A 51,500-nucleotide genomic window follows, 5' to 3' on the forward strand; every position below is an offset into this window, starting at 1 on the left:
GAACTGACGTCGTGCACGTCGCCCACGCGCAGACGCTCGCGCAGATAAGTGCCCGCCGCACCGTTCGGCTCGGTCTTCACGCTGATGCGGTAGCGTTCTGTCGAGAGCGCGCCCGACAGCGAGTAACTGCGCAATAGCGGCGCGCCGCCTGGCACGCGTTGAAGACGGAGGACCACGTATTGGCCGGGCAGCGCGCGTGGTAGCGGTTGATTGTCGGTGGCTCGTAGCGTCAGTGACAGCACGTCCGCGCACTCTTCGTCGATAGCCGTCACCTCGAGCGGGCGAAATCCGGCTGCCACCGGATGCGAGGCGCCCGCGGGCGCGAGGCCCGCGTTGCCGCTTGTCGCACCTGCGCTCTGGCTTCGCAGCAGCGCGTCGAACGAGCCGCGCCATCCGGGCGACAACGCGTCGATCCGCAATGCGCGTTCGAGCCGATCGCGCGGATGATCCGACGAGTACAGCAATGCGTTGATTTGCGCGACGCTGATGCGCTCGCCAGCCTCGCCGACCTTGACGATTTCGTCGTCCGCCGTGACGTCGCCTTCGCTCAGCACCCGGAAGTAAAAGCCGGGCCGTCCACTCGATGTCAGCAGCGCCGGCATGCGCGGCTCATTCATCCGGATACCGACGCGATAGCAGGTGACGCGCGGCTGGGTCACTTCGAACAGCGCGCTGCCGATCCGATAGCGGTCGCCGATGCAGACGGTGGAGTCAGGCAGCCCGTCGATCGTGAAGTTTTCGCCGAACTGCCCGTACACAAAGTCGGTCCGCTTCAGTTGCGCCTGCCAGTAGCGATACGACTCGATCTGATAGACGAACACCGCGCGCTGCTCGCCGCCATGTCCGGCCAGATCGCCTTGTCCGTCGCCGGCGAGATTCAGACGGCCGGCCCGGCAGCGGCCACGTACTGCGCTTTTCCAGATTCCGGTGTGAACGGTGCGGCCGTTCCATTCGATGTCGCGTGGCAGGCCGACATTCACCGACAGCAGTTGGGCCATGCTTGTGCTCCTTCGCAGGCATGCGAGTGCGAGGCTTCGGTCCTACGTCAGTTCTGGGCGGATTTCGCCGCGCCTGCTCCGCGTGATCGGCTCGTCGCGCCCGGGCTGACCGCCTGCCGATGCGACGACGGAAGAGCGCTTGTAACAGCCTGGCACGGACGCGATCGATTCGAAACGGCGTTTTATTGCTTTGCCACTGCGGCACTGTCAGCCGGATACGGTTGCTGCATCACGACCGAGCCGGTCTCCAGCAACGACTTCAGATTGGACATGATCTTCGGCCAGCCGCCCGACACCGCTTCGATGAGCTTCGACGGATCGCGCTCGATCGTGTGCGTGATCGAGAGCTTGACCGCCGCGCCGAGCGGTTCGAGTTCCATCGTACAGCGCGAATCGCCTTCGGCGGTGAGCTCCGGCTGGTTCTGATGCCGCCAGCGGATCTTGAGACGCCGTGGCCGCTCCACCTCGATGATCTCGCCCGCGTCGAAGATCTGCCCGCTGGGCGACACGAGCTGCCATGGCGAGCCCGCGGTCCATCCGCTTTCGCAGTGCATGCCGAACCAGTACTGCTTCATGAACTCCACGTCGGTCAATGCAGACCACAACTTCTCCGGCGTGGTTCGGATGTAAGTAACGTATACAAAGGTCGATCGGGTCATTTGTCCTTCTCCAGTCGTCGTTTCAGATTCGATAGCGCTTTGAGGCGCGGCTTTTCGAACTTGGCAATCCAGCGCTCGTAGATTGCCTGCAGCGGTACGGGATTCAGGAAGTGCAACTTTTCGCGACCACGCCGCATCGTGACGACGAGCTTCGCCGCCTCTAGCAGACTCAGATGCTGTGTGACGCCTTGCCGCGTCATGTCGAGGTGCTCGCACAGATCGTTGAGCGTCTGGCCGTCGTTCGCGTGCAGCAGATCCAGCAACTTGCGGCGGCTCGGGTCTGCGAGTGCTTTGAACAGCAGGTCGGTGTTTTCGGGGCGTTCGGCCATCGAGGACGACAGGCAAGTAATCTATTGCGTGGAATATAGGCAATGGATTGCTTGCATGTCAAGCGGGGCGGATTCGATTTCGCGGCAACGTTCTTCAACGTGCCGCGAGTTCGTGAAAGCGATGGAGTCGCGGTGTTGACCCGCGGGTCTTGTGACGCCCCACGGGTGGCCATGGGTGTCTGGCGATCGGCGTGCTGGTTAGTGAATCATGCCGTGCATTGCGACGAGCTCGCCGATCTGCTCCTGCGGGACCGGGGCTGAAATGTAATAGCCCTGGCAATCGATCTGTTCGATGGTCCTGACCCATGCGAACTGTTCGGCCGTCTCGATACCTTCGATGACGACCCGCTTTCCCAACCGCTGTCCCAACTCGATCAGCGATTCGACAACGACCTTTGAATTCGCATTCTCCTGAATGCGGTACATGAATCCGCGGTCCAGCTTCAACGTATCGACACCGAGACGGTGAAGAATCGCAAGCGACCAGCAACCTGCGCCGAAATCGTCGATTGCAACGCTGATGCCCGACTCTTTCAGCGATTCCACGGCCGACGCGAGTTTGTCGATCGGGCCCGGATCGGTTGTTTCCGTGAGTTCGATCTGTAGCCGTGAAGTTTCCACCGAACGGCTGCAACAGAGCGCGGAGAGTTCGCTGGCGAGGCCGGGGCGGCCGATTTCAGCAGCGGGAAGATTGACGGCCAGCGAAAGCCTGCCGTACCCGCGCGCGGTCCAATCGGCGAGTGTGCGGGCCGCTTGCGCCACGACGAAGTCGGTGAAGCTGCCGGTCAGCGGAGAGTCTTCTACCAGGTGGATGAAAGAGGCCGGCGATAACACGCCGAGCGACGGATGGTTCCATCGCAGAAGCGATTCGAAACCCGACAACCGGCCTTCGGCCATTCGCAGTTTGGGTTGGTAGACAAAGAAAAACTCGCTTTTGGCGAGCCCGCGTTGGGCGTCGTCGATCGTGCAGAGGGTGGGAGCGGGCGGCGTGAGGAGTTTCATGGCGGTCTTCGATGCGCTTATGCTGCAAGTCTCGTATTCCGACCGACCTGTCGACCGGAATTCCGCGATGCCTGGAATTTCGAATCGGCAAGTGCATGCTTTTCGATGTCAGTTTCCTGCGGTTTTCGTGAATTGCTTCATGTGTTGGTACATCCGTGAGCCAATCGTCACAAAATGCTTTGTTCGACCGGTCGTTTGTGATTTGAATCGTAGCGAAGCCGTTGCGTGGCGGTGTGAATAATTGAAAAGGTGCGATCGGAGATAACGCTTGTCGTAATTGCAGGCGGTCGGTGGGCTGATTTGACAACTCATTTAAGAATGCCCGATCGCGCGCGTGATCGTTATTGACGATTGGGGGGGGCATGTGAACGTTGGTGGGCCACCTGTAAATCGTTGCGGAACATCAGAGTTCACAATTATTGGCAACGGCGAATGCAGCGCTCGATATGATTCGCTCGCGATGGGGGCCAGTCACGCAGATGCGCGGAACTTGGGCTATGCATTGCGAACGAGGTAAGTCGATAGGTTTCCAGGGCAGCAGTTCGGCGGCACGCTGGCCGATGGCCCGTTGCCTTGCGACGCGAAGACAGGCGGCAGCGTCGTCGACTTTATGCGGATCCCGGGGGGTGGCTGGTTCGATCGTTTGCCGCCGACCCACTGGGGGGTGGGGCATGACAACATCGATACATGATCGCCGCGGGTGCCGAGCGAACCAGCGCGCTCATCGGCGGGTTTTCCTTATGGCACAGCGGTGGAGCTACCTGCGAAGTTGCCACTTACGGCCCCGCGACGAATCCAGTGACGTGGGCGGCTATGCGTCTCAGATACCGAGTTTCTCGCCGCCGGGCTCGTTGCGTTGCTGAAGAGGGGGTCGTCAACGGAAATCACCCCCCGTCAAAAAGCGCCATACCCCCTCCCCGAAGGGGGGGCTTTGAAAGACGGCTGCCTCTATCGTGTTTTCACAAAGTTCACAAAGCAAACGGGCCCGCCGCCGGCGACGGTTCGAAGCCCAATCGTTTGCGGGTGTGATTTTTCATGAAAGTTTTTCGGCACGCTTGACTCAATTCCCCGTGCAGCCGGAGGGTCGGTTTTGCACGCTTTCGCCGCGTTGTCGAGGGAATCGGGTTGTCGGTCCGGGGGCGAAAGATAAAGGTGGCAAATCAAATGAATATCCTGTTAGTGGAAGACGATCCCGCACAAGCCGATGCTGCTGAAAAGGCAATCCGGCAAGCTGGACATGTGGTGCATAGAGTTGCTCACGGTCAGGGCGCGATTACTTTTCTCGAGGCTAACGAGGTCGATCTGGTGGTGCTCGATTGGGAATTGCCCGGCGTGAGCGGATTCGAGGTGCTGTACTGGATGCGCCGTAATCTGGGCCGCGAACCGGCCGTGCTGTTCCTGACCAGCCGGATTCTGGAAGTCGACATCGTGAGGGCGCTCGACGCCGGCGCCGATGATTACGTCATCAAGCCGTTCCGTACAAAAGAGTTGGTGGCGCGGATGAGCGCGCTATTGCGTCGTACCCGGCGCAGCGAAAAGATCGAAACCGCGATATCCGTCGGGCCCTACGTGTTTGACATCACGCAGCGCAGCGTATTTCTTCACGGCCAACCGATCCTGTTGACCGAAAAGGAATTCGACGTTGCCGCATATTTCTTCGGCAACGTTGGCCGGGTGGTGTCCAAACGGCTTCTGGCCAAGCTTTCCTGGGGCCGGGAGCTGGACAGCACTTCTCGCACGATCGACACGCATATCTATCGGCTCAGGCGCAAGCTCGCTCTGGGTCCGCATAACGGTGTTCGTTTGACGACGGTCTATACGCACGGATACCGGCTCGATGAGGTGGAGGTTCCCGCTGCGGTAACGCAAATATCCACGGGCGCCGAGCCGGAAGACCACGCCGAGCGCAATGACCGGTCGCAGCAGGGCGCCTGAGCCGTTTGCCAGGCGCCGGCGCGCCGCTCGACATTGAGTCGTAGTCAGGTTCGGCGTATCTTAAATCCACTTACACTGATCCATCGATACCTCTCACGGCTAGTCGGTGTGATGAACAAGCATGAATACACCTTTAAATAGCTTCGATCGCGAATGGATCGTGTCACTGATCCAGACCAAGATGATGCCGCCGCGTCTTCCTGCCGGGTGCGTACAACGGCCCGAATTACTCCGTCTGCTCGACGAACGACGCCCGCATCATGTGACGCTCGTGATTGCGCCTGCGGGTTTCGGCAAGACGACGCTGCTCGCGGCCTGGAGTGATCTGCAGTCGAAAAAGAAGCGTCCGGTCGCGTGGCTCAGTGTCGACGGCGAGGACGACGATGCGCAGCAATTCTGTGCGTATCTGGTTGCGGCGTTTTGCCGTGCGTCGAAAGACATCGCATGGCAGGCGCAACAAATCCTCGATAACGATGCGCGTACGTCGGCCAGAACGATCATCTCAGTGCTGCTGAACGGAATCGCCGCATACAACCGCAGTGTCTTTCTGGTACTCGATGACGTCGACCGCTTGAGCGCCGAGCCCGTCCTTGCGGTCGTTGCGCGTTTGCTGCGCTACGCTCCGGAGAACCTGCACGTGCTGCTCGGCGCGCGAGGCGAGCCGGCATTGACGCTCGGGGAACTGAGATCGCCCGAGAAGCTGACTCGCGTGAATGCCGACGATCTGCGCTTTTCGATCGATGATGCACAAGCGTTTTTCGACCGCGCGAGTATCGTGCCGCTTGGCCGCAATAGCGTCGAGTTGTTGAACCGGGCAACCGAAGGATGGGTTGCCGGTCTGCAATTGGCCGCTCTTGCGCTGAGTCAGGTAGACGATGCGGCCGCGCTTGCCAACAATCTTTCCGGATCTCGCTTCGGAATAGATCGCTACCTGAACGACACGGTGTTTGCGCAATTGCCAAAGCCGATGCTGACTTTTCTGCTGTCGACGTCGATTCTCGAGCGGCTTACCGCCACGTTGTGCGACGAGGTGGTGGGCGATGAGGGCGGCAGCGGGCAGAAGCTGGACTGGCTCGAACGGCACAACGTATTCATTCGGCCGCTCGACGAAACACAAAACTGGTATCGCTATCACGCGTTGTTATCCGATGCGCTCAGACGACGTCTTGTCCGTCAGGCGCCGCAGCACGTTCCATTGCTGCATCGCCGCGCATCTCGGTGGTTCGCGCGCGAACGCCTGTGGCCCGAGGCGGTTCGACATGCGCTGGTGGCGGGCGACATCGAGCAGGCGGCGCAGTGGGCTGAGAACTGCGCGATGGAGATGCTCGAACGCGGCGATCACCACAGGTTGCAAGGATGGATCGGCAAACTTCCGCCGGATGTCATCCGCGGCCGGCGGCGACTGCGTCTTGCGAGCGCATGGGCGCTCGCGGTCTCGTTCGAAACAGCGCGCGCTTCAAGTGAAATCAGCGCGATTGCGGAAGACGTGGAACGCATGCAGCGTGACGATCCGGCGGTGGTCACCGAAGCAGAATGGGTCGAACTCGACGCGGTCAGCGCGCTGGTGGCAAGCATCGGTGACGACAGCGAGCGAGCGCTCGAACTAGGTAGCGCCGTCGGGGCATCGACGGCGCCCGTGCCGCAATGGGCACGGCACTTCGCGCAAAGCGCTCAAATTTTCGGCTTGATATATAGAGGACAGTTCAACCAGATATCCCGTACATGGAAAGCAGCGGCCGATCAGATCCAGCACGGCCAAACGCCGAATTATTCGGACATGCTTCGCGACGCGGTGTACGGTCTCGCCGCGCTCGTCTATGGCGAGCTTCCCGATGCAAAGCGGATTTTCGAAGCCACGCTGCAGCGCGCGGAAGGCATTCTAGGTGAATCAGCCGCGGGCGTCGCGGCGCTGGCGGGGTGCCTTGCGTCGATCTACTACGAGTGCAATGAACTGTCCAAAGCGCGCAACATGATCGCGGGTCGCATGCCGGTGATGTTGGAGACCGCGCCGCTCGCCGCGCTGATCCGCTGTACGGTGTGCGCATCACGCGTGCTCTGGCGCGATGGCGACAAGGGCGCGGCGCTGGCGGTTCTCGAAGACGGTCGACAGGCCGCGATAGCACGTCGATGGCTGCGTCTGAAGCTGGCCTGCGATGCCGAAACCGTCAGACAGCTCCTCGCCGACGGCCATATCGCCGAAGCCAGACAGATCGCCGACGAACTGAGCGCGACCGTACCGATGATGTGCGAAGGGCGACGCGGGTCCGCGATGGAGACCTGGACGAGTTACTGCGTGCTGCAGGCCAGGGTTCTGCTTGCCGAAAATGCCGCGGAGCGCGCGATTGATTTTCTGTCGCGGTTGCTGGAGAACCTGATCGCAATAGGCTGGCGCTATGCCGAGTCGAGTGTGTCGCTGCTACTTGCTGTCGCGCACGAGCAGCTCGGTGCATCCGAAGACGCGCTTGCAGCGCTAAAAAGCGCACTGCGAATCGGAAACAAAATCGGCATGATCAATGGTTTCGTCGACGAAGGGCCGATGGTTCGTGCGTTACTGCAACGGGCTCGCCGCGCGTCATCGGAATTCTCGGCGGAGGAGGCCGCTTACATCGATACGTTGCTGTCGGCTTTCGATCAGCTGAACAAGACACCCCCTGCACCGCCGAGGTATGCACAGATGAAGACGATGTCGGCTGCATTGAGCGCGAGAGAACTGGAAATACTGAGCCACGTCGCTCGCGGTCTGTCGAATAAGGAAATTGGCCGGCAGTTGAATCTGGCGCCCGAAACGGTCAAATGGCACATGAAGAACGTTTTCGAAAAACTGAACGTGAGTTCCCGATTCGAAGCCGTGCAGAGTGCGTTCGGCGTTGAGCCCGAGGGGCGGGGCGGAATCGCGTAAAGCTGCGACGCCCAACTGCGCGCAGCGTTCGTGCGGACGATCGTCGAAATATGACCGCTCGTCGGCACGAACCGCTGTAAAAGCGCAGCCGTTCGCGCGGGAACTGCGACGCTAGTAATTCACGTCCGCAGCCGCTGCGTCCGCTCGGTCATCGCCAGCACGATTGCCGTGTTTCTCCGCGTACGCGGCACCGATCGAGTACTTGATCAGTTCGGTGTCGCTATCCACCCCGAGCTTGCGCATCGCGCTGGCTTTCTGCGAGCTGATGGTCTGTTTGCTGCGCTTGAGCTGCGCCGAAATTTCATTGACCGAAAGTCCGGACACAAACAACCGCACCACTTCGGATTCGCGGGCGGTCAGTGCGCGGTTACTGGAGCCCGACGCTTCGAGGTCGAGTTGCCAGACGATCTTCGCGATGGCCGGGGAGAAATAACGCCCCTTTGCATAGGCGCCGTGAATGGCGGCGATCAGATGATCGTTAGCATCGGTCTTGCTCAGAATGCATTGAATGCCCAGTCCGAGCAGGGCTCGAATAACGCCGGGGTTGTCAATCATCGACAATATGACGATCCGCGTAGTTGGATACCGGCGCTGCAAGAACGAAAACAACGTGATGCCGTCGCCGTAATCGCCACCTGGCATCGCGTAATCCGAGACCAGTACATCGCACGGCTGTTTGCCCAGCGCGGCAAGCAATTCGGTGGAATTGGCCGCCGAGTCGATAACTTTCAGCGTGCGATACTCCTTGAGCGTATAGAGCAATCCGGCAACAACTGCGGGGTGATCATCGGCGAGCATGACCCGGATGGCGAAATCATCCATCTGAAAACGTCCTTTGTTCTGGAATGCGACGGCAGGCTGTTCGCTCGGGTTCGTGAGTCGATCTGTCCGTCCAGATTTAATCTTTATCGAAAATTCTTGAAGTTTTAGCAATTGGAGATGAACCCCAATCAGACGATCGCGTACGCAACGCACTATTGATCGTGCGGGTTCGTATACTGATGCGAAATCGGGAAATGAGCAATAGGTTGAGAGATTTGCTTGCTCAGCCACGAGAAATAGCACGCAAAAATAAGAAAAAAACAGAAAAGTCTTAGATTTATACAGGTAGTGATCCCGGACGACTCGTAGTATTTCGTATTAGTCAGAACATGAATCCAGGCGGGTCACGTGCCCCGTTGGACGACTCTATCTTAAATTTGAGGGCGGCGTCTGGCGGAGGAACCGAACAAACGCGGCTTCACCGCAAACGCTGACTTAATCGAAACAGTGCGCACCAAGCGAATCATTCAATTGAATTTCATCCGTTTTTGGTTTTTATTATCGGGCGATTATTTGATGAATCGTTTTGTCGGTTACGCGATTTGAAGTACCTGTCGTAATTTAGAGATTTTCCGATCGAGATGCCTCGTCACCTATTCTGTTGAGTACGAGTTCAATATGAAACTGCTTTATTCCACGCTTTTGCGACGTCGCCAGAAAGAATCTGCTGCTAATTGTGCTAACCCAATCGCACCGGATAGACCGTCGAGCCAGCTTCGGCCGACGGTTCGATTGTCCACTATCGTTGGTGCAATCGGCACGCTGTTCGCGCTGGGTTTGCTATCGCACAGCGCAGCCCTGTCACCGCGAGCCGAAGCAGGACTTGCATCGGGCGCTGCACCTTCATGCGTCACGTCTACCCGGCTGGCGACGGGATTGCCAGACGCCGGACAGCTTCCCGGATGCGCATTTGCGAATGGAGGACCGACGTCGATAGCTGCTTCGCTGTCCAATAGCAAAAGTGTCGAGAAGGACCAAAGCCTCGTCGTGCGAAGCGGAAAAATAACCGGCAATCTGCGCGACACGCTCAAAGACGTAGATCTTCCCATCGGTGTCGCCGATCAGGTGTTCGGGATCTTCGGTCCAGCGCTGTCAACCAACGCGAAGCCGGGAAAAGAAGATCGCTATCGGATTCTTTACGAACGCGAATATCGCGGAAAGTCACCGCGAGTCGTCGCCGTCGATATCACGTACAACGGTAGCAAGCATCAGGTAGCGTGGTTCCCGGGCACGGATGGAAAAGACGGTAAGTACTATTCCTTCGATGGCACTTCGGTGCCGGCGTCCAGATTCGCGCTGCCGGTCAGGTACACCCGCATTAGCTCGCGCTTCGGACCGAGAATCCATCCGGTGCGCCACGAACATCACGGGCACAGCGGCGTCGATTTTGCCGCTCCGGCCGGCACACCGGTCGTCGCGGCGGCGGACGGCACGGTGCAATTCGTCGGCAGCGGCGCAGGCTACGGCAACTACGTGGCAGTTCGCCATCGCGACGGATACACGACCTACTATGGGCACCTGTCTAGATTCGCGGCACGGTTGCGCACCGGCATGCCGGTGAAGCAGGGCGACGCGCTTGGTGAAGTCGGCAGCACAGGCACGGCGACCGGGCCACATCTGCATTTCGAGTTGCGCGCGAACAACCGGCCTACAGATCCGCTAGCGCAAATGGGGACTCGGTTCACCGAGCGCCTGGACGGCAACGACCGCAGATCCTTCGGTGATCGGGTCAGCGATATCCGCCTCCGCTTTGCACAAGCCGACGGCGCACATTCGCTTGCGAACGCGTCAGAGGCATCAGGCTCTTCCCCGTCACAGGTTTCATAACGCCCCGGCGCGCGCCCGTCGATCAACCGTCCCTGGCGACGGAGATTGACGGAGGCGATGTGAAACGGCGCGCAGGCTCGCAACCTGGCAATCTTGGTGGATTGTTCAAATCCCTCGATCTCTTCTGTTTTAACTGCGTCTCCAGTTGCGTCGCCATTCGACTGCGAAGACGCGCCAGCGAACCGATATCCCACGCAAAGTCCTCCTCATCAGCCCACCGATCCTGTCGGCGCGACGACCCAGGTTCGAATGCGCCAGTAAGATCGACCAGGCGGAGCGGCAACCGAACGCGGCCGCTTATGGTATGACGTATCGACGATGCCAAAGGGCGGCCTGACAGCCCGCCCCGCCGCGATGAGTCACGCCGCACGCAGCGCCACCTGACTGACGAATGCATATCGGGGATACGAATCAGGAACGCATATTGCAGCACTTTCATGGTTGCCCGGCGCGAGTCACGGGCTCACTCATACCAGAAGCCGCCGCGGCTGCAGGCCGGCCAGCCCCAGCCTGAACCCCGCCCGCGCGAAAGCGCCGACACATTGCGTGGAGACCGACACCGATGCGTAAAACGCCGCGAATGAGCCAATCGCCATTAGCGGATTGCGATGACGGAAAGCTGACGTGGAAAAAGTTCATATCTACCTGTTTGATGCCCACGACGTCGCGAAGCGCGAGCAGGCGCTGATCCGGCTCGACAAAGCGGGCTATATGGTGACGCTCGCGCGGCTGGCGACGGAAGATCTGCCGACTTATACGCCGGCGCGCGAACGGCCGGAACTGCAGAGCCTGCTCAGGAGGCTTGCGCCCCGCGATACGCTCGTGGTGCTCGAGCTGGCCGCGCTCGGTTGTAACGCCCGCGACATTCTTTCGACCGTCATGCAATGCCGGAAAGCCGACGTTCTGCTGCGGTGCGTCGAAGTCGGCCATACCGACCTCGCCGCGCGACCGGAACCCGCGGCGGTCAAAGCGTTGCGCGCACTGGTAAGGCTCGACGCGACGTGCCGCAGTCTGCGCAGCCGCGACAGCCTCGCGGCCGTGCGCGCAGCGGGCAAACACACGGGCAGGCCGCCGTCGCTGTCCGAACAACAGCGCGAGCGAATCTTGCAATCGCTCGGCGGCGGGCAGTCGGTCAGCGAAGTCGCACGTCGCTTCGGCACGTCGCGACAGACCGTGATGCGGATTCGCGCCGATGCGCCTGCCGCGTAGCACCTGCTTCATTGCGCGAAAGTCGCGTACCGCGAAACACTAACCAGGATGCACTAGCGACGTACTGGCGCGCACATCGCGCCAACGGCTCGGCGCACGACGACTGTCCGGTCAACCGGCGATGCGCACCCGCCGCACATGTCCACAAGCGTCTCGTTACGGTCAGCCACCGGCGCTTGGCGCTGAAAGCTCGCGCAGCTAACCTCAATGAGGCCGCAACGATGATTCGTGTTGGTCTCAACGGAGGCGCGGCATATCGCCGTGTTGAAGCCGTGAACGTGAAACGTCTGACGATCTATGCCAGCCCAGGCCCGCTGCGCGTCATCGCAGTGTGGAAAAGTCTGATCGAGCATCAGGTACAGGTATGCGGATGGTCCGCACACATAAATTGCGCTGGCGGGCAGGAGTCGCTGAGCGTGGACCTTGTCGATTGTCCGCCGGATCGCCTCGCAATCATCTCCGCGGCCTTGAGCGCGGGAACGATGACGGTGCTGATGGGCGACACCGAGTCGGCTAGCCGGCACGTTTGATCCCTATCCCTCCGCGCGCGTAACCAGCGCGTCCGCGTGATGCGGTCGAGTTTGCAGTACGCCATTGCCCGTTCGCCCTTCGCGGCATGGCTTTTTGAGCTGCGCCTGTGGCAAAGCTCCCCGGCGGCCCTCGTGGCCGCTTTTTTTATCTCTTGCTGAAGTGCTAGCGCTCGCCTACCTCGACGCGCAGCGCACGCTAACCCGTTTGCTTTTCTGACTCGCGCACCGGTACGGCACTTGCTCGCCACGCATCCCGCACCCGCGCGCATCGCGGTCCCTCGCAGCGATTCGGCAGGCCTCATGCGGCCACGTCGTTGCTCGCGCACAGTCGGAGACACCGCCATTGACCAGCACGCCCACGCCAAATCACACGCTGGCGCAATCGATCACGCGCGCCGTGCTGCTTTCCGCAGCGGCGGGCTATGTCGAAGTCATCGGCTACCTCGATTTCAACGGACGTTACCCGGGCATCATGACCGGCAACACGGTGCAGTTCGGTTATGCGGCGATCTCGCGCGACTGGGCTGCGGCGGCCGCGTTTGGCGTCGTGCTCGCGCTGTTCTTCGCCGGCTGCCTGTGCGGGGGCATCGCGCGGCGCGTGTTGTCGGCGCCGCGCTATCTGCTGCTCGGGATAGCGGCGGTCGTCGCAGTGGCGGACCTATTGCGGGCCAATGCGGCGCTGCATCTACCCGGCGAGTTACCGTTGCTGGCACTCGCCATGGCGATGCAAGGCGAGACGATGGCGCGTTTCGGCGGCCAGTCGATTCAGACGATCGTCGTGACGACCAACATCGTGAAATGCGCGGATGCGCTGGTCGCCGCGGCGAGCGCGGCCAGGCGGCGCAGCGGCGCATCGCGGGACGCGCTGCGTACCGCCGCGTTGCCGGGCTGCGCGTGGCTTGGTTACAGCGGCGGCGTGATAGCCGGCGCGATCGCGCGTAACGCCGTCACGCATCCATTGCTTGTCGCCGCGTTCATGTTTGTTTGCGTCGCGCTCGGCTATTGGCGCGACGACTTTTAATGAACCGCTTGCACCGGGACAGCATCGCCGGCCGCCAGCTTGGCACGGAAGTAACGCGCGGTGCGCAACAGCCCGTCGTCGAGCGACGTAGACGGCTGCCAACCCAGCAACTGGCGCGCACGCCCAATATCCGGCTGACGATGCCACGGGTCATCCGCCGGCAACGGACGCGACTCCAGCGGTGAAGCGGACCTCGTCACCGCGACGATGCGCTGCGCGATCTCGTTCATCGTGACCTCGTGCGGGTTGCCGAGATTGACCGGGCCGCCCGGATCATCCGCGCAGTTCATCAAGCGGATAAATGCATCGATCATGTCGTCGACATAGCAGAACGAGCGGGTCTGCGTGCCGTCGCCGTACACCGTCAGCGGTTCACCGCGCAGCGCCTGCATCATGAAGTTCGACACGACCCGGCCATCGGCCGGATGCATGCGCGGTCCATAGGTGTTGAAAATGCGCGCGATCCGAATCGACAGTCCATGCTGGCGGCGGTAATCCATGAACAGCGTCTCCGCGCAGCGCTTGCCTTCGTCGTAGCATGAGCGCGGACCGATCGGGTTCACATGGCCCCAGTAGTCCTCCTTCTGTGGATGCACGAGCGCGTCGCCATACACTTCGCTCGTCGATGCCTGGAAGATGCGCGCCTTCACGCGCTTCGCGAGTCCGAGCATATTGATCGCGCCATGCACGCTGGTCTTGGTGGTCTGCACCGGATCGTACTGGTAGTGAATCGGCGAGGCCGGGCACGCGAGGTTATAGATTTCGTCGACTTCCACATAGAGCGGAAAGGTCACGTCATGACGCATCAACTCGAAGTTCGCGCAGTCGAGCAGATGCGCGATGTTGTCCTTCGTGCCGGTATAAAAGTTATCGACGCACAGCACGTCGTGCCCTTGCGCGACCAGCCGCTCGCACAGATGCGAGCCGAGAAAGCCGGCGCCGCCCGTGACCAGAATGCGCTTGCGGGTGAGTTCTTTCATGATGCGTTGTCCTTTTAGTTATCCGTTGAACGTGGAATCACGCGGTGACCTGCAGCAGCGCCTCGTGCCACTGCTGCGCGAAACGGTCGATATGAAAGCGCTCCAGCGCGGTGCGCCGCGCGCCTTCACCGAGACGGCGCGCTTCGCCGGGGTCGCGCAGCAGTTCCTGCATCACATCGACGAGCGCGTCGACATCCGTATGCACGAAACCGTTTTCGCCGTTGCGAATCACGGTGGCCAGCTCGGTCGTTGCCAGACCGACGATCGGTATGCCGATCGTCATCGCCTCGACGATCGCGAGGCCGAGACTCGTCCAGCGGATCGGATTGAAAAAGAAGCGGTAGCGCGCGCTGAACTCGGCCAGCTCGAGATTGCCGATTTCGCCGATGCCGCCGAGCCGCTCCGCGTCCATGCCAACGAGATCGAGCGGTACGCGCGTGCGGGTTTCGCTGAACACATCCGCGCCGAGCCGCCTGCCGCGCTGCGCGAGATGATTGACGACCACGATCCCGCGTTCCAGTTCGCCGCTATAGCGCACGCCTTCGGGCACGACGACGCCATGCTCGATCACCTGCGTGGGGGTGACGCCGCTATCCCACATCAGCCTGTTGAAATGCGTGACGTGAACCAGCAAGGTGCCGGGATCATCGACCCAATGCCACTGCTGGAACGGATTGTCCTGCGGCGGGTCGTGCTCGACATAGACCCTCGGCAGATGCCGTTGCGCGTCGCTCAGCACGTGCTCGCGATCGTGGTCCCACTGCGTACGGTGCTGGTACAGCACCACGTCGAACTGCTGGTTGCGCACCTCGTCGATCGGAATCTCGTGCACGTTATCGCCCCACGGCAACACGCCGACCTTGCCCGCATAGCCCGGCGGGTGACCGGGCTTCGTGACCAGATAGAAATCGTGCGGCGCCTGGCTCAGGTAGTACAGATAGTTGCCGTGTACGTGCCAGGTCAGCACGCGCAGACGGCGGCAGTTACGTAGCATGGTGCAACTCCTCGAAAGACGGCGAATCGATGCAGACATGCAATGCGCCGGGCGTGCCCGGGTGTGCGCCGGCGACCTGCGCGAGCTGATCCCGCGCCGTTTCGGCCACGTGTTCGACGCTGATATTCATTGCGCACGGATGACCATACGGGCAGTCGCGGAACATGCACGGCCGGCACGGCGGATAGTCGGCGAGCACGCGATGGCGCGCATGATCGAGCGGCGCCCAGCGCCGCGTATCGCTGCCGGAGGCGACGACCACCGACGCGGTCGCCATCGCGGCCGCAATGTGCGAGATGCCGGTGTCGTTGCACACCACCAGCTGCGCCTGCGCCACCAGCGCGGCGAGTCCACCGAGCGAGGTCGCGCCCGCGAGATGCAAAGCGGGCGCACTCATCGCGCCGAGCACCGCACAGGTCAATGGCGCTTCGGCGGCGGTGCCGGTGATCGCGATCTGCCAGCCTGCGGCAGCCAGCCCGTCGGCCACCGCCGCAAAGCGCTCGGCGGGCCAGCGGCGCGACGGCAATTGCGCGCCGGGATGAATCAGCACGAGCCGCTGCACTTCGATACCGTGCTTCGCGCGCAATTCGGCGAATTCGTCGTGATCTCGCGCGGTGAGCGGGAAACTTAGCCGCCGGTCCGTGGCCGGTGCGCCGAGCGCGCTCGTCAGCGCGAGATAGCGCTCGGGTTCGGGCAGTTCGTCGGGCCAGTCGATGAAGCAGCCGTGCCGGTGCGCTTCGTCGGGCTGCAAGAAGCCGGCGTTCGCGCGTGCGCCCAGCTGTTGCAGAAGCTCGTTCGCGACCCCGCCGCTGCCGTGCAACTGGATCGCGAGATCGAAACGGCGCGCGCGCATCTGCGAGAAGAACGCGGGCAAGCCGTCATCCGATTCCGCTTGCTCCGGAAAACCGACCGCGCCCGGAAACACGATCAGTTCATCGACCAGATCCGCATAGCGATCGACGAACGCGTGCGCCCACGGCAGTCCGATCAGCGCGATGTGCGCATCCGGCGCCGCGTCGCGCAGCGCGCGCAGCGCGGGCACCGCGCACAGCATGTCGCCGAGTTGCAGTGCGCGGAACACGACGATACGGCGCGGCGCGAGCGCCGCCAGCAACGAGGGGGCGGTCATGGAAAGAACACCTTGAAACGGACGGCGCCATAAAGGCGCCAGAAGATCGACAGAAACGGAATCGGGATCGACGTCCAGATCATCTCGGCGACGTGCCGCCAGTGGCGATCGCGGCCGCGCAGCCGCAGCGCGCAGAAATAGCCGGTGAGCGCGCACCACACGACGAGCCCGGCGCACGCGATCGCCGCATTGCGAAGCAAGCCGCCGACGAGCGTCGCCAGTGCCGCGCCGAGAATCGCGTAGTACAGCAACGGCGGTCGCGCGGCGATGCGCGCCTTGAACAGTTCAGGATGCTTGCGGTAAAGCAGTGCGTCGAACTGGCTTTTCTTCTGCTGCGCGATGCTCACGCCCCAGCGCGCGGGCCGCACCGGGTGAACGACGATCGCATCGGTGGCGCGCACGATCTCGCCGCCCGCGCGCAGCAGCGTGAATTGCAGGTCGGAGTCCTCGCGCCACGCCGACGTGAAGCGTTCGTCGAAACCGCCCGCCGCGGCGAGCGCCGCGCGCGTGACGAACACATTCGCGGTCGCGAACTCCGCGCGCGCGAGGCCGCTCGCGTCCGCTTCGTAATCGGTCGGCAGTTCGGGCAGCGGCACCACGATCGTTCCCGACGCGGCCGCCGCGCCGTGCGACAGCGCCGCGACGCCGGCCGCCAGCCAGTGCGGGTGGGGCAGCGTATCGTCGTCGGTGAATGCGATCAGCGCCGCGCGCGCGTACTGCCAGCCCGCATTGCGCGCGCCGGCCGGACCCTGGGTGCGCGTGACCGGCAGGTAGTGCACTTCGAGCCCGCGCGCGGCCTGCGCTTGCGCGAAGCGTTCGACGCACGCGCGCGTCGCTTCGTCGGGGCCGTCGTCGCAAATCACGAGTTCATAGCGGCTGGCTGGAAAGTCCTGCGCGGCCAGCGCATCGAGGCACGCGGCCAGCATCGCGGGGCGGCGATAGGTCGGCACCACCACGGAGACATCGGGCTGCTGCGGCAGCGGGCTGGCAAAGCCGGAGTCCTCGACATCCACGAGGCTGCGCGAGGCCACCCCGTTGCCGTGCGGCGCGCAAGGACCGAGCGCGGAAGCTCTCATGGGCGCGCCTCCGCCTTTTCGACAACGAACGGTCCGATCACCAGCGCGTCGAGCGGCGAGGTCCAGAACGACTCGACCGCGTCGCGGGGCGAATTGACCATCGGCTCGCCGCGCGTATTGAACGACGTATTCACGAGTATCGGCACGCCGGTGCGCTGCCGGAACGCGTCCAGCAGATCGTAGTAGAGCGGGTGCTGCGCGCGGTTGATGGTCTGCACGCGCGCGGTGCCATCAACGTGGCGCACGGCCGGAATGCGCGCGGCCTTGTCGGCCCGCACGTCGAACACGAACAGCATGAACGGTGCGGTTTGCCCGTTCACGAACCATTCGTTCGCATGGTCTTCCATCACGACCGGCGCGACCGGGCGGAAGTCCTCGCGATCCTTGATCTCGTTGAGCTTCGCCTGCATCTGCGGATCGACCGGCGACGCGAGAATCGAGCGCGCACCGAGCGCACGCGGCCCGAACTCCGTGCGGCCCTGATACCAGCCGATCACCTTGCCGCTCGCGAGCAGATCGGCGGTTTCACCGGCGATATCGTCGAGCCGCCGGTACGGCACTTTCGACCAGCGCAGGAACTGTTCGATTTCCGCCTCGCCGTACTCCGGGCCGAGGTACGCGTGATCCATGCGCCAGTGGCGCGCGCGATCGCCGCGCGCGGCCCGCTCTCGGTAGTCGGTCCACAGCGCCGCGCCGAGCGCGGTACCGGCGTCGCCCGATGCCGGTTGCACCCACACTTCGGTGAAGGGCCCCGCGTCGCGCACCTTCGAATTCATTACGCAGTTCAGCGCGACGCCGCCCGCCATGCACAGCTTGCTCAAACCGGTTTGCCGATGCAGCCAGTTCGCGAGTTCGAGCACGGTTTCCTCGAGCACCTTCTGCAACGAATGGGCGATATCGAAGTGGCGTTGTTCGAGCGGGCCGCCGCGTTCGCGCGCCGGGCCGAAGCGTTCGGTCAGACGCGGCGCGTCGACGGTATAGCTGCCGTCCTGCCGATAGCGGACGATCTCGCGAAACACGTCCACATAGACCGGTTTGCCGAACGACGCGAGCGCCATCACCTTGTACTCGTCCGATGAATGGAGAAAGCCGAGCCAGTCGGTGACCGCTTCGTAGAGCAGCCCCAGCGAATGCGGCAGTTCGACCTGCTTCAGACGCTTGTATTCGCCGCCGACGAATTGCCCCATGCTGGTCGTCACGCCTTCGCCGCGGCCGTCCATCGTCAGCACCGCGGTATCGTCGAACGGCGCCGCGAGAAACGCGCTCGCTTCATGCGCGAGGTGATGTTCGACGAAGTGCCACGCGAAGCCGTGCTCGCGGTCCACGCGCTGAAAGCGCTTGCGCAGATGATGCGGCGCGCCGTCGAGCAACTGTCCCTTGGCATTGGCGATATAGCTGAGAAACAACGGATCCCACGGCGACGCCGATGGGTTGGCCAGTTGCGTGCCGGCCGGATCGAACGGCAGTTCGATCGTCGCGCCGGGCCGCTTCGGCATCCCGCCGAACAGCGCGGGGTCGTACGAGTACGCGACATGGTCGACGTCGGCGAGCGTAATGCCGGCCGCTTTCAGACAGTAGTCGATCGCATCGAACGGCAATTGCCACGTCGAAAAAGGCACCGGGCGTTTCGCATGCTTGACGTGCGTGAAGCGTTCGTCTTCGGCGGCGGCGAGCACCACACCGTCTTTCAGCAGGGCGGCGGCACTGTCGTGATAGACCGCATTGATTCCGAGTGTGTACATGGCGTTCGCGATGAAAGAGGGTTCAGGAAAGGGTGGGCTGATCGCTGAGCGACGGCGCGGTGTCGCAAGCCTCGTCCGCGCCAGCCGGTTCGTCGCTAGCCGGCACGCGTGCCGCGCGTAATTCGAGTGCCGCGTGCACGACTTCGCTGGTCGGCACCCCGAGCAGACACGGGTGATGCGCGTGCGGACACACGCTGCGATAACACCAGCGGCATTCGACGTCGCGATACAGCACCCGCTGTGCCGTTTGCCAAGGGGTGTGCTGCGGATTGGTCAACGCGTACAGATCGACGACCGGCGTGCCGAGCGCGGATGCGAGATGTACCGGGCCGCTATTGTTGGACACCAGCACGCTCGCGCGCTCGATCAGCGCGGCCAGTTCGGCGAGCGTCAGCGCGCCGCTCAGATCGTGCAGCAGCGCGCGCACGTCCGGCGCAGTGGAGCGCATCACCGTATCAACGAGCCCGCGTTCGCTCGCGCTGCCCGTGATCAGCACCGGCGCGCCGGTGCGACGTGCAAGCTGTGTCGCGACCTCGCCGAAACGCTCGGGCGGATAACGGCGCGACGAGGCGGTCGCGCCCGGATGCAGCACGATCCACGCCGCGCCGGGTGCGACGCCGAGCGCGGCGAGCCGCGCATCGAGCGATTGCCGCGCGGCGGGCGACACGCGAAAGCGCATGCGCGTGTCGCTCGCCTGCGCACCGACGTGCCGCACCAGATCGAGCTGGCGCTGCACCTCGTGGCGCGTGCGCTGCTGCGGTTCCGGTTCGCGCAGCCAGTCGGTCAGCAGCGCATACGGGTTCTCGCGGCAATGCGCGAGCCGGCGTGGAATGCCCGCGAGATAACACAGCATCGCGGCGGGCAGCGGGCTCTGGCTATACACGGTGAAAATCACCGCGGCGTCGAAGCCGCCGTCGCGCAGCCGCTGCTGCATCCGGTGGTCGTCGAGTAATGAGCGCGTGCCGGGCAGCGGCTGCGCGACCCACGGCGCGTCGTATTCGATCACGTCGTCCACATCGTCGAGAAACGGCGCCAGTGCGACGCCACTGCGCGACGCGAGCAGCGTGATATGCCGGTCTTCGCCGGACTCGCGCAACGCATGCAGCGCGGGGGTCGTCATCAGCACGTCGCCGAGGTTATCGAGCCGCACGCACAGAATGCGCTTCACGTCGTTGCGCCAGCAGGCCGGCTCCGACGTGTCGGGCACGCGCGCGTGAGCGCGCGTGGGCGGCGCGAGCGGCAGCCATGCATTCATCGGAGCGCCTCCTCGCGGCGCGCTGCGGCGCCGGGCGGCAGCCCGTGCAGCACGACGATCTGCGCGGCCTCGTGCAGATCGGCGGCGCGCGCGCTGGGCACACGTGCAGCGCTCATATTCCATTCGGTTTCGTGGCCGTTGTCGAGCAGCACGGTGCGGCAGCCGGCGCGGTTGCCCGCTTCGACATCGTCGAGAATGTCGCCGATGAACCAGCTTTGCGCGAGGTCGAGCCGATGCTCGCGGGCCGCGCGCAGCAACATGCCGGGCGCGGGCTTGCGGCAGTCGCACACGAGCGCGTAGCGCGCGACGCTACCGGCCGGATGATGCGGGCACCAGTAGACACCGCCGAGTGTCGCGCCGCATTCGGCAAAGAGCTGTTGCAGGCGCCGTTCGACGTCCTGCAACGCTGCGGGCAGGAACTTGCCCAGCGCGACGCCCGCCTGATTGCTGATCACGAACAACGCGAACGGACACGCGGCGAGCAAAGCCAGCGCCTCACGCGCGCCTGGCGCGAGCCGCATCAATGCCGGGTCGACGTTGTACGGCACGTCTTCCAGCAGCGTGCCGTCCTTGTCGAGAAACACAGCGGGTTGCGTCATATCGAGCGTCACCGCCAGCGCGACGAGGTACCACCCGCCGCGCGCCTCGGCGCTTGTGCCTGCTCGGCTGCCGCCGCCGCGGTGGCCTCGCCAGTGGGCTCTTTCGCCGGTGCGAGCCTGGCCGCCTGCGCGTAGAGCCGCGCCAGCGCATCGCTGACCCCGCGCCACGTAAACTCCGCGCGCGCCCGCGCCAGCCCCGCTTCGCCCATCCGGCGCGCGAGCGCGGGGTCGCGCCGCAATTGGTCGAGGCGTGCGGCCAGCGCATGCGGATCGTGCGGTGGCACCAGAAAGCCGGTCTCGCCGTCGGCCACCGAATAACGGATGCCGCCCACGTCGGCGCCGATCACCGGCGTCGCGCACGCCATCGCCTCGACCGGCGTGATGCCGAACGGCTCGTACCACGGCGTCGTCACGAATACGTCGGCGGCGCTATAAAAGTAACGCAGCCGTTTGCGGCCGCGCCGGCCGACGAAGGTCGTCTCGTTCGCGACCCCGCATTCGCTCGCGATAGCGCGCAGACGCGCGATCTCCGGTGTCGCGAGTTCGTTGGGGGCATCCGAATTGCCGCCCACCACATAGAGCCGCGCGGGTGCGTGAAACGTCTGCTTCAAGACGCCGACCCCACGCACCACGTTGTCGATGCCTTTGCGCCGCACCAGCCGGCCCAACTGCAACACGATGAATTCATCGCGCGGCCAGCCTAGCGCGTCGCGCGCGGCGCCGCGCTCGACCGGTCTGAACTCGTCGGCGTCGAAGCCGCACGGCACGATGCGGATGCGCGCAGCGTCGGCGCGGTAGTGCTCGAGCAGATCGGCGTGATCCTGCGGACATTCGGCGACGACCAGGTCCGAGTGCGCGACCAGTTCGTCTTCGATCGCAAAGCGCGCGTCGGGAAAGCCGTCGTTCTCGCCCTGGTGGATGCGCCGCACGCGCCCGAGCGCATGGAAGGTGGTGACGAGCGGCACGCCGAGCGCCGCCTTGACCTTCAGCGCGGCCAGCCCGGACATGAAGAAGTTCGCGTGCATCACGTCGTACGGCTGCGGTTCGCGGCGAAAGAACTCGATCAGAAACGCGGCGAACTCGTCCATGAACGGCAGCAGCTGTTCCTTCGGTAACTGCTTCGGTGGCCCCGCGGGCACGTGGATCACGCGCGCGCCGTCCATCTCGACGCTGAGCGGCAGCAGCGCGCGATCGCGGCGCGTGAACACGTCGACCTGATGGCCCATCTCCACGAGCTGACGCGCGACGTTCGCGACATAGATGTTCTGCCCGCCACTATCGACGCCGCCTGCGACAGCCAGAGGCGATGCGTGTTCACTGATCAGAGCGATTTTCATTGATGTTCCTTCGCAAGAGGGACCGTGACGGATTCGAGACGTCGGTAACCGCGCCGAGCATCCGCTGTGCCAATCGCGCAAAAGCATTGCCGCATGCGGCGCGACGCCAACGCAGCGCTTATGCAAGCGCACGAGACGGCCTGGCGTTCCCTAATTTCGCGCACAGGGAGAAGCGCTGTGGCGTTCCCTGTTTTTACATGCGCATGTAAGTTCGAAGCGGTTCTGGCTGGTCCACACGCGACGACGCGCGCGCAAACGCGTGCGCCGGGCGACGGGCCCATACGGCGATGAACGTGAATCGACCGCAACATCAGCGCTTTTTTCCGCAGCCGCCAGGCGCGGTGCTTGCTGGCCGCTACGGCTGTGCCGCAACGGTCCCCGCACGGCCGCCACCGAATCTCGATGCCGAATTCAGCCCATCCGCCCCGCTCCGAAGTCACGCGCAGAATCGTCGGCGATCTGATGCATGCGGTGTTGCGCTATCGCACGCAGACCCTGGTCGCGCTCGTCCTGATGATCGCGGCGCGGCTCGCCACGGTGCTGATGCCGCTCGCGCTCAAGCATGTCGTCGATGAACTCGGTCACCCGCTGTCGCCCGCGCTGTTTCCGGTTTTTCTGGTGCTGGCTTACGCGCTGCTGCGTTTTCTCGGCGATGCGCTGAACGAAGCGCGCGATGTGGTGTTCAGCATCGTCGTGCAGCGCACCGTCGCGGCGTTGACCGAACGAACGTTCGCGCATCTGCATCGATTGAGCGCGCGTTTTCATGCCGGCCGCCAGACCGGCGCGATCGTGCGCGACGTGCAGAAAGGCGCCGACGGGATCGGCTTTCTGCTCGGCACCGCGCTATTCACGATCGTGCCGACTCTCTTCGAAATAGCGGTGATCGTCGCGATCATGGTGCGCAACTACGCGCGCGAATTCATGTTCGCGATCGCGGCGACTTTCGTGCTGTACGCGGTCTACACATTCATCTTCACGCGCAGGCGCGTCGCCTTCCAGCGCGCGGTGAATCTGCTCGAAGCGCAAGCGGACGGACGGCTCGTCGACAGCCTGCTCAACTACGACACCGTCAAGTACTTCGCGACTGAGGACAACGAAACGCAACGCCTTGGCGACGTGCTGGACAAGTGGGTGTACGCGCGCCTCGCGAACCAGCGCGCGTTGACCGCGTTGCACGTGGGGCAAAGCGGGGTGATCGCGCTCGGCGTGGCGGCGGTGATGCTGCTCGCGACGCAGCACGTGGTGGCCGGCAGCATGAGCGTGGGCGACCTGATCCTGGTGAACGCCTACATCATCCAGATCTGCATGCCGCTCAACGCGCTCGGCTTCGTATTCCGCGAGACCAACGACGCGCTCGTGAACGTCGAGCGGATGTTCGTGATCCTCGCCGCGCGCGGCCGGGTCGGCGAGGATATCGACGAGCGCGCCGCGCAAGCGCTGAAGGTGAGCGCCGGCAAGATCGATTTCGAGCACGTCGATTTCGGCTACGATGCCGCGCGCCAGGTGCTGCGCGACGTCGATTTCCGCGCGTATCCGGGCAAGACGCTGGCGGTGGTCGGCGGCAGCGGCTCGGGCAAATCGACGCTCGTGAAGCTGCTGTTTCGCCTGTATCGGCCCGAACGCGGCGTGATCCGGATCGACGGGCAGGACATCGGCAAGGTCACGCAGCGCAGCCTGCGCGAGGCGATCGGCATCGTGCCGCAGGACACCGTGCTGTTCAACGAAACGATCGCCTACAACATCGCGTACGGCCGGCCGTCGGCGACGCGCGCGGACGTGGTGCGCGCCGCGCGCGCCGCGCAACTGGACGAGTTCATCGAGCGCCTGCCGGATCATTACGACACGCGCGTCGGCGAACGCGGCGTGCGGCTGTCGGGCGGCGAGCGGCAGCGCATCGCGATTGCGCGCGCGATTCTGAAGGACCCGCGCATCATCGTGTTCGACGAGGCGACCTCGGCGCTCGACACCCGCTCGGAGCGCGCGATCCAGACCGAACTCACGCGGCTCGCGCAAGGCCGCACGTCGATCGTGATCGCGCATCGGCTTTCAACCGTCGTCGACGCGGACTGGATCCTGGTGATGGAGCATGGTCAGGTGGTCGAGCAGGGCACGCACCGCGAACTGCTCGCGCGCGACGGCGTGTACGCGAAGATGTGGTCGCTGCAATGGCAGCAAGGAGAACTCGAACACGCGCAGCGCAGGCTGACCGCGCAATCGGTCAGCGTCAGCGCGTTGACGGCGGGCGTGATCGATGCACTGCACGATGAAATCGGCGCGCGCGGCGTGGTCGTGTACGCCGAGCCGGCCGGCGGCGAGTTGCGCGTGACCGGCGATCCGACCGTATTGCAGCCGTTGATCGTCGAGCTATGCCGCAACGAGATCGAGCAGGCGAGGCGCGGCGAGCGCATCGCGCTGCGCGCACAGCGTCATGGCAATTACGTGTGGATCAGCGTGCTCGGCACCGGTGGCAAGCCGGCCGAACTGTCGACGGCCACCGCGCGGCAGATGGAGAGCGCGCTGGCGGCGGCCGGCGGCAGCTTTACGCTCAGGCCGCTGGATGGACAGCTCGCCTATGTGGCGATGCTGCCGCTGCGGCCGGTGGCGGACGCGCATCCGCCCCCGGCGCGGGTCGCGGACCAGGCCGGTGACCCAGGCCCGCTCGCTGGCCTGTTCGTGATGGCGATCGACGATCAGGAAGAAGCGCGCGACGCGCTCGAAGCGGTACTGGAGATGAGCGGCGCGCACGTGCGGCTCGCCGCGTCGGGCGCCGAAGCATTGGACTGGTTGCGTGCGACAGACCCCGACCGCTGGCCGGACGTGCTGCTCTGCGACATCCTGCTCGCGGGCGAGGATGGTTATGACGTGTTGCGCCGTCTGCGGGAACTGGAATCCGAACGGTCGCCAGCGTCGCAGGCACCGCTGCCGGCGATCGCGCTAACCGGGCATGCGGACGCGCTCGACTTGCCGCGCGCGCAAACGGCGGGGTTCGACGCGCATTTGCACAAGCCGGTGCCACCTGACGAACTGAACGCGGTCATTCGTCGGCTCGCGAGTGCGTCCGGGCGTGGCAACGTTCAATCGCGGTGACAGCTGCGGTTCGAACGTTTCGCGCGGGGACCCGACCTCAGGTCGGCGCGTCGACGTTGCCGGCTGTGGAGGCCGCGCCGGCATCCGCCTCCAGTGCAGCGGCGTCGCGTTCGGCCGAGCGCACCTGCTCGCGCATCGCGAGGACGAGTGGCGGCACGACCCGGCGCCCCCGCCATGCCCACGGGAGCCCGCGCAGTAAATCGGCACTGTCGCGCGCCAGCGTGCGTTCCCGCGCGAACACCGCGAGCGCGTGCAGCGTCGCTTGCGACGCTTCGCGCCACGGCAAACGCAGCCACGCCGTCCACGCGGCGTTGCGCGCGAGCAGGCGGCGCCGTAACGCGCTGTCACGCACCGGCGACGGATGATGATGCACGGTCAACTGCTCGCAATAGACGATCGCCTGATCGAACGCCAGCACGTCGAGCGCGACCAGTTCTTCCTCGCCGCCGATAAAAAGACGCGACGCATAGCCGCCGACCGCGCGGAACAACGCGGTGCGAAATACACACGCGCCCGCCATATAGCCGATCAGCGCGGGGCCGGGCAGGCCGTCGGCGCCGAGCGGGCTTGCACGCATCACCGTGCAGGTCGGATCGGTCGCACCACCTTCGCCGACCACCACGCGTGCGTTCAGCACCCCGGCGTTCGGCCATGCATCGAACAGATGCACCGCGCGTTCGAGCGAGCCCGGTCCCCACCAGGTGTCGTCGTCGCTGAACGCCACATATTCGGTGTCGACGCAGGCGGCGCCCAGGTTGCGCCCCGCGGCGCCCAGGTTGTCCCCGCACTCGACCACGCGCACGCTCGGATAGGTTGCCCTGACGCGCGCGACGGTGTCGTCGGTCGAACCATTGTCGGCGACGACGATGGGCGGTTTTTCCGGCAGCGCGAGCAGGCGCTCGAGCGTCGCGCACAGTTCGTCCGCGCGGTTGTACGTCAGAACCACGACGGAAATACGCGGGTGCGGGTAGACGGTTTCTTCTTCCATGCTGTGCGGTGATTGATCAGGCGGTGCAGCACGAAATAGCAAGCTCTGTACCTTACGTGACGCTTGCCGCCTGGTTGCGGTCAGTGCGCCAGCCGGTGGACGTCGCCTTCGCCATCGAAAGCCGCCAGTAACGTTCGGGCGAGAAAAGGCGCGCCGATGCGTCGGCGCCGAATGCGCGCAATTGGCTGCGATACGCATCGAGCGCCGCGCGCTTCATCTGTTCGTGCCGGGGCGTCACGGTGGTGTCGAGCGCTTGCGCGGTGTCGGCGAGATAGCCGCGTTTGCCAAGTTCGCACAAGCGGTCCTGCACGGCGCCTGGCATCGACCGGTACGGCACGTCTTCGTACGCGACGACGCTGACGGCCGGGTGCCGCTGCATCAGCGTTAGACAGGCGTCCGCGACCAGAAGGTGATCGGAATGAAACAGGCCCAACGGGATTAACATGGTCGTGGGTTCGGCTTCGAGCACGGCCCGGTGTAGCGCGGTGTTCAGTGCGTCCGGCGCGGGTGGCGTCTGATATTGCGCGTCGCAAAAGCGCAGATGCACGGGCCGCGCGCCGACACACGCGAGCGCTTCGCGGTCTTCCGCCCGGCGTGCGCGCATGGCTTCGAATGCGCCGGTAAATCCGGCCGCCTGGTCCCATTCGGTCGTCATGTCGGTGGCGGGCGGCGCGGTAAACACCGTGCATACGAATGCGTTGGGATGGGCGGCGAGCAGCAGCCCGCAACTGAGTACCGCATCGTCGAGATGCGGCGAGATCGCGAGCAGACGCGGGTTCGATTCCATGATGATTCGCGCAGGGTTCGGATTCGGATTCGGATTCGGGTTCGGTTTGGCGTGCGTTGCGGCGCGCCGCTGGTATCAGCGTGCGGGTGTCGCGGCTCGCTGGCGGCGCCGCTGTCCACTGTGCCAGCAATGCTTGTTCCGGCGCATCGCGTCACGGCGCATCGGTTTGGTACGTGGCTTGCTTCCCGGCAGTTCGACGATTGTCTTCCACACCTGCCCATGAGTACCCGATCCGAGCCGCCCGGCGCTGTCCATACGGTCGAAGTCCGAAAAGGACAGGTCACCGAACCGCTGTCGCGCAATGTATTCCGCGAGCGCTTCATGGCGCGGTTCTACGATCCGGCTTTCCGCCAGGAGGACGAAGCACTCGCGCGCCTCGAAGCGATTGCATGGGACGCCTATTCGAACAGCCGCAAATCGCCGGTCACGCAAAAGGCAGGGCCAGGTTTCGCTGACCCTGGCTACGATCTGTCGGTCGAATGGCGCGTGGCCAGCGAGCGTATCAAGGCCGCCCAGGCGCGGCAGCGCGATCCGAGGACTCGCTCGCGGGTGTTGGTCATCAATGCTTCGTCGCGCAATGACTACACCTGTCCCAGCGAAATGTCGAAGAGCTTCAGACTCGCGAAGATCGCGCAGCAGGCACTCGAGCGAAGATCGTGCGAGGTCGACCTGCTCGACCTGTCGCGTCTGAATTCCGATCGCGATCTGCACATTCATCCGTGCAAGGCCTGCGTGTCGACCGCGATGCCGCTGTGCCACTGGCCGTGCAGTTGCTATCCGAACCATTCGCTGGGTCTCGTCAACGACTGGATGAACGACATCTACGAGCGCTTTGCCGCGTGTCACGGCGTGCTGATCGTTACGCCGGTCTACTGGTATCAGGTGTCCAGTCCGTTGAAGCTGATGATGGATCGTCTCGTCTGCGCGGACGGCGGCAATCCGGACCCGACCTCGACGCACGGCAAGAAAGCGGACGAGGCCAAACAGCTGGAACTCGCCGGCTGGGACTATCCGAAGCATCTGGCGGGCAGGGCGTACGGCCTGGTCGTGCACGGCGACGTGGCGGGTATCGAAGGCTCGCGCCGGGCGCTGACCGACTGGCTCGACTGGATGGGCTTCGTCGAAGCGGGACCGAAATCGCGTCTCGATCGCTTTATCGGCTATTACGAACCGTACGCGACCAGTCATGAGAAGCTCGATCGCGACGAAGACCTGCAACGGGAGGTCGCGAACGCGGCCCACGCGGTGGCGACATGTATCGAGCAGATCCGCGCCGGCCGCAAGCAAGCCGACGACGGCCTCGATACGCCGCGCGCCAAGTAGATGCGCATTGCGATCAGATTTGCTGTCAGCCCATCCAAGGACGATGCATGAGAAACGATCGAACGCCGAATCCGCGCACGCGACGGTATCGGCTCGGCGACTGGCTGCCGAGCGACGAAGCGCATCTCGCGCGCTACCGAACCGCGCTGGCCGCGAAAGCGCGCGAGCGTGCGGCTCACGTGCGGCGCACCAGTGCGGTCGAAGAACTGGCGGCGCTGGTTCAGGGCGACCCGGTGCTGCGCATGGACATGACCCGGGCGATCAATCAGGCGCGCGAGGCGGGCTACGTGCTCGGCTATACGTCGATCGACGAACTGATGACGGTCATCGATTACCTGATGACGTACGCGCCACCGTTCAGCGAATCCGATCTGATCCATTGCCCGCTGAATGCGGTGCTCGACTGGCCGATGTGCATGCCGTCCGGCTATGCGCTGTTTCGCGACCCTGCGCTCAACGCGAAACTCAAGCACGTGCTGAACTGCTGGTGCGGTTTTCTGAGCGGCCCGCACTCGCGCGAACACCTGAACACCGCGCCGCCCAATGGCTGGTTTTGCGAGGAGGCCGACAAGCGGATCGGCCTGTCGCAATTCATTTACGATCCCGCTCAGCCGCATTGGGGCTTTGGGTCGTGGAACGACTTCTTCACGCGGCGCTTTCGCGCCGGCGCGCGGCCGGTCGCCGAGCCGGACAACGACAAGCTGATCGTCAGCGCTTGCGAGGCGTCGCCGTACAACATCCAGCACGACGTCGCCTTGCAGGACACGTTCTGGATCAAGTCGCAGCCGTACTCGCTCGAAGACATGTTCACGTCGAGTCAACGCGAGCTGGCGCGGTGCTTCGCAGGCGGGTCGATCTATCAGGCTTTTCTCAGTGCGTACAACTACCACCGCTGGCATGCGCCGGTCAGCGGCACCATTGCGCAGGCCTATGCGGTGGACGGCAGCTATTATTCGAACGCCGATAGCGAAGGCGAAGACCCGAGCGGGTTGAACGATTCACAGGGCTATATCACCGCGCTCGCCGCACGCGCGGTGATCGTGATCGACTGTGACGATCCAGCGGTGGGCAAGGTCGGCTGCGTGTTCGTCGGTATGGCGGACGTGTCGTCGTGCATGATCGACGCGCTACCCGGTCAGCACGTACGCAAAGGCGACGAACTCGGCTTTTTCCAGTACGGCGGGTCGACCTTCTGCCTGGTGTTCGAGCCCGGCGTCATCGACGACTTCATCGTCAAGCCGCCGAGCGACGGCAAGCCGCCGGTCAAGGTAAACACGGCTATCGCGAGAGCCGCAACGTCTAAACAGGGGCGAGCCGGGAACCAGCCAAAACCGCCGAGGTGGCCGAACGCGCCGAACGTGCGGTAGCGGCGGCGTTGTCGCACCTTCCGCACATCGACGTTTATCTGCGCAGCCGCGCGAAAATGCCCAGCAGCTCTTCGAGCACGACCGGCTTTTTCACATGCGCATCGAAACCCGCAGCCTGCGAGGCGCTCACGTCCGACTGCTGACCGAAGCCACTGACCGCGACGCAGATCACCGATTGCATCGCCGGCATCTCGCGCAGCTTGCCGATGAACTCGATGCCGTCCATGCCCGGCATGCCGATGTCCGACAGCACGATGTCGGGCGCATCGCCGTTGATGATGATCAGTGCTTCTTTTCCGCTCGTTGCGGTGCGCACCTGCGCGCCTTCGCTTTCAAGCAGCAGCTTGAAGGTTTCGACGGTCGCCGCATCGTCGTCGATCATCAGGATATTGAGGCCTTTCAGCGAATCGGCGACGACTTCGATGCCGGCGTTCGCATGCATCGCGCTCCGGTGCGTGGGCAGCGTGACCGTGAAGGTCGCGCCGCGCCCCGCGCCCTCCGACTCCGCGCGCACCGCGCCGCCATGCAGATTCACGAGGTCGCGCACGAGCGCGAGTCCGATGCCGAGTCCGCCCCGGCGCGTGCCCGGATCGCGGCTTTGCTGGAACATATCGAAGACGTGCGGCAGTAGCGAAGGCTCGATGCCGCAGCCCGTATCGCTGACCTGCAGTACCGCTTCGTCGTGGTTGACATTCAGCGACACGTCGATCGAGCCGCGCTGCGTAAACTTCAGCGCATTGCTGATCAGATTCCACACGACCTGTTCGATTCGGGTGAGGTCCGCTTGAATGATCACCGGGTTCTCCGTGATTGCGACGCGCAGCGCGATGCCGCGCTGGCTCGCATCGTCCTTCACCGCATTGCATACGCGCTGCACGATCTCGCGCATATCGACCACCGTGCGCACGACCGACAGCTTGCCGGTGCGCACGCGCGAAATATCGAGCAGATCGTCGATGATCTGCGCCTGGCCGATCACGGTGCGGCGAATCGTGTCGGTCGCGCGCGACAGGTTCAGGTTCTGGCGCGTTTCCGGCGCGCGCGCGATCAGCTCGGCGCTCGCCGAAATCAGGTTGAGCGGATGCTTGAGCTCGTGCGACACGACCGCGAGAAATTCGTCGCGGCGCCGCTGCGCGTCGCGCTCGCTGGCCGCGTGCAGCGCTTGAGTGTAGGTGCCGCGTCCGGCCGCCGTATCGCTGGTGAACTCGCCGAGATCGCGGGTGATCTTCGCAAAGCCACTGATGCCCGGTTCGTCCAGGCGCGACAGCACGCCGCTGCCGAAGAAACGTGTGCCGTCCTTGCGCACGTGCCAGCGTTCTTCTTCGGTGCGCCCGTTCAGGCGCGCTTCCGCGAATTCGCGTTGCGCGACGTTGTTCGCGCGGTCTTCCTCGGTGGACAACATGTCGGCGGGCTGGCCGATCATTTCCGCTTCGGTATAGCCGAAGATCCGTTCCGCGCCCGCGTTCCAGCTATTGATGATGCCGTCTTCGTCGAACGTGATGATCGCGTAGTCCCTGGTGCCCTGCGCGACGATGCGCATGCGCCGCTCGCCTTCGCGCAGCCGGTCTTCCGCGTGGCGGCGCCCGGTGATGTCGATGAACGACAGCACGGCGCCGTCTATGCGGTCTTCGGTGGTGCGATAAGGCACGAAGCGCGCGAGATACCAGCGGCCGTCGTTGCTGCGCAGTTCGCGCTCGATCAGCCGCAGCGAGTCGAATGCTTCGGCGGCGTCGGCGGCGAGCTTGTCGTATTCGAGCCGATGCGTGATGTCGAGCAGCGAGCGGCCGATGTCCGACGGAATGATGCTGAAGACATCGGTGGCGCGCGGCGTATAGCGTTTGATGCAGATGTTGCGATCGACGAAGATCGTGCCGATATCGTTCGCGGCGATCAGGTTGTGCAGGTCGTCGTTGATCTTGCCGGTTTCCTCGACCTTCGACTTCAGCTCCGCATTGACCGTGGTCAACTCCTCGTTGATCGATTGCAGCTCTTCCTTGCTGGTTTCGAGTTCTTCGGTCGCCGAGCGCAGCTCCTCGTTGATCGCCTGCAATTCCTCATTGGACGCCTTCAACTCTTCGGTCGAGGTTTCCGACTGCTCGATCGTCGACTGCAGCTGTTCCTTCGTGCGTTGCAACTCGCGCTCGAGCTGGCTGATGATCGGGTCCTTCTGCACGTCGGCCGAGCCCGCTTCCGCGGTCGCCATGCTGTCCTCGACCTCGTCGAACAGGATCAGCACGAAGTCGGCATTTGCTTCGGGGTCGTGCACCGGCCGCGCAGTCATGTTGACGAAATACGAGCGCCCGTCGCGCTCGATGCGCACGCGGCGCGCTTCGACGCTGCGGTTCGTATGCAACGCCTGATAGATCGCGGTGCGCAGTTCGAGCCGCAGTTCCGGGCGCACCACCGCGATGATGTTGTGCGATGGCTCGCCGCCCGAATACTGGAGGAAGCGCCCGGCGCGATCGGACAGATGGACGATTTCGGATTCGCGGCTGACCAGCACGCTGGGCGGCGCGTACTGCTCGACGAGCCGCTGATGCAGATCGCCGAACGAAAAACGCCGGCGCCCCGGCGGCTGCACGGTAGTAACGACGGGCCGCGAGCTCATCGCGCCGGAGAGCGTGACGGGCACCGGCGTGTCGCCGCGCACCGCCATGTTCGCGCGGTAAATGCGGTTGCGCTTGTCAACCACACTGAACATCGAACTGGCGCTATCGGCCGATTCCGAGCTGCCGAGAAACAGCACGCCGCCTGGCCGCAGCGCGAAGTGGAACATCCGCAGCACTTCGATTTGCGCATCGCGATCCAGATAGATCAGCAGATTGCGGCAACAGATCATGTCGAGCCGCGAGAACGGCGGGTCGCTCAGCACGTTGTGATGCGCGAACAGCATGTGCTCGCGCAATTCCTTCTTGATCCGGTAATGCGCGGCGTCCTTCGTGAAGAACTGGCGGATGCGGCCGGGCTCCACGTCCGCGAGGATCGATTCCGGATAGAGACCGGTTCGGGCGAACGAAATGGCGCGCTCGTCGATGTCGGTGGCGAACACCTGGAACGACACCCCCTCGGGCGACTTCAGCGAGCGCTCCTGCAGCATCATCGCGATCGAATACGCCTCTTCGCCGGTCGCGCACCCTACCGACCACACGCGGATGCGGTCCTGTTCGCTGCGGTTTTCGAACAGCGACTGCAAGACTTCGCGCTCCAGTACGTCGAACGCTTCCTTGTCGCGGAAGAAATTGGTCACGCTGATCAGCATGTCCTGCAACAGCGCCTGGGTTTCCTCGGGATGCAGATGCAGATAATCGCGATAGGCCTGCAGATCGGTGATGCCGTTGACCTGCAGCCGCCGTTCGATACGGCGCAGCACCGTCGCCCGTTTGTAATGACGGAAGTCGTGCGCGGTGCGGGTGCGCAAAATGACCATGATCTCGCGCAGCGCGCGCTCGGCCGTCTCGTCGACGTTTTCCGCCAGCTCTTCGTCGTTGCTGACCGCGGGCAGATGGATTTCCTTCGCGGTGGACCAGAGGTCCATCAGCCGCTGCGGCATTTCGGCCGCGGTGAGCACGAAGTCGACCATGCCGGTTGCGATCGCGCTGCGCGGCATGCTGTCGTATTCGGCCTCGGAAGGATCCTGCGCGAGCGTGATGCCGCCCATTTCCTTGACCCGTGCGAGCCCGGCCGAGCCGTCGGAGCCGGCACCCGACAATACGATGCCTATCGCGCGCGAGCGGTGCGTCTCGGCGAGCGTGCGGAAAAACACGTCGATGCTGGCACGGCGTCCTTCCTGCTGCTGCCTCGGTGCGACCCGCAAGTAGCCGTCGACCATCGCGAGGTCGAGCGACGGGGCGACCAGATAGACGTTGTCAACCTCGATATGGGTGGCCTGCGTCACCTGCGTGACGGTCATGCTGGTCACTTTCTGCAGCAGCGACGCGAGATTGCTTTCGTGGTCCGGCGACAGGTGGACGACCACGACGAACGCCATCGCGGTATGCGCGGGTAGTGCGTCGAAGAATTCCTGCAGCGCGCTGAGCCCGCCCGCCGATGCGCCGATACCGACGATCGGATGCAGTACCGGGCTCGGCAAAGTCTGGTCGCGCCTTTTTGACATAGCTCTGGTCCTTGGGGCACGGATCGTCTCGCGCGCGATTTTTACAGACGTGCGCGCGTATTGCGCGGTTGCGCGGTTGCGCGACCACTATTATCCCGCATTGGATCAGTCTTCCCGCAGCATTAGATGCAAAAAACCTGCCACGTCGTTCGCCCTTTCTCAGTTTCCCGCTCGCATTCGTGCGGCCTTGTTACAGATGTTGCGCAACGGCTTGCCGAGGGCGCTTTCCCGCCGCTCGCGACCCGTACGGCCGACGGCAGCGCCAGCACACCCGACTACGAACGCGCCTGCTTGCGAGCCCGTACCCGAATTGCGATGCCCGGCGCAGCGACTACACGGCCTCTGTCCCGGGCGGTTGCCGCGCTGCGTCCGCGCATGCGGGTGTGGGTAAATATCCCGTACCCCTGCGGTCGTTGTTGCCGCCAGTGTGACCGGCGAGCATCGTCTCGTAGATCCGCAGATAGTCGCGGGTCATGCGCGCGGCCGTGAAACGGCGCTCGAACGCGCCCCGGCATGCGGCGCGGTCGATAGACGCGATCCGCGCGACCGCCTGCACGGCTTCCTCGACGTTATCGACGATCAGCCCGTTTACGCCGTGTTCGAGCACCTCGGGCACCGCGCCGCGGCGAAACGCGATCACCGGCGTGCCGCACGCGATCGCTTCGATCATCACCATGCCAAACGGCTCGTCCCATTCGATCGGCAGCAGCAACGCTCGTGCATCGGCGAGCAGGCGCCGACGCTGGATCCCGCCAACTTCGCCGAGATACTCGGTAAATCCGGCAGAGCGGCGCAACAGCGGTTCGATGTCGTTGCGGAAATAGTCGCGCTCGCCCGGATGAATCTTCGCCGCGACCTTCAACGGCAGGCCGCTGCGCCGCGCGATTTCCACCGCGAGATCGGGGCGCTTCTCCGGCATCATCCGGCCGAGAAACAGCAGGTACGAACCGGCCGCCGGTTGAAACTCGAATTCCGTGAGCGGCAGCCCGTGATGCACGGTGCCACGCCAGTTGGCCCACGGCACCGGCCGGCGCTGACTGGCCGAAATCGACACCAGCGGCACGCTGGCAAATTCGCGAAACAGCGGGCCATGATCGGCGGGCAGCAGACGTCCATGCAGTGTGGTGAGCGTACGGCACGGCAGGCGATCGGCCCACGCGAAGTGCAGCGGGTCGCCATGAAAATGGACGATGTCGAATGCGTCCGCGTCGCGTATCACACGCGCGAGCTGCCGCACGTGATGCGTGAGCGTGTCCCAGACCGACGTGTCGCGCCACAGGCCGCGCTCGCACACCGGCACGAGCCGCGCGGAGGTGGTCGAATCGGCGCTCGCGTACAGCGTCACCTGATGGCCGCGCGCGACCAGTTCTTCGGTCAGATACGACACGACGCGTTCGGTCGCGCCGTAGGCGACAGGCGGCACGCTTTCGTAGAGCGGAGCAATCTGGGCAATTCTCATCGGGCTTCGTGCAATAGAAGGTGGCAGGTGGCGCGTGAGCGCGGCCATCGCACGTCGGTTTCGCGCGCACGCATTCGTGCACGCGCAACCCGCCGTACCGCCGACGACGCGAAGCAAGCACCGTACCGCCGCGCCGCTCGCGACCGGTACGTGGCTTGCTGAGTCGGGGCATTCATCGACGAAGGAGCTGCCATGAACGATCGCGCGACCCAACCGGATTCCAACCCGAAGACCGGCAATGAAAACACCCAGAAGACCTCGGACTCACCCGACGCCCTCGAGCTTCTCGAAGCCGATCACCGCTCGGTGGAAAAACTGTTCGATGCGTTCGGCAAGGAGCGCGACAGCGAGCAGGACACGCTCGAAGCAAAGGCCGCATTGGCGCAGCGCGCGTGCGAGGAGTTGACCGTTCACACGATCATCGAGGAGGAACTGCTGTACCCGGCCGCGCAGAAAGCATTGCCGGGCGACGACAAGCTCGATGTCGACGAGGCGTACGTCGAGCACTTTCTGGTCAAGACGCTGATTGCCCGCTTCGAAACGCTGAAAGTCGGCGACCAGGGATTCGACGCGACTTTCAAAGTGATGTCGGAACTGGTGCGGCATCACATCGAGGAAGAGGAGGGTGAGCTGTTTCCGGCACTGCGGGACACGGACTGCGATTTCGCCGCATTGGGCCGGAAGATTGCCGAGCGCAAGCAGGAATTGCAAAGCAGGCTCGATGCAGTAGGCAGCCGCGCGGTCGGCGACCGCACCTGATTCATGCTGGCCGGCGCCGTCCAATGCTGGCCCGTTCGTACGCATTGCGCGCACACAGCGCGCATGGAGGTAAACGATGAGAGCAGTGGTATTTCACGGCATCGGCGATATCCGGCTCGACAACGTGCCCGACCCGAGCCTGCAACAGCCGACCGATGCGATCGTGCGACTCACGTCGAGTGCGATCTGCGGCACCGATTTGCACATGGTGCGCGGCACGCTCGGCGACATGGTGCCCGGCACGATACTCGGTCATGAGGGCGTCGGCATCGTCGAGGAGATCGGCAAGTCGGTGCGCAATCTGAAGCGCGGCGACCGCGTGCTGATCCCGTCGACGATTTCGTGTGGCTTTTGTTCGTACTGCCGCGCCGGCTATACCGCGCAGTGCGATACCGCGAACCCGAACGGGCCCGCGGCCGGCACGGCGTTCTTCGGCGGCCCGAAAACGACCGGCCCGTTCCAGGGCCTGCAGGCGCAATACGCGCGCACGCCGCTCGCGCACGCGAGCCTGATCCGCCTGCCCGATGAAATCGACGAGGACCGCGCGATCCTGCTGTCGGATATTTTTCCGACCGGCTATTTCGGCGCGCAACTGGCGGGCATTCGTACCGGCGATACGGTCGCGGTGTTCGGCGCGGGACCGGTCGGACAGTTCGCGATTGCAAGCGCGAAGCTGATGGGCGCCGGACGCGTGCTGGCTGTCGATCGCATCGAGTCGCGGCTCGACATGGCACGGGCGCAGGGCGCGGAAGTGATCAACTTCGACCACGAAGATCCGGTCGACATGATCATGCAATTGACCGGCGGCATTGGCGTGGATCGCGTGATCGATGCGGTCGGTGTGGACGCGGTGCGCGCCGAGCACGGACCCGCGGCTGACAAGCAGAAAGACCAGCAGCAGTCGTTCGATCAGGAGGTCGAGGAGATCGCCCCGCAGGCGAAGCCCGACGGCGGCAACTGGCAGCCCGGCAGCGGGCCGTCGCAGGTGCTGTCGTGGGCCGTGCGTGCCGTTGCCAAGGCAGGCACCGTATCGATCATCGGTGTTTATCCGCCGACTGACCGCGTGTTTCCGATCGGCGAGGCGATGAACCGCAATCTGGTGGTGCGCATGGGCAACTGCAATCACCGCGCGCTGACGCCGCATCTCGTCGAACTCGTGCGCAACGGTTCTTTCGATCCGCTTGCGGTGCTGACCCAGCGCGAGCCGCTGGTGGATGCGATCGCGGCGTATCGCGAATTCGACCGGCGTGAACCGGGCTGGATCAAGGTGAAGCTCGAGCCCTGAGCGTCGCGGCGCGGTTCGCCCCTTGAGCGCTGTCCCCCGCGTCCGTAACCGAGCGGTTACGGACGCCCGCGTTCCTCAACGAGTCCACTACCATCGACTGAACAGACGATGCATCGATCGCGTTCGCTGCATTTCCCATACTGTTCAAGCAAGCGGGGTAGGGCTCAGGATGTCGAGGAGAAAACTGAAATTGACGCGGTATTCGGCTGCCGTGGCGGCGTCGCCCGATGACTTTGCGATCTTCGTCACCGCGCGGCGCAGCGCCGACGGGCGCTTCTATGCGGACCTGCTGGTGAGCCGCAAGGTTGATGGCCGTTGTTTGTTCCCATTCGACGGCGCACCGCAGATGGGCCCGTATCCGACGATCGAGGAAGCAAGACTCGCGGCAGAGGAATATGGGCACCAGATTGTCAGCGCCGACCTTGCCTGTCCGGAGCCGTGACTTCCGCATGCCAGTGCGGCGGTGATCCGCACGCTGCGCGCCGCGCTGCGACGCATCATCCGGCGGCAAGATCCTCGAATCACCTGTCAGCGGTCCGGCTTCGACGGCGAAGAGACCGCGCCCAGCGCCGACGACACGCCGCCATCCGCATGCGTCGCGATATCGCCTAGCGACAACATCCCCACCAGACGCTTTTCACGGTCCACGACCGGCATCCGGCGAATCTGCGCATCCGCCATCTTTTGCCGGACGGCGTCGAGATCGTCGTCCTCGAAGCACCAGATGGGCGGACCGCTGACGACGCCTTCGATGCGCTCGGACGGCGGCACCCCGGCCGACACCGCGCGTACCACGATGTCGCGGTCCGTCAGCATGCCGAGCAACGCGGTGCCGTCGCACACGGGCAGCGCGCCGACATTCAGTTCGTCCATCATTCTTGCCGCTTCGCGAAGCGTCTGGGTAGGCGCTATCGTCGCCGCGTCGCGTGTCATTACGTCTGCAACACAGGTCATGGTGGGCTCCTTTCGAGATTGACCAACTCCATGCCCGGCGCGCGATCGAGTGCGCGCCGGGGCCGGTGAAGTGGGTCGAGCATCGGCTGTTCCATCAACGCGCCGACGGATGGAACGGCGATTGCTGGGGCGAGGTCACGCACCATCGTGAAGCTTTTTGCCCCACGCGATTCGAACCCGTACTCGACCATGGTTTGTCATTGCATCCTGTCGTTTCCCGCCGTCACCAGCGCGTGGGTCTGTCCATTCCGCGCGGCGTTCTCGTCGCTACGGACGTGCGTTCCTTATGTAAGCAGACGCTGATGCTTATGCGCACTTGTGTGATCGATCGAACGCCGGTGATCGCGGACGGGCGCCGCGCAGCCGGCGCATCCAGGTTCAGCGCGCGCTGCGGCATCGCCGTTCTGGCCGTTTGCGCGACGCGAGCCGCCTGCGCGGCACAACCGCCGCAGGATGCGTTGCATCCGGCCGGCGTGCAGGCCGCGCACATCGTGCGGCTGTGGCATCTGTCGTTGATCGTGTGCGGCGCGGTGTTCGCCGCCGTGCTGTTCGCGACGCTGGTCGCGCTGCTGCGCCGCCCGCATGCGCATGGCGATCACGACGAGCCGCCCCACGATGCGCTGTCCCCGAGGCCGGTCGAACGCGGGCCGCAGCGCGCGGTCGCGGTCGCGAGCATCGCATCGGTCGTGCTGCTGTTCGGATTGATCGTCGCGGACGTGCTGACGGACCGCGCGCTATCGCGCATGCCGGTCGACGACGCATTGCATATCGAAGTGACTGGCGAGCAATGGTGGTGGAAAGTCGATTACCCGCGCGACGGCCAGCACCCCGCGTTCACGACGGCCAACGAATTGCACGTGCCGGCCGGACGTCCGGTGATCGTCGCGCTGAAAGCCGGCGACGTCATTCACAGCTTCTGGATGCCGAATCTGCACGGCAAGAAGGACATGCTGCCGGGTCTCGACTCGACGATCGAATTTCGCGCCGACAAGCCGGGCGTCTATCGCGGCCAGTGCGCCGAGTATTGCGGCGCCGAGCACGCGTTGATGGCGATGCTGGTGATCGCCGAGCCGCCCGAGCGTTACGCGCAGTGGCGCGCGCAGCAAGCCGCGCCGGCCGCCACGGGTGCGCTTGACGGCCAGTCCGCACAGTCCGCACAGTCCGCCGATGCACTCGCGCAGCACGGCATGCAGATCTTCCAGCAGGCGAGCTGCGCGAATTGCCATACGGTGCGCGGCACGTCGGCGCAGGGCACGCTGGGCCCCGACCTCACGCATCTGATGAGCCGGCAGACGATCGCCTCCGGCGCATTGCCGAACACGCAGCAGAACCTCGCCGCATGGATCCGCGATCCGGAGGCGCTGAAGCCCGGCACGACGATGCCCGTCGTGCCGCTGTCCGCGTCCGACCGCCAGGCGGTGGTCGCATGGCTGGGAACCCTACGATGAGCACGCTCGAACGTCCGATTTCCCTGCACCCCGACCCGCGCATCAAGGACGGCCCCGATGCGTCGGACGACACGCGCGCATTGCTCGCGCAAACGTGGAGCGATCCGCCGGGCGTGATCGGCTGGTTCTCGGCGATCAATCACAAGACCATCGCGCGCCGCTTCATCGTTACGACCTTCGTGTTCTTCCTGCTGGCCGGTGCACTCGCGCTGACGATGCGCACGCAATTGATACGGCCGAACAACCACCTGGTCGGCCCCGACCTGTACGACCAGCTGTTCACGATACACGGCACGACGATGATGTTTCTGTTCGCGGTGCCGGTGATGCAGGCCGTCGCCGGCTATCTGATCCCACTGATGATCGGCGCGCGCAGCGTCGCGTTTCCGCGCATGAACGCGTACGCGTATTGGGTGTTCCTGTTCGGCGGGCTCACGCTGTACGTCGGCTTCGCGTTGGGCGCCGGGCCTCGCTCCGGCTGGTTCAGCTACGTGCCGTTGGCGGGCCCCGACTACGCGACGGGCAAGGGCTCGGACATCTGGGCGCAGATGATCACGTTCACCGAGCTGGCCGGGCTGCTGGAAGCGGTCATCCTGATCACGACGATCCTGAAGATGCGCGCGCCCGGGATGTCGTTGAACCGGCTGCCGCTGTTCGCGTGGGCGACGCTCGTCACTCAGTTCATGGTGCTGTTCGCGATGCCGTCGATCATGCTCGCCAGCACCGCGCTGATTCTCGACAGGCTGGTCGGCACGCAGTTCTACAACCCGTCGCTCGGCGGCGACGTGATCCTGTGGCAACACCTGTTCTGGTTCTTCGGACACCCGGAGGTGTACCTGATCTTCATTCCGGCGCTCGGCTTCATGTCGTCGATCATCGAGGCGTTTTCGCGCCGGCCGGTGGTCGGCTATCCGGCGATGGTGCTCGCGCTGATCGCGACCGCGTTTCTCGCGTTCGGGCTGTGGGTGCATCACATGTTCGCGACCACGGTGCCGGCGCTCGGCAAAAGCTTTTTCACGGCGGCAAGCGTGCTGATCGCAGTGCCGTCCGGCATCCAGATCTATTGCTGGCTGGCGACGCTGTTGACGGGCCGGTTGAAACTGAGGGTGCCGCTGCTGTTCGTGCTCGCGTTCTTCTTCATCCTCGTGCTCGGCGGGATGACCGGCATCATGCTCGGTTCGGTTTCGCTGGATCTGCAGGTTCACGACACCTATTTCGTGGTCGCGCATCTGCATTACGTGCTGATCGGCGGCGCGGTCTTTCCGCTGTTCGGCGTGATCTATTACTGGTTTCCGAAGCTCACCGGACACCTGCTCAGCGAGCGCCTCGGGCGTTGGCACTTCTGGCTCTTTTTCATCGGCTTCAACGTCACGTTCTTTCCGATGCACTGGCTCGGCTTGCATGGGATGACGCGGCGCATCTGGACCTATCAGGAAGGTCTCGGCTGGGGGCCGCTGAATCTGACCGCGACGCTCGGCGCGTATGTGATGGGCGCAGGCGTGCTGCTGTTTCTCGTCAACGTCGTGCGCACCGTGCGCAGCGGCGTGCCCGCGCCGGCCGATCCGTGGGGCGCCGGCACGCTGGAATGGAGCGTGCCGAGTCCGCCGCCGCCGCACAACTTCGACGCGCTGCCGGTCGTGCACGGCCGCCATCCGCTGTGGGAGCCCAGCCAGCAGCCGGCTTCGGTCGCCGGTCTCGCGGCTGGCGCGCGCGAGGTGCTGACCTCGAGCGCACTCGACGCGATCGCCGAGACCCGTCCGCTGTTTCCGCAGCCGTCGATCTGGCCGTTCCTCAGCGCGGTCGCGACGACGATCTTCTTTATCGGCTCGATCTATACGCCGACGGCCGTCTGGTGGGGCACGGTGCCGGTTGCGGCGGCGATGATCGTGTGGTTCTGGCCGACCCGCGCGAGCAACGCGCTGGCCCGCGCGCTGGAGAAGTGGCCATCGGGTTTTGGTTCGCGCCGTGGCGACAAGGCAGGCGGCATCAAGCGTCGGCGAGCCGCGGAGCTGGGTCCCAATGACGCAGCGATTCGTGCAGCGGCGGGCGCGGCAACTTTTGCCGCTCAATCACGCACGGACAGCGCCGCCAGCGAAGCCGCGGCCGATGCCGACGACACGCCGCGCATCAGAACCGTCGCCCACGCCGGCGGCGGCGCCGGCCGCACCGCTTCGACGCTCGATGTGCGCGCGTTGCCAAGCTTCGGCTTCAGTCATCACAGCCTGATGTGGTGGGCGACGGCGGGCTTGATGCTGATCGAAGGCACGGTGTTCGCGATTGCGGTCGGAATGTACTTTTATCTACGCAGCGTGAATGCCGCATGGCCGATGAATGCGCCGCCGCCCGGGCTGCTGTGGGGCACGCTCAACACGGTCGTGCTGCTGGCGAGCCTGTGGCCGAACCAGCTGGCGAAACGGGCGGCCGAGCGCGGCGACCGCCTGCGCGCGCGTGTCTGGCTGAGTGTCTGCGTGGCGTTCGCGCTGGCCTTTCTTGTCCTGCGCGGTTTCGAATTCACCGCGCTCAACGTGATGTGGTATGCGAACTCGTACGGCTCGATCGTGTGGCTGCTGCTCGGGCTTCACACCACCCATCTGATTACCGACACCGTCGATACCGCGGTGCTCGCGGTGCTGCTCTTCACCGGTCCGTTCGAGGGCAAACGGCTGCTGGACACCAGCGAAAACGCGATCTACTGGTACTTCGTCGTGTTGAGCTGGCTGCCGATCTATGCGGTGCTGTATGTGGCGCCGCGCCTGCATCTGTGAGAACGCCGATGGATATCTGGCTCGGTCTGCTCGCGGCGCCCACGGCGGTGCTCGCTACCCAAAGCCTCGATTACGCGCTGATCCGGCTTGCGTGCGCGCACGGCGCGGCATGGCCGATGCATGCGGTGAGCGCGGCGGCGTTTCTGTTCTGCGCGTTTTCCGCGTGGCTCGCGTATGGGCGCTGGCGCGCCGAACGCTCGCTCGGCGAGCCCATGTATGCGGCGCGCCCCGCGCGCGGTGCCTTTTTCGCGCTGATGGCGATGATCGTCGGCGCGCTGTGCGCGGTGGTCCAACTCGCGATGTGGTTCCCACAATGGCTATTGCCCGCTTGCCGATGATCCGCCCTATGTCATATGCCGCACGTGTCGCACGTGTCGCACCTGTCGCACGTCTTGCCCTCGCGGCGTGCGTCGTCGTGAGCCCGCGCGCTGGCGCACATGTGCTGTCGAGCGCCGAGCGCTCGTCGCCGTCGTTCGGCTGGAGCTTCGAGCCGTGGGTCGTCGTGCTGATGACGCTCAGCCTGGCCGCGTACGTGGTCGGCTATGCGCGTCTGCGCGGCCGCGCTCGCGCGAGCGGCCCCGGCGTCGGCCTGCGCCGCTGGCATCTGGCCGCTTTCCTGGGCGGCTGGGGCGCATTGGTGATCGCGTTGATGTCGCCGCTCGATACGCTTTCCGGCGCGCTGTTCTCCGCGCATATGGTGCAGCACGAATCGATGATGCTGCTCGCCGCGCCGTTGTGCGTGGCAGGGCGGCCGCTCGGGGTCTGGATCTGGGCGCTGCCACGGCGCGCGCGGCTGTGGGCCGGGAGCGTCGTGCGGGCCCGCCCGTTTGCTCGCGCGTGGCGGTTTCTGACCGCGCCGCTCGTCGCCTGGTTGCTGCACGCGCTCGCATTGTGGGCGTGGCATGCGCCGGGGCTGTTCGAGGCCGCGCTCGCGCATCCGTGGGTGCATACACTGCAACACGCGAGCTTTCTGCTGACCGCGCTGATTTTCTGGTGGACGGTCACCGGCGAGGGGGCGCGTCGAAGCACCAGCGGCCACGCGATGCTGTCGCTGTTCACGACGATGGTCCACACGAGCGCGCTCGGCGCATTGATCACGCTGTCGCCGGAGCTTTGGTATCCGTCGTACGTGGAGCCGTGTTCCGCGTTGGGCATCGATCCGCTGCACGATCAGCAGCTTGGCGGACTGATCATGTGGGTGCCGGGGGCGGCTGCCTATCTGGCCGGCGGACTGTTGGTCGCGGGCCGCTGGTTGACCCGCGCGGACCGGCAACCGGCATACCGGCATGAGGCGCCGCGCGCCAGGGGGGAGGGCGCGTGATGAACCGCAAGTCGCTCAATGGCTGGATCGCGACGGCATGCGCGGTGGTGGCGGCGTGCTTCGCGCTGGGCATGAACGTAGCGGCTGGCGGGGCTACGAACGCGGGCTCAACGAACGCGAGCTCAACGAACGCGGCCTCGACGAATGCAGCGTCAGCGAACCCGGGCTCGGCGGCCGCGCGCGGCGATGCGCCGGCGGCGGCTGCCGCTGCGAGCCGTGCGGTAGCCACAACGGCAACGCCCGCTTCCGCCGTCGCCGCCGAACCGCCCGCGCAGCGTCATGTGCCGCCAGGCGTATCCGATCCCGCGGCGTTCGCGCGCGGCGAATACCTCGCGAAAGCCGCCGATTGCGCGGGCTGTCACACCGCGCCGCAGGGTGGCGCACCGTTCGCGGGCGGCCTCGGCATGGCTTCGCCGTTCGGCACGATCATGTCCAGCAACATCACGCCCGACCCGCAGTACGGCATTGGGCGCTACAGCTACGAAGACTTCGAGAAGGCGCTTCGCGAAGGCGTCGCGCGAGGCAAGCGGCTCTATCCGGCGATGCCCTACGTGTCGTTCTCGAAGCTGAGCGATGAGGACGTGCACGCCCTCTATGTGTACATGATGCACGGCGTCACGCCGGTCGCGAAGCCGACGCAGCCTACCGACGTCGCGTTTCCATTCAATCAGCGCTGGGCGCTGCGTTTCTGGCAGATGGCCTTCGTGCCGTCGCAGCCGTTCGTCCCGCAGCCGCGGCGCGACGCGAAATGGAATCGCGGCGCTTATCTGGTGCAGGGCGCCGGGCATTGCGGCGCCTGCCACACACCGCGCGGCACGTTTTACGAGCAAAGCGGACTGGACGAATCGTCGAGTGACTTTCTGGTGGGCGGCGTCAACGATCACTGGTTCGCGCCGAACCTGACCGGCGACCAGGGCTCGGGGCTGGGCCGCCTCACTGCCGCCGATATCGCCGCGTTCCTGAAGACCGGCCACGGCGGCGGCGTGACCGCGTACGGCAGCATGGTCCAACAGGTCGAAGACAGCTCGCAGTATCTGAGCGACGCTGATCTCGGCGCGATCGCGCATTACCTGAAGTCGCTGCCACCGCAGCAGCCGTACGGCACCTATACGCGCGGCACCGATCCGGCGCGCTCGAGCGCCAACGGCAGTCGCGTGCCGGACTCGCTGAGCCTTGGCGCCAACGTGTATCGCTCGTTTTGCGCGAGCTGTCATCGCGAAGACGGGCGCGGGGTGCCGAACGTCTTTCCGGCGCTCCAGGGCAACCCTTCGGTGCTGAGCGAAGACACGAGCTCGCTGATTCGCCTGCTGGTGGAAGGCGGCAATAGCCCTGCGACGCTCACCGGGCCGCCACGTCAGGCGATGCCACCTTTCGCGGCGACGCTCGCGGACGTGCAGATCGCCCAGGTGCTCACCTATATCCGCGGCGCGTGGGGCAATAACGCGCAGCCCATCACCGCGAACGACGTCGCGTCGCTGCGCTCGAAACTCCACAAATAGCCGCGCGGCGGGGAATAGCGCTTGCTGACCCGTCGCTCGCCGTTATGTCGACACCACGCAATGCCAAAGCATTGCGACATCGAACCGCAGCGCAGCTGCCGTTCGCCACACTACTCACCTTGATGGAGAAACATATGGACAACGATCTCGAAGCGCGCATTCGCACGCGCGCGTATCACTTGTGGGAAAACGATCCGGAGCCGGAAGGCAAGGCCGAACAACACTGGGAGGAAGCGCGCCGGCAGATCGAGGCGGAAGGCGGCGCGCAACAGGAGACGGTCGGCGACGATGCCGATACGCTGCAGCAGCCCGCCGACCAGTCCGTGGACCGCGATCGCGGCGCGCGCATCGCCCCCGAGCAGCAATTGCAGGAGATGCCAGGCGGCGAAGCGGCGCCGGAGCCCGCACGCCGCGCCAAACGGCAGCGCGCGGGTTAATCGACGCGCCAACGGACCCACCAACGGACCCGCTAATGGATCGCTAACGCGCGCGGCGCTTCAGGCCGACTCGTCGGCTGGCGCCGGCGACACCGGCAGCGCGCGTTTGTGGCGCGTCGCCATGTAAAAGCGGCGAATCGTGGTCAATACTTCATCGCTGACCGGCTTGCCTTCGAGGAAGTCGTCGATGTCCTGATAGCCGATCCCGTAGCTGTCTTCATCGGGTTTTTGCGGCGTCAGCGATTCCAGGTCCGCGGTGGGCACCTTGTTGACGAGGCGCTCCGACGCGCCGAGCGCGTGCGCGAGTGCGCGCACGCGGCGCTTCGTGAGACCGGCGAGCGGCAGGATATCGGCCGCGCCGTCACCGTATTTCGTGAAAAAGCCCATCAGCGATTCGGCCGCGTGGTCGGTGCCGATCACCGCCCCCACTCTCGCGCCGGCAATCGCATACTGCGCGACCATCCGCTGCCGGGCCTTGATGTTGCCGAGCACGAAATCCTCCTGGAAGTCGTCGACGTATTGCACATTGCCGCGCTTCAGCGAGAACAGCATCGCATCCGACGGGTCCTTGATATTGACCGTCAATGTTTCGTCCGGGCGGATGAACGCGAGCGCGAGCGCCGCGTCCTCTTCGTCGAGCTGTGCGCCGTACGGCAGGCGCACCGCGACGAACTTCGCCTCATAGCCGCGTGCGCGCAGCCGCTCGACAGCCAGTTGCGCGAGGCGCCCCGCGGTCGACGAATCGACGCCGCCGCTGATCCCGAGCACGTAAGTGCGCAAGCCCTGCGAGGCCAGATAGTCGCCGAGGAATGCGACCCGCCGTTCACGCTCGTGGTCCGCGTCGAACTCGCGCGCGACGCCGAGTTCGTGAATCACCGACTGCTGCCAGGTATCTGTCTCTATCGAAGAAAGCGGGTTCATCACGCGGGTCCTCCATGGCTGTCGCGCTGATTGCGCGGGAGTTGATCGAAGTAGTGCTCGACGCGTGATAACGCGTACAGCGCCGCCGCCGAGCGCACGTCGTTTCTGCCACCGGTGAAGCGGCGGGTTTCGGCGAACGTGACGAGGCTGCCGTCGCGCAGCCGGAACGACCACGCGAAGCATTGCGTGCCAGGCGGCGGATCGTCCGGGGAGCCACCCTGCCCGCCGCCATCGGCGAGGCCGGTGTTCGACACCGCGATGTCCGCGCAACAGCCTTCCTGCTGCAACGCGCCTTCGGCCATTTCGCGCGCGACCGCTTCGCTGGTGAGCCCGTACTGTTCCATCGTGGCTCGCTTGACGCCGAGAAAGCCGGCTTTGCCGGAAGGCGAGTAGCTGACGAAGCCGACGTCGAGGCACGCGCCGCTGCCCGGCACGCCCGCGAGATCCGACGCGATCAGCCCGCCGGTGCAGGACTCCGCGGTAGCGAGTTTGAGACCTCGTGACTTCAGAAAGGAGACGATCTGCGCGGGAACGTTCATGGTTTGCCTCGAGGACCAACAGATTTTCTCTTATGTACCCGAGAACGAGTGAGCAAGTATCGATCCAAGCCAGGGTCCACGCAGAGGCCCATCGAGTGCGCTCGTCGCGACGATAACGACGGCACGCGCGTTGCTCGATTCACCGCAGTTGCGGCCTGCGCCGTAATGGCGGTTGTCGCCGCGTGTCGCGATCCGGATTCGATTTGTTCCATTCGCTCGCGCGCGCGGCAAACCTTTAGTTCTGGTTGGCCCGAGCAATCGAACAATCGAGCAATCGAGCGATGGCCAGCCCTCAGTGGAGCACGATATGAGAGCCCTTTGCTGGCACGGCAAGAAAGATGTCCGCGTCGATAATGTGCCGGACCCGATCATCGAGCATCCGCGCGATGCGATCGTCAAGGTAACGAGCTGCGCGATCTGCGGCTCGGACCTGCATCTGTTCGACGGCTTTATGCCGACGATGAAATCCGGCGACGTCCTCGGCCACGAGTTTATGGGCGAGGTCGTCGAGGTCGGCTCCGGCAATTCACGGCTGAAGGTCGGCGACCGGGTCGTCGTGCCGTTTACGATCGCGTGCGGCGAATGCGACCAGTGCCGGCGCGGCTTTTTTTCGGTATGCGAGCGCTCGAACCGCAACAAGGAGATGGCGGACAAGGTATTCGGCCACACCACGGCGGGGCTATTCGGCTACTCGCATCTGACCGGCGGCTACCCGGGCGGGCAGGCCGAATACGTGCGCGTGCCGTATGCGGACTTCACGCCAGTGAAGATTCCGGATGGTCTCACCGACGAACAGGTGCTGTTTCTTGGCGATATCTTTCCGACCGGCTGGCAGGCGGCGGCTCAATGCGAGATCGAGCCGACCGACACCGTGGCGATCTGGGGCGCGGGTCCGGTCGGCCAGTTCACGATCAGAAGCGCGCTGCTGATGGGCGCCCAGCAGGTCGTCGTGATCGACCGGGTGCCCGAGCGTCTCGCGATGGCGCGAGCCGCCGGCGCGTTCACGATCAACTTCGAAGAAGAAAGCGTGCTGGACCGTTTGAAAGAACTGACGCACGGCAAGGGCCCGGAAAAATGTATCGACGCGGTCGGCATGGAATCGCACGCGACGCGCTCGTTCGATGCGATGTACGACCGCGCGAAGCAGGCGTTGATGCTCGAAACGGACCGACCGCACGTGCTGCGCGAAATGATCTACGTGTGCCGCCCTGCGGGCATTCTGTCGATTCCGGGGGTGTACGGCGGACTGATCGACAAGATTCCGTTCGGCGCGGCGATGAACAAGGGGCTCACGTTCCGCATGGGGCAGACCCACGTGAACCGCTGGACCGACGATCTGTTGCGGCGGATTCAGGAGGGCGAGATCGACCCGTCGTTCGTGATTACCCATACCGTGCCGCTCGAACAGGGCCCCGAGATGTACCGGGTCTTCCGCGAGAAGGAAGACGGATGCGTGAAGGTGGTGCTGAAGCCGTAGGCCGCGCGCGGCTTTTGCGGTTTCTGGTGCTGCTCGCCGGCCGGGCTGGTTCGGCGCGGCCTGGTTCGGCCGAGGAACGGCGTTTGCAACCGCAACGCGATAGTGCACTCAGCTTGTCCGGACACAGGAGGCCGCAAATGATCACCGTTGCTCAGCGAATTGCCGTCGCCGCGATTGTTGCTCTCGCGGCTGGCGGCGCGTCGGCGCATCCCACCGAGCCAGCCGCCGCACCGCCGGCGCTGCAAGCCTCGTCGATGCTGCTCGCGCAAGGCGGTAACGACGCGGGCACCGAAGGCGGCGCGGGCGCGGCCGGCCAGGCGGGTACGCCGCCCGGCGAGCTGAGTCGCGACCAGGCGGCGCGCGAACGCGCGGGACACGCGAAGCAGCACGGCGCAAGCTCCCCTCACGGCGCAAGCAGCGCGCACTAGCCGCATCGCGTCGACGGATGCAGCGTCGGCGCGCGCGCAAATGCCCGTTATGAACGACGAATGGATCTGGTACCTGCTGATTGGCGCACTGCTGACCTTCATGGCCGTCGCGCGAGGGCCGATTCGCCGTTTGCCGTTGACCGGCGCGATGATCTATCTGGCCGTGGGCATCGCGATGGGCCCGGCGGGGTTCGGTCTTGTCGGCGTCGATCTGGTCGACAAAGACGGGTTGCTGACGGCAGTCGCGGAACTCGGGCTGGTCATCTCGCTGTTTTCGATTGGTATGCATCTGCGCGTGCGGCTGCGCAATCCGCTATGGATCCTGCCGCTGCGGCTGGGCGGTCCGGCGATGCTCGTCACGATCGCGCTGATGTTCGGCTTCACCGCGCTACTCACGGGCCACGCGGATGGCGCGGCGTTGTTTCTCGCGGCCACGCTCGCGCCGACTGATCCGGTGCTGGCGAACGAGCTACGCGTCACTCAAGCCGGCGACGACGAGCCGGTCCGCTTCGCGCTCTCCGGTGAAGGCGGAATGAACGACGGCGCCACCTATCCGTTCGCGCTGCTCGGCCTTACGCTGGCGGGCGCCGATATGCTGGGCGGCAGCGGCGTCGCGCATTTCGCGGGCACGGTCGTCTGGGGCCTCGCCAGCGCATTGGCGATCGGTTGGGTATTCGCCATCGTATTCGCGCGCTCCATTTTCGTTCTGCGCACCCGCTATGGCGAAGCGATCGGCCTCGACGGCTTTCTCGCGCTCGGCTTGATGTCGGCGGCTTATGGCGCCGCGCTGCTCGTGAATGCGTATGCATTCATCGCGGTGTTCGTCGCAGGGGTCGCGCTGCGTCACGAGGAATTGCGCGCGACCGGAGACAAGAATCCCGCCGACGTACTCGAAGATGTCCAACGCGGCCAGCGGCGCGAGGTGGCCAAAGATCCGGAAAAGGCGCACGCGTATCTCGCCGAATCGATGATGGGCTTCACGCTCGAAATGGAACGCATCGCGGAGTTGTCGCTGATGCTGATCATCGGCTGCGTCGTGTCCGCGCATTGGCGGGACATGCTCGCACTGCACGCGGCATTGCCGGCGATCTTTCTGTTCTTCGTTGCGCGGCCGTTGTCGGTGGTGGTGGCGATGTTTGGCGCGCGCGTCGATAGCAGCCAGCGCCATCTGATCGGATGGATGGGCATTCGCGGCGTCGGCGCTTTCTATTATTTGATGTTCGGCCTGCAACACGCGCGCGGCGCGATGACGCCGCTGTTGCCCGCGGTGCTCGATGCGATCGTGTTGTCGGTGCTGCTGCATGGCTCAAGCGCGAACTGTCTGTTGCGGCGGTATTTCGATCGACGTGGCTGAGGCGCGTCGAATGCCACGGGCGACCGGACGTTACCCCGGCTGCTATGTCCGCATCACTGTGTCGGGCGATCTTCCGACCATACGCTGGCGAGTGATGCGTACCTTCACACCTGCTGCGCAGGCGCCCGTGGTTCGATGATTTTGCCCGAGTCGCGTCGGGCTCGCATTGCGCATCTCTGGTTCAAGCCACGTTCACACCAACGGAGCTGACAAAGGCCGCCGTCATTGCGCCAACGCGCCCTTCACCCGCTCGCGCAACGTCGGCAACACTTCGCCGTCGAACCACGGATTGCGCTTGAACCACGCGACGTTCCGTGGCGACGGATGCGGCAGCGGCAGCACCGCCGGCCCGAACTCGCGCCACCGCACGAGCGTATCGGTCGAGGTCGGCCCAAATGCATCGCCAAGTCCGAACCGTTGTGCGTACTGTCCGATCAGCAGCGTCAGCCGGATCGAGCGCAGGTGTCCGAGCAACTCGCTATGCCAGCGGCTCGCGCACTCGGGCCGCGGCGGCAAATCCCCACTTGAATCGCGACCCGGGAAGCAGAATTCCATCGGCACGATGGCGAATTTCGACGTGTCGTAAAAGGTCGCGTCGTCGACGCCGAGCCATGTGCGCAGACGCGCGCCGCTCGCATCGCTCCACGGCACCCCTGATGCATGTACGCGCGCGCCCGGCGCCTGGCCGATCACCAGAATGCGCGCCTGTTCGGATGCCGCCAGCACGGGGCGCGGTGGATGCGGCAGCAGCGGCGAGCACAGTGTGCACGCGCGGATCTCGCGTAGCAGCAGGTCGAAGGCCGCGGGCTTCGCGGCAGGTTTTGCAGTGACAGCCATACAGATAG

General features: G+C 64.6%; 42 protein-coding genes. 21 read left to right on the plus strand and 21 right to left on the minus strand.

Annotated elements, in window-relative coordinates; all coding sequences use genetic code 11:
- The 4 genes from VGH68_RS26635 to VGH68_RS26650 all read right to left on the minus strand — a co-directional run.
- On the minus strand, window positions 1-998 hold a 998-nt coding region (locus VGH68_RS26635; protein ID WP_331606710.1), incomplete at its 3' end, for an MOSC domain-containing protein.
- 182 nt (window positions 999-1,180) lie between these two features.
- Entirely contained in the window at window positions 1,181-1,657 is a 477-nt protein-coding gene (locus VGH68_RS26640) for an SRPBCC family protein (RefSeq protein ID WP_331606711.1), read from the minus strand.
- Window positions 1,654-1,986 (minus strand): metalloregulator ArsR/SmtB family transcription factor, encoded by a 333-nt coding sequence (locus tag VGH68_RS26645; RefSeq protein WP_331606712.1) that lies wholly within the window; start codon window positions 1,984-1,986, stop codon window positions 1,654-1,656. The genes VGH68_RS26640 and VGH68_RS26645 overlap by 4 nt, the downstream gene beginning before the upstream one ends.
- 198 nt (window positions 1,987-2,184) lie before the next feature.
- Window positions 2,185-2,988, minus strand: a complete 804-nt coding sequence (locus VGH68_RS26650) for an EAL domain-containing protein (RefSeq protein WP_331606713.1) — start codon at window positions 2,986-2,988, stop codon at window positions 2,185-2,187.
- Between the two features lie 1,164 nt (window positions 2,989-4,152).
- Between VGH68_RS26650 and VGH68_RS26655 the strand changes: the two genes are divergently transcribed.
- Both VGH68_RS26655 and VGH68_RS26660 read left to right on the plus strand, forming a co-directional pair.
- Window positions 4,153-4,923 (plus strand): response regulator transcription factor, encoded by a 771-nt coding sequence (locus VGH68_RS26655; RefSeq protein WP_331606714.1) that lies wholly within the window; start codon window positions 4,153-4,155, stop codon window positions 4,921-4,923.
- Between the two features lie 121 nt (window positions 4,924-5,044).
- Window positions 5,045-7,822 (plus strand): LuxR C-terminal-related transcriptional regulator, encoded by a 2,778-nt coding sequence (locus VGH68_RS26660; RefSeq protein WP_331606716.1) that lies wholly within the window; start codon window positions 5,045-5,047, stop codon window positions 7,820-7,822.
- 111 nt (window positions 7,823-7,933) lie between these two features.
- On the opposite strand, the gene VGH68_RS26665 is transcribed toward VGH68_RS26660, so the two are convergent.
- A complete protein-coding gene (locus VGH68_RS26665; protein WP_331606718.1) occupies window positions 7,934-8,644 on the minus strand; it encodes a response regulator transcription factor in 711 nt (236 codons plus the stop codon).
- A gap of 618 nt (window positions 8,645-9,262) precedes the next feature.
- Here VGH68_RS26665 and VGH68_RS26670 point away from each other — a divergent pair.
- The 4 genes from VGH68_RS26670 (at window position 9,263) to VGH68_RS26685 (ending at window position 13,231) form a co-directional block, all read left to right on the plus strand.
- Window positions 9,263-10,471: a M23 family metallopeptidase gene (locus VGH68_RS26670; RefSeq protein WP_331606719.1), complete on the plus strand. Its 1,209-nt coding sequence runs from the start codon at window positions 9,263-9,265 to the stop codon at window positions 10,469-10,471.
- A gap of 624 nt (window positions 10,472-11,095) precedes the next feature.
- A complete protein-coding gene (locus VGH68_RS26675) occupies window positions 11,096-11,680 on the plus strand; it encodes a helix-turn-helix domain-containing protein (protein ID WP_331606720.1) in 585 nt (194 codons plus the stop codon).
- A gap of 176 nt (window positions 11,681-11,856) precedes the next feature.
- Entirely contained in the window at window positions 11,857-12,210 is a 354-nt protein-coding gene (locus VGH68_RS26680; RefSeq protein ID WP_331606721.1) for a hypothetical protein, read from the plus strand.
- Window positions 12,211-12,553: 343 nt separating this feature from the next.
- Window positions 12,554-13,231 carry a YoaK family protein gene (locus tag VGH68_RS26685; RefSeq protein WP_331606722.1) on the plus strand — a complete coding sequence of 226 codons (678 nt, stop codon included), beginning with the start codon at window positions 12,554-12,556 and terminating at the stop codon, window positions 13,229-13,231.
- On the opposite strand, the gene VGH68_RS26690 is transcribed toward VGH68_RS26685, so the two are convergent.
- Genes VGH68_RS26690 through VGH68_RS26725 form a run of 8 tightly spaced genes read right to left on the minus strand, consistent with a single transcriptional unit; the run spans window position 13,228 to window position 22,343 of the window.
- Window positions 13,228-14,211: a UDP-glucuronic acid decarboxylase family protein gene (locus VGH68_RS26690; protein WP_331606723.1), complete on the minus strand. Its 984-nt coding sequence runs from the start codon at window positions 14,209-14,211 to the stop codon at window positions 13,228-13,230. The genes VGH68_RS26685 and VGH68_RS26690 overlap by 4 nt on opposite strands.
- Before the next feature lie 37 nt (window positions 14,212-14,248).
- On the minus strand, window positions 14,249-15,205 hold the full coding sequence (locus tag VGH68_RS26695) for a glycosyltransferase family 4 protein (protein WP_331606724.1): 957 nt from the start codon (window positions 15,203-15,205) through the stop codon (window positions 14,249-14,251).
- Window positions 15,195-16,334, minus strand: coding sequence for a glycosyltransferase family 9 protein (locus tag VGH68_RS26700; RefSeq protein WP_331606725.1), 1,140 nt, complete (start codon window positions 16,332-16,334; stop codon window positions 15,195-15,197). The genes VGH68_RS26695 and VGH68_RS26700 overlap by 11 nt, the downstream gene beginning before the upstream one ends.
- Window positions 16,331-17,410, minus strand: a complete 1,080-nt coding sequence (locus VGH68_RS26705; RefSeq protein ID WP_331606726.1) for a glycosyltransferase — start codon at window positions 17,408-17,410, stop codon at window positions 16,331-16,333. Before VGH68_RS26705 ends, VGH68_RS26700 begins: the two co-directional genes overlap by 4 nt.
- Entirely contained in the window at window positions 17,407-19,152 is a 1,746-nt protein-coding gene (locus VGH68_RS26710; RefSeq protein WP_331606727.1) for a carbamoyltransferase family protein, read from the minus strand. The genes VGH68_RS26705 and VGH68_RS26710 overlap by 4 nt, the downstream gene beginning before the upstream one ends.
- Window positions 19,153-19,174: 22 nt before the next feature.
- On the minus strand, window positions 19,175-20,407 hold the full coding sequence (gene waaF / locus VGH68_RS26715; protein ID WP_331606728.1) for a lipopolysaccharide heptosyltransferase II: 1,233 nt from the start codon (window positions 20,405-20,407) through the stop codon (window positions 19,175-19,177).
- Window positions 20,404-21,006, minus strand: coding sequence for an HAD-IIIA family hydrolase (locus VGH68_RS26720; RefSeq protein WP_331606729.1), 603 nt, complete (start codon window positions 21,004-21,006; stop codon window positions 20,404-20,406). The genes waaF and VGH68_RS26720 overlap by 4 nt, the downstream gene beginning before the upstream one ends.
- Before the next feature lie 8 nt (window positions 21,007-21,014).
- The gene (locus VGH68_RS26725) at window positions 21,015-22,343 is read right to left on the minus strand and encodes a glycosyltransferase family 1 protein (protein ID WP_331606730.1); all 1,329 of its coding nucleotides are present in this window, start codon (window positions 22,341-22,343) and stop codon (window positions 21,015-21,017) included.
- A gap of 402 nt (window positions 22,344-22,745) precedes the next feature.
- On the opposite strand from VGH68_RS26725, the gene VGH68_RS26730 reads away from it, so the two are divergent.
- Window positions 22,746-25,430: an ATP-binding cassette domain-containing protein gene (locus tag VGH68_RS26730; RefSeq protein ID WP_331606731.1), complete on the plus strand. Its 2,685-nt coding sequence runs from the start codon at window positions 22,746-22,748 to the stop codon at window positions 25,428-25,430.
- A gap of 37 nt (window positions 25,431-25,467) precedes the next feature.
- Here the strand turns inward: VGH68_RS26730 and VGH68_RS26735 are convergent, their stop codons facing one another.
- Both VGH68_RS26735 and VGH68_RS26740 read right to left on the minus strand, forming a co-directional pair.
- Window positions 25,468-26,418, minus strand: coding sequence for a glycosyltransferase family 2 protein (locus VGH68_RS26735; RefSeq protein ID WP_331606732.1), 951 nt, complete (start codon window positions 26,416-26,418; stop codon window positions 25,468-25,470).
- A 52-nt stretch (window positions 26,419-26,470) separates the two neighbouring features.
- Window positions 26,471-27,205 (minus strand): PIG-L deacetylase family protein, encoded by a 735-nt coding sequence (locus VGH68_RS26740; protein WP_331606733.1) that lies wholly within the window; start codon window positions 27,203-27,205, stop codon window positions 26,471-26,473.
- Between the two features lie 291 nt (window positions 27,206-27,496).
- On the opposite strand from VGH68_RS26740, the gene VGH68_RS26745 reads away from it, so the two are divergent.
- Together VGH68_RS26745 and VGH68_RS26750 are read left to right on the plus strand one after the other, a co-directional pair.
- Window positions 27,497-28,528, plus strand: a complete 1,032-nt coding sequence (locus tag VGH68_RS26745) for a flavodoxin family protein (protein ID WP_331606750.1) — start codon at window positions 27,497-27,499, stop codon at window positions 28,526-28,528.
- A 47-nt stretch (window positions 28,529-28,575) separates the two neighbouring features.
- A complete protein-coding gene (locus tag VGH68_RS26750; RefSeq protein WP_331606734.1) occupies window positions 28,576-29,895 on the plus strand; it encodes a phosphatidylserine decarboxylase family protein in 1,320 nt (439 codons plus the stop codon).
- A 34-nt stretch (window positions 29,896-29,929) separates the two neighbouring features.
- Here VGH68_RS26750 and VGH68_RS26755 read toward each other — a convergent pair whose 3' ends face one another.
- Window positions 29,930-34,009 carry a CheR family methyltransferase gene (locus VGH68_RS26755; protein WP_331606735.1) on the minus strand — a complete coding sequence of 1,360 codons (4,080 nt, stop codon included), beginning with the start codon at window positions 34,007-34,009 and terminating at the stop codon, window positions 29,930-29,932.
- Between the two features lie 331 nt (window positions 34,010-34,340).
- Window positions 34,341-35,468 (minus strand): glycosyltransferase family 4 protein, encoded by a 1,128-nt coding sequence (locus VGH68_RS26760; protein WP_331606736.1) that lies wholly within the window; start codon window positions 35,466-35,468, stop codon window positions 34,341-34,343.
- A gap of 192 nt (window positions 35,469-35,660) precedes the next feature.
- Between VGH68_RS26760 and VGH68_RS26765 the strand changes: the two genes are divergently transcribed.
- The 3 genes from VGH68_RS26765 to VGH68_RS26775 all read left to right on the plus strand — a co-directional run bounded on the left by VGH68_RS26765 (window position 35,661) and on the right by VGH68_RS26775 (window position 37,954).
- Complete coding sequence (locus VGH68_RS26765; protein ID WP_331606737.1) at window positions 35,661-36,227, plus strand: hemerythrin domain-containing protein; 567 nt, start codon at window positions 35,661-35,663, stop codon at window positions 36,225-36,227.
- Between the two features lie 76 nt (window positions 36,228-36,303).
- Window positions 36,304-37,512, plus strand: coding sequence for a zinc-dependent alcohol dehydrogenase (locus VGH68_RS26770; protein WP_331606738.1), 1,209 nt, complete (start codon window positions 36,304-36,306; stop codon window positions 37,510-37,512).
- Between the two features lie 169 nt (window positions 37,513-37,681).
- Window positions 37,682-37,954, plus strand: coding sequence for a DUF6723 family protein (locus VGH68_RS26775; RefSeq protein WP_331606739.1), 273 nt, complete (start codon window positions 37,682-37,684; stop codon window positions 37,952-37,954).
- Between the two features lie 86 nt (window positions 37,955-38,040).
- Here the strand turns inward: VGH68_RS26775 and VGH68_RS26780 are convergent, their stop codons facing one another.
- The gene (locus tag VGH68_RS26780) at window positions 38,041-38,466 is read right to left on the minus strand and encodes a CBS domain-containing protein (RefSeq protein ID WP_331606740.1); all 426 of its coding nucleotides are present in this window, start codon (window positions 38,464-38,466) and stop codon (window positions 38,041-38,043) included.
- A gap of 302 nt (window positions 38,467-38,768) precedes the next feature.
- Here VGH68_RS26780 and coxB point away from each other — a divergent pair, with 302 nt between their 5' ends.
- From coxB to VGH68_RS26810, 6 genes are all read left to right on the plus strand, one after another.
- On the plus strand, window positions 38,769-39,914 hold the full coding sequence (gene coxB, locus VGH68_RS26785; RefSeq protein WP_331606741.1) for a cytochrome c oxidase subunit II: 1,146 nt from the start codon (window positions 38,769-38,771) through the stop codon (window positions 39,912-39,914).
- The gene (gene ctaD / locus VGH68_RS26790) at window positions 39,911-42,679 is read left to right on the plus strand and encodes a cytochrome c oxidase subunit I (protein WP_331606751.1); all 2,769 of its coding nucleotides are present in this window, start codon (window positions 39,911-39,913) and stop codon (window positions 42,677-42,679) included. Before coxB ends, ctaD begins: the two co-directional genes overlap by 4 nt.
- Window positions 42,680-42,687: 8 nt before the next feature.
- Window positions 42,688-43,017 (plus strand): hypothetical protein, encoded by a 330-nt coding sequence (locus VGH68_RS26795; protein ID WP_331606742.1) that lies wholly within the window; start codon window positions 42,688-42,690, stop codon window positions 43,015-43,017.
- An 8-nt stretch (window positions 43,018-43,025) separates the two neighbouring features.
- Entirely contained in the window at window positions 43,026-44,000 is a 975-nt protein-coding gene (locus VGH68_RS26800) for a cytochrome c oxidase assembly protein (RefSeq protein ID WP_331606743.1), read from the plus strand.
- Window positions 44,001-44,071: 71 nt separating this feature from the next.
- Window positions 44,072-45,499, plus strand: coding sequence for a c-type cytochrome (locus VGH68_RS26805; RefSeq protein WP_414696996.1), 1,428 nt, complete (start codon window positions 44,072-44,074; stop codon window positions 45,497-45,499).
- Window positions 45,500-45,633: 134 nt separating this feature from the next.
- The gene (locus tag VGH68_RS26810; RefSeq protein WP_331606745.1) at window positions 45,634-45,936 is read left to right on the plus strand and encodes a DUF2934 domain-containing protein; all 303 of its coding nucleotides are present in this window, start codon (window positions 45,634-45,636) and stop codon (window positions 45,934-45,936) included.
- 60 nt (window positions 45,937-45,996) lie between these two features.
- On the opposite strand, the gene nadE is transcribed toward VGH68_RS26810, so the two are convergent.
- Complete coding sequence (gene nadE, locus VGH68_RS26815) at window positions 45,997-46,857, minus strand: ammonia-dependent NAD(+) synthetase (RefSeq protein ID WP_331606746.1); 861 nt, start codon at window positions 46,855-46,857, stop codon at window positions 45,997-45,999.
- Window positions 46,857-47,396, minus strand: a complete 540-nt coding sequence (locus VGH68_RS26820) for a CinA family protein (protein ID WP_331606747.1) — start codon at window positions 47,394-47,396, stop codon at window positions 46,857-46,859. The genes nadE and VGH68_RS26820 overlap by 1 nt, the downstream gene beginning before the upstream one ends.
- Window positions 47,397-47,703: 307 nt before the next feature.
- Here VGH68_RS26820 and VGH68_RS26825 point away from each other — a divergent pair, with 307 nt between their 5' ends.
- The 3 genes from VGH68_RS26825 (at window position 47,704) to VGH68_RS26835 (ending at window position 50,655) form a co-directional block, all read left to right on the plus strand.
- Window positions 47,704-48,873, plus strand: a complete 1,170-nt coding sequence (locus VGH68_RS26825) for a zinc-dependent alcohol dehydrogenase (RefSeq protein WP_331606748.1) — start codon at window positions 47,704-47,706, stop codon at window positions 48,871-48,873.
- A gap of 137 nt (window positions 48,874-49,010) precedes the next feature.
- Window positions 49,011-49,301, plus strand: a complete 291-nt coding sequence (locus tag VGH68_RS26830; protein ID WP_331606749.1) for a hypothetical protein — start codon at window positions 49,011-49,013, stop codon at window positions 49,299-49,301.
- Between the two features lie 49 nt (window positions 49,302-49,350).
- Window positions 49,351-50,655 carry a cation:proton antiporter gene (locus VGH68_RS26835; protein WP_331606752.1) on the plus strand — a complete coding sequence of 435 codons (1,305 nt, stop codon included), beginning with the start codon at window positions 49,351-49,353 and terminating at the stop codon, window positions 50,653-50,655.
- A gap of 222 nt (window positions 50,656-50,877) precedes the next feature.
- Here VGH68_RS26835 and VGH68_RS26840 read toward each other — a convergent pair whose 3' ends face one another.
- Window positions 50,878-51,492 carry a uracil-DNA glycosylase family protein gene (locus tag VGH68_RS26840; protein ID WP_331606753.1) on the minus strand — a complete coding sequence of 205 codons (615 nt, stop codon included), beginning with the start codon at window positions 51,490-51,492 and terminating at the stop codon, window positions 50,878-50,880.
- Window positions 51,493-51,500 lie beyond the last annotated feature (8 nt).

Origin of the sequence: Paraburkholderia sp. (assembly GCF_036488505.1) — a bacterium.
Classification (GTDB): Bacteria; Pseudomonadota; Gammaproteobacteria; order Burkholderiales; family Burkholderiaceae; genus Paraburkholderia.

Bases quoted from the DNA above. Each gene is read 5' to 3' on its own strand.
- VGH68_RS26640 (WP_331606711.1), bottom strand. From the start codon at position 1,657: ATGACCCGATCGACCTTTGTATACGTTACTTACATCCGAACCACGCCG.
- VGH68_RS26645 (WP_331606712.1), bottom strand. From the start codon at position 1,986: ATGGCCGAACGCCCCGAAAACACCGACCTGCTGTTCAAAGCACTCGCA.
- VGH68_RS26650 (WP_331606713.1), bottom strand. From the start codon at position 2,988: ATGAAACTCCTCACGCCGCCCGCTCCCACCCTCTGCACGATCGACGAC.
- VGH68_RS26655 (WP_331606714.1), top strand. From the start codon at position 4,153: ATGAATATCCTGTTAGTGGAAGACGATCCCGCACAAGCCGATGCTGCT.
- VGH68_RS26660 (WP_331606716.1), top strand. From the start codon at position 5,045: ATGAATACACCTTTAAATAGCTTCGATCGCGAATGGATCGTGTCACTG.
- VGH68_RS26665 (WP_331606718.1), bottom strand. From the start codon at position 8,644: ATGGATGATTTCGCCATCCGGGTCATGCTCGCCGATGATCACCCCGCA.
- VGH68_RS26670 (WP_331606719.1), top strand. From the start codon at position 9,263: ATGAAACTGCTTTATTCCACGCTTTTGCGACGTCGCCAGAAAGAATCT.
- VGH68_RS26690 (WP_331606723.1), bottom strand. From the start codon at position 14,211: ATGAAAGAACTCACCCGCAAGCGCATTCTGGTCACGGGCGGCGCCGGC.
- VGH68_RS26695 (WP_331606724.1), bottom strand. From the start codon at position 15,205: ATGCTACGTAACTGCCGCCGTCTGCGCGTGCTGACCTGGCACGTACAC.
- VGH68_RS26700 (WP_331606725.1), bottom strand. From the start codon at position 16,334: ATGACCGCCCCCTCGTTGCTGGCGGCGCTCGCGCCGCGCCGTATCGTC.
- VGH68_RS26705 (WP_331606726.1), bottom strand. From the start codon at position 17,410: ATGAGAGCTTCCGCGCTCGGTCCTTGCGCGCCGCACGGCAACGGGGTG.
- VGH68_RS26710 (WP_331606727.1), bottom strand. From the start codon at position 19,152: ATGTACACACTCGGAATCAATGCGGTCTATCACGACAGTGCCGCCGCC.
- waaF (WP_331606728.1), bottom strand. From the start codon at position 20,407: ATGAATGCATGGCTGCCGCTCGCGCCGCCCACGCGCGCTCACGCGCGC.
- VGH68_RS26720 (WP_331606729.1), bottom strand. From the start codon at position 21,006: ATGACGCAACCCGCTGTGTTTCTCGACAAGGACGGCACGCTGCTGGAA.
- VGH68_RS26725 (WP_331606730.1), bottom strand. From the start codon at position 22,343: ATGAAAATCGCTCTGATCAGTGAACACGCATCGCCTCTGGCTGTCGCA.
- VGH68_RS26730 (WP_331606731.1), top strand. From the start codon at position 22,746: ATGCCGAATTCAGCCCATCCGCCCCGCTCCGAAGTCACGCGCAGAATC.
- VGH68_RS26735 (WP_331606732.1), bottom strand. From the start codon at position 26,418: ATGGAAGAAGAAACCGTCTACCCGCACCCGCGTATTTCCGTCGTGGTT.
- VGH68_RS26740 (WP_331606733.1), bottom strand. From the start codon at position 27,205: ATGGAATCGAACCCGCGTCTGCTCGCGATCTCGCCGCATCTCGACGAT.
- VGH68_RS26750 (WP_331606734.1), top strand. From the start codon at position 28,576: ATGAGAAACGATCGAACGCCGAATCCGCGCACGCGACGGTATCGGCTC.
- VGH68_RS26755 (WP_331606735.1), bottom strand. From the start codon at position 34,009: ATGTCAAAAAGGCGCGACCAGACTTTGCCGAGCCCGGTACTGCATCCG.
- VGH68_RS26760 (WP_331606736.1), bottom strand. From the start codon at position 35,468: ATGAGAATTGCCCAGATTGCTCCGCTCTACGAAAGCGTGCCGCCTGTC.
- VGH68_RS26765 (WP_331606737.1), top strand. From the start codon at position 35,661: ATGAACGATCGCGCGACCCAACCGGATTCCAACCCGAAGACCGGCAAT.
- VGH68_RS26770 (WP_331606738.1), top strand. From the start codon at position 36,304: ATGAGAGCAGTGGTATTTCACGGCATCGGCGATATCCGGCTCGACAAC.
- VGH68_RS26775 (WP_331606739.1), top strand. From the start codon at position 37,682: ATGTCGAGGAGAAAACTGAAATTGACGCGGTATTCGGCTGCCGTGGCG.
- VGH68_RS26780 (WP_331606740.1), bottom strand. From the start codon at position 38,466: ATGACCTGTGTTGCAGACGTAATGACACGCGACGCGGCGACGATAGCG.
- coxB (WP_331606741.1), top strand. From the start codon at position 38,769: ATGCTTATGCGCACTTGTGTGATCGATCGAACGCCGGTGATCGCGGAC.
- ctaD (WP_331606751.1), top strand. From the start codon at position 39,911: ATGAGCACGCTCGAACGTCCGATTTCCCTGCACCCCGACCCGCGCATC.
- VGH68_RS26795 (WP_331606742.1), top strand. From the start codon at position 42,688: ATGGATATCTGGCTCGGTCTGCTCGCGGCGCCCACGGCGGTGCTCGCT.
- VGH68_RS26800 (WP_331606743.1), top strand. From the start codon at position 43,026: ATGTCATATGCCGCACGTGTCGCACGTGTCGCACCTGTCGCACGTCTT.
- VGH68_RS26805 (WP_414696996.1), top strand. From the start codon at position 44,072: ATGAACGTAGCGGCTGGCGGGGCTACGAACGCGGGCTCAACGAACGCG.
- VGH68_RS26810 (WP_331606745.1), top strand. From the start codon at position 45,634: ATGGACAACGATCTCGAAGCGCGCATTCGCACGCGCGCGTATCACTTG.
- nadE (WP_331606746.1), bottom strand. From the start codon at position 46,857: ATGAACCCGCTTTCTTCGATAGAGACAGATACCTGGCAGCAGTCGGTG.
- VGH68_RS26820 (WP_331606747.1), bottom strand. From the start codon at position 47,396: ATGAACGTTCCCGCGCAGATCGTCTCCTTTCTGAAGTCACGAGGTCTC.
- VGH68_RS26825 (WP_331606748.1), top strand. From the start codon at position 47,704: ATGAGAGCCCTTTGCTGGCACGGCAAGAAAGATGTCCGCGTCGATAAT.
- VGH68_RS26830 (WP_331606749.1), top strand. From the start codon at position 49,011: ATGATCACCGTTGCTCAGCGAATTGCCGTCGCCGCGATTGTTGCTCTC.
- VGH68_RS26835 (WP_331606752.1), top strand. From the start codon at position 49,351: ATGAACGACGAATGGATCTGGTACCTGCTGATTGGCGCACTGCTGACC.
- VGH68_RS26840 (WP_331606753.1), bottom strand. From the start codon at position 51,492: ATGGCTGTCACTGCAAAACCTGCCGCGAAGCCCGCGGCCTTCGACCTG.